51 protein-coding genes (1 of these 51 only partly in view) are annotated in these 57,453 nt (G+C 75.1%); 24 read left to right on the forward strand and 27 right to left on the reverse strand.

The features are described from left to right. Positions 1 to 34 precede the first annotated feature (34 nt). The 5 genes from ACI79G_RS18245 to ACI79G_RS18265 are packed head-to-tail and all read right to left on the reverse strand — an operon-like array spanning position 35 to position 5,054. Positions 35 to 394, reverse strand: coding sequence for a glycerol dehydratase reactivase beta/small subunit family protein (locus ACI79G_RS18245; protein ID WP_456882519.1), 360 nt, complete (start codon positions 392 to 394; stop codon positions 35 to 37). Next, a complete protein-coding gene (locus ACI79G_RS18250) occupies positions 379 to 2,274 on the reverse strand; it encodes a diol dehydratase reactivase subunit alpha (RefSeq protein WP_456882520.1) in 1,896 nt (631 codons plus the stop codon). Before ACI79G_RS18250 ends, ACI79G_RS18245 begins: the two co-directional genes overlap by 16 nt. Position 2,275: 1 nt before the next feature. After that, the gene (locus ACI79G_RS18255; RefSeq protein WP_091223099.1) at positions 2,276 to 2,869 is read right to left on the reverse strand and encodes a propanediol/glycerol family dehydratase medium subunit; all 594 of its coding nucleotides are present in this window, start codon (positions 2,867 to 2,869) and stop codon (positions 2,276 to 2,278) included. A 3-nt stretch (positions 2,870 to 2,872) separates the two neighbouring features. Further along, positions 2,873 to 4,588: a propanediol/glycerol family dehydratase large subunit gene (locus tag ACI79G_RS18260; RefSeq protein ID WP_456882521.1), complete on the reverse strand. Its 1,716-nt coding sequence runs from the start codon at positions 4,586 to 4,588 to the stop codon at positions 2,873 to 2,875. 16 nt (positions 4,589 to 4,604) lie between these two features. After that, on the reverse strand, positions 4,605 to 5,054 hold the full coding sequence (locus ACI79G_RS18265) for a diol dehydratase small subunit (protein WP_456882522.1): 450 nt from the start codon (positions 5,052 to 5,054) through the stop codon (positions 4,605 to 4,607). A 186-nt stretch (positions 5,055 to 5,240) separates the two neighbouring features. On the opposite strand from ACI79G_RS18265, the gene ACI79G_RS18270 reads away from it, so the two are divergent. Both ACI79G_RS18270 and ACI79G_RS18275 read left to right on the forward strand, forming a co-directional pair. Continuing rightward, positions 5,241 to 5,648: a GlcG/HbpS family heme-binding protein gene (locus ACI79G_RS18270; RefSeq protein WP_091223093.1), complete on the forward strand. Its 408-nt coding sequence runs from the start codon at positions 5,241 to 5,243 to the stop codon at positions 5,646 to 5,648. Between the two features lie 98 nt (positions 5,649 to 5,746). After that, positions 5,747 to 7,267 (forward strand): GAF domain-containing protein, encoded by a 1,521-nt coding sequence (locus tag ACI79G_RS18275; RefSeq protein ID WP_456882523.1) that lies wholly within the window; start codon positions 5,747 to 5,749, stop codon positions 7,265 to 7,267. 143 nt (positions 7,268 to 7,410) lie between these two features. Here the strand turns inward: ACI79G_RS18275 and ACI79G_RS18280 are convergent, their stop codons facing one another. From ACI79G_RS18280 to ACI79G_RS18295, 4 genes are all read right to left on the reverse strand, one after another. Then, a complete protein-coding gene (locus tag ACI79G_RS18280; RefSeq protein ID WP_456882524.1) occupies positions 7,411 to 8,214 on the reverse strand; it encodes a Cof-type HAD-IIB family hydrolase in 804 nt (267 codons plus the stop codon). Then, complete coding sequence (locus ACI79G_RS18285) at positions 8,207 to 9,133, reverse strand: HAD family hydrolase (protein WP_456882525.1); 927 nt, start codon at positions 9,131 to 9,133, stop codon at positions 8,207 to 8,209. Before ACI79G_RS18285 ends, ACI79G_RS18280 begins: the two co-directional genes overlap by 8 nt. Then, positions 9,123 to 10,424, reverse strand: coding sequence for a serine--tRNA ligase (serS, locus tag ACI79G_RS18290; RefSeq protein ID WP_456882526.1), 1,302 nt, complete (start codon positions 10,422 to 10,424; stop codon positions 9,123 to 9,125). The genes ACI79G_RS18285 and serS overlap by 11 nt, the downstream gene beginning before the upstream one ends. A 128-nt stretch (positions 10,425 to 10,552) precedes the next feature. Further along, complete coding sequence (locus ACI79G_RS18295) at positions 10,553 to 13,363, reverse strand: response regulator (protein WP_456882527.1); 2,811 nt, start codon at positions 13,361 to 13,363, stop codon at positions 10,553 to 10,555. 117 nt (positions 13,364 to 13,480) lie between these two features. Between ACI79G_RS18295 and ACI79G_RS18300 the strand changes: the two genes are divergently transcribed. From ACI79G_RS18300 to ACI79G_RS18325, 6 genes are all read left to right on the forward strand, one after another. Further along, on the forward strand, positions 13,481 to 13,861 hold the full coding sequence (locus ACI79G_RS18300) for a response regulator transcription factor (protein ID WP_456882528.1): 381 nt from the start codon (positions 13,481 to 13,483) through the stop codon (positions 13,859 to 13,861). Further along, positions 13,858 to 14,910, forward strand: a complete 1,053-nt coding sequence (locus tag ACI79G_RS18305) for a HEAT repeat domain-containing protein (RefSeq protein WP_456882529.1) — start codon at positions 13,858 to 13,860, stop codon at positions 14,908 to 14,910. The genes ACI79G_RS18300 and ACI79G_RS18305 overlap by 4 nt, the downstream gene beginning before the upstream one ends. After that, positions 14,910 to 16,349, forward strand: coding sequence for a glycosyltransferase family 2 protein (locus ACI79G_RS18310; RefSeq protein WP_456882530.1), 1,440 nt, complete (start codon positions 14,910 to 14,912; stop codon positions 16,347 to 16,349). Before ACI79G_RS18305 ends, ACI79G_RS18310 begins: the two co-directional genes overlap by 1 nt. Before the next feature lie 175 nt (positions 16,350 to 16,524). Further along, positions 16,525 to 17,958, forward strand: a complete 1,434-nt coding sequence (locus tag ACI79G_RS18315) for a GuaB1 family IMP dehydrogenase-related protein (RefSeq protein WP_456882531.1) — start codon at positions 16,525 to 16,527, stop codon at positions 17,956 to 17,958. 13 nt (positions 17,959 to 17,971) lie between these two features. Next, the gene (locus tag ACI79G_RS18320) at positions 17,972 to 18,319 is read left to right on the forward strand and encodes a metallopeptidase family protein (RefSeq protein WP_456882532.1); all 348 of its coding nucleotides are present in this window, start codon (positions 17,972 to 17,974) and stop codon (positions 18,317 to 18,319) included. Between the two features lie 52 nt (positions 18,320 to 18,371). Next, positions 18,372 to 18,698 carry a GroES family chaperonin gene (locus tag ACI79G_RS18325; protein ID WP_456882533.1) on the forward strand — a complete coding sequence of 109 codons (327 nt, stop codon included), beginning with the start codon at positions 18,372 to 18,374 and terminating at the stop codon, positions 18,696 to 18,698. A gap of 102 nt (positions 18,699 to 18,800) precedes the next feature. On the opposite strand, the gene ACI79G_RS18330 is transcribed toward ACI79G_RS18325, so the two are convergent. Beyond that, positions 18,801 to 19,259, reverse strand: a complete 459-nt coding sequence (locus tag ACI79G_RS18330; protein WP_456882534.1) for a MarR family winged helix-turn-helix transcriptional regulator — start codon at positions 19,257 to 19,259, stop codon at positions 18,801 to 18,803. An 80-nt stretch (positions 19,260 to 19,339) separates the two neighbouring features. Between ACI79G_RS18330 and ACI79G_RS18335 the strand changes: the two genes are divergently transcribed. After that, positions 19,340 to 21,436, forward strand: a complete 2,097-nt coding sequence (locus ACI79G_RS18335) for an MMPL family transporter (protein WP_456882535.1) — start codon at positions 19,340 to 19,342, stop codon at positions 21,434 to 21,436. Positions 21,437 to 21,539: 103 nt separating this feature from the next. On the opposite strand, the gene pheA is transcribed toward ACI79G_RS18335, so the two are convergent. Next, positions 21,540 to 22,475 (reverse strand): prephenate dehydratase, encoded by a 936-nt coding sequence (gene pheA / locus ACI79G_RS18340; RefSeq protein ID WP_456882536.1) that lies wholly within the window; start codon positions 22,473 to 22,475, stop codon positions 21,540 to 21,542. A 115-nt stretch (positions 22,476 to 22,590) separates the two neighbouring features. Between pheA and ACI79G_RS18345 the strand changes: the two genes are divergently transcribed. Further along, a complete protein-coding gene (locus ACI79G_RS18345) occupies positions 22,591 to 24,246 on the forward strand; it encodes a GGDEF domain-containing protein (protein WP_456882537.1) in 1,656 nt (551 codons plus the stop codon). 104 nt (positions 24,247 to 24,350) lie between these two features. After that, positions 24,351 to 27,065, forward strand: a complete 2,715-nt coding sequence (locus ACI79G_RS18350; RefSeq protein ID WP_456882538.1) for a diguanylate cyclase domain-containing protein — start codon at positions 24,351 to 24,353, stop codon at positions 27,063 to 27,065. A 7-nt stretch (positions 27,066 to 27,072) separates the two neighbouring features. Here the strand turns inward: ACI79G_RS18350 and yczR are convergent, their stop codons facing one another. After that, a complete protein-coding gene (gene yczR / locus ACI79G_RS18355; protein ID WP_456882539.1) occupies positions 27,073 to 28,506 on the reverse strand; it encodes a MocR-like transcription factor YczR in 1,434 nt (477 codons plus the stop codon). A 58-nt stretch (positions 28,507 to 28,564) separates the two neighbouring features. Between yczR and yczE the strand changes: the two genes are divergently transcribed. Further along, positions 28,565 to 29,188, forward strand: a complete 624-nt coding sequence (gene yczE, locus ACI79G_RS18360; RefSeq protein ID WP_456882540.1) for a membrane protein YczE — start codon at positions 28,565 to 28,567, stop codon at positions 29,186 to 29,188. Here yczE and ACI79G_RS18365 read toward each other — a convergent pair. Then, positions 29,181 to 30,284 (reverse strand): MFS transporter, encoded by a 1,104-nt coding sequence (locus ACI79G_RS18365; protein ID WP_456882541.1) that lies wholly within the window; start codon positions 30,282 to 30,284, stop codon positions 29,181 to 29,183. The genes yczE and ACI79G_RS18365 overlap by 8 nt on opposite strands. Before the next feature lie 323 nt (positions 30,285 to 30,607). Here ACI79G_RS18365 and ACI79G_RS18370 point away from each other — a divergent pair, with 323 nt between their 5' ends. From ACI79G_RS18370 to ACI79G_RS18390, 5 genes are all read left to right on the forward strand, one after another. Then, complete coding sequence (locus ACI79G_RS18370) at positions 30,608 to 31,207, forward strand: TMEM165/GDT1 family protein (protein WP_456882542.1); 600 nt, start codon at positions 30,608 to 30,610, stop codon at positions 31,205 to 31,207. 91 nt (positions 31,208 to 31,298) lie between these two features. Further along, the gene (locus ACI79G_RS18375; protein ID WP_456882543.1) at positions 31,299 to 31,679 is read left to right on the forward strand and encodes an antibiotic biosynthesis monooxygenase; all 381 of its coding nucleotides are present in this window, start codon (positions 31,299 to 31,301) and stop codon (positions 31,677 to 31,679) included. 42 nt (positions 31,680 to 31,721) lie between these two features. Further along, a complete protein-coding gene (locus ACI79G_RS18380) occupies positions 31,722 to 32,684 on the forward strand; it encodes an ABC transporter ATP-binding protein (RefSeq protein ID WP_456882544.1) in 963 nt (320 codons plus the stop codon). Next, positions 32,681 to 33,550, forward strand: coding sequence for an ABC transporter permease (locus ACI79G_RS18385; RefSeq protein ID WP_456882545.1), 870 nt, complete (start codon positions 32,681 to 32,683; stop codon positions 33,548 to 33,550). Before ACI79G_RS18380 ends, ACI79G_RS18385 begins: the two co-directional genes overlap by 4 nt. A 75-nt stretch (positions 33,551 to 33,625) precedes the next feature. Next, entirely contained in the window at positions 33,626 to 34,072 is a 447-nt protein-coding gene (locus ACI79G_RS18390) for a DUF1905 domain-containing protein (protein WP_456882546.1), read from the forward strand. Between the two features lie 97 nt (positions 34,073 to 34,169). Here the strand turns inward: ACI79G_RS18390 and ACI79G_RS18395 are convergent, their stop codons facing one another. Together ACI79G_RS18395 and ACI79G_RS18400 are read right to left on the reverse strand one after the other, a co-directional pair. Further along, complete coding sequence (locus ACI79G_RS18395) at positions 34,170 to 35,075, reverse strand: haloalkane dehalogenase (protein WP_456882547.1); 906 nt, start codon at positions 35,073 to 35,075, stop codon at positions 34,170 to 34,172. Positions 35,076 to 35,086: 11 nt separating this feature from the next. Beyond that, positions 35,087 to 35,701: a DinB family protein gene (locus ACI79G_RS18400; RefSeq protein ID WP_456882548.1), complete on the reverse strand. Its 615-nt coding sequence runs from the start codon at positions 35,699 to 35,701 to the stop codon at positions 35,087 to 35,089. A gap of 91 nt (positions 35,702 to 35,792) precedes the next feature. Between ACI79G_RS18400 and ACI79G_RS18405 the strand changes: the two genes are divergently transcribed. Together ACI79G_RS18405 and ACI79G_RS18410 are read left to right on the forward strand one after the other, a co-directional pair. Further along, positions 35,793 to 36,545, forward strand: a complete 753-nt coding sequence (locus ACI79G_RS18405) for a MerR family transcriptional regulator (RefSeq protein WP_456882549.1) — start codon at positions 35,793 to 35,795, stop codon at positions 36,543 to 36,545. A 124-nt stretch (positions 36,546 to 36,669) separates the two neighbouring features. Beyond that, entirely contained in the window at positions 36,670 to 37,761 is a 1,092-nt protein-coding gene (locus ACI79G_RS18410; RefSeq protein ID WP_456882550.1) for an FUSC family protein, read from the forward strand. 13 nt (positions 37,762 to 37,774) lie between these two features. Here ACI79G_RS18410 and ACI79G_RS18415 read toward each other — a convergent pair whose 3' ends face one another. Both ACI79G_RS18415 and ACI79G_RS18420 read right to left on the reverse strand, forming a co-directional pair. Continuing rightward, on the reverse strand, positions 37,775 to 39,079 hold the full coding sequence (locus tag ACI79G_RS18415) for a (Fe-S)-binding protein (RefSeq protein ID WP_456882551.1): 1,305 nt from the start codon (positions 39,077 to 39,079) through the stop codon (positions 37,775 to 37,777). After that, positions 39,076 to 40,458, reverse strand: a complete 1,383-nt coding sequence (locus ACI79G_RS18420) for an FAD-binding oxidoreductase (protein WP_091223048.1) — start codon at positions 40,456 to 40,458, stop codon at positions 39,076 to 39,078. Before ACI79G_RS18420 ends, ACI79G_RS18415 begins: the two co-directional genes overlap by 4 nt. Positions 40,459 to 40,623: 165 nt before the next feature. Between ACI79G_RS18420 and ACI79G_RS18425 the strand changes: the two genes are divergently transcribed. Then, positions 40,624 to 42,330 carry an FAD-binding oxidoreductase gene (locus tag ACI79G_RS18425; RefSeq protein WP_456882552.1) on the forward strand — a complete coding sequence of 569 codons (1,707 nt, stop codon included), beginning with the start codon at positions 40,624 to 40,626 and terminating at the stop codon, positions 42,328 to 42,330. A 179-nt stretch (positions 42,331 to 42,509) separates the two neighbouring features. Here ACI79G_RS18425 and ACI79G_RS18430 read toward each other — a convergent pair whose 3' ends face one another. Together ACI79G_RS18430 and ACI79G_RS18435 are read right to left on the reverse strand one after the other, a co-directional pair. After that, the gene (locus ACI79G_RS18430; RefSeq protein ID WP_456882553.1) at positions 42,510 to 43,115 is read right to left on the reverse strand and encodes a hypothetical protein; all 606 of its coding nucleotides are present in this window, start codon (positions 43,113 to 43,115) and stop codon (positions 42,510 to 42,512) included. 5 nt (positions 43,116 to 43,120) lie between these two features. Continuing rightward, positions 43,121 to 43,888 carry an SDR family oxidoreductase gene (locus tag ACI79G_RS18435; protein WP_456882554.1) on the reverse strand — a complete coding sequence of 256 codons (768 nt, stop codon included), beginning with the start codon at positions 43,886 to 43,888 and terminating at the stop codon, positions 43,121 to 43,123. 93 nt (positions 43,889 to 43,981) lie between these two features. On the opposite strand from ACI79G_RS18435, the gene ACI79G_RS18440 reads away from it, so the two are divergent. From ACI79G_RS18440 to ACI79G_RS18450, 3 genes are all read left to right on the forward strand, one after another. Beyond that, positions 43,982 to 45,205 carry an arginine deiminase gene (locus tag ACI79G_RS18440; RefSeq protein WP_456882555.1) on the forward strand — a complete coding sequence of 408 codons (1,224 nt, stop codon included), beginning with the start codon at positions 43,982 to 43,984 and terminating at the stop codon, positions 45,203 to 45,205. 77 nt (positions 45,206 to 45,282) lie between these two features. Next, the gene (locus ACI79G_RS18445; RefSeq protein WP_456882556.1) at positions 45,283 to 45,609 is read left to right on the forward strand and encodes a DMT family transporter; all 327 of its coding nucleotides are present in this window, start codon (positions 45,283 to 45,285) and stop codon (positions 45,607 to 45,609) included. Positions 45,610 to 45,611: 2 nt separating this feature from the next. Beyond that, a complete protein-coding gene (locus tag ACI79G_RS18450) occupies positions 45,612 to 46,217 on the forward strand; it encodes a TetR/AcrR family transcriptional regulator (RefSeq protein WP_456882557.1) in 606 nt (201 codons plus the stop codon). Here the strand turns inward: ACI79G_RS18450 and araA are convergent. The 8 genes from araA to ACI79G_RS18490 form a co-directional block, all read right to left on the reverse strand. Then, positions 46,214 to 47,722, reverse strand: coding sequence for an L-arabinose isomerase (gene araA, locus ACI79G_RS18455; RefSeq protein ID WP_456882558.1), 1,509 nt, complete (start codon positions 47,720 to 47,722; stop codon positions 46,214 to 46,216). The two genes, ACI79G_RS18450 and araA, sit on opposite strands and share 4 nt — an antisense overlap. Positions 47,723 to 47,736: 14 nt before the next feature. Beyond that, positions 47,737 to 48,417, reverse strand: a complete 681-nt coding sequence (locus ACI79G_RS18460; RefSeq protein ID WP_456882559.1) for an L-ribulose-5-phosphate 4-epimerase — start codon at positions 48,415 to 48,417, stop codon at positions 47,737 to 47,739. A 48-nt stretch (positions 48,418 to 48,465) separates the two neighbouring features. Beyond that, positions 48,466 to 50,061, reverse strand: coding sequence for a xylulokinase (locus ACI79G_RS18465; protein ID WP_456882560.1), 1,596 nt, complete (start codon positions 50,059 to 50,061; stop codon positions 48,466 to 48,468). Positions 50,062 to 50,174: 113 nt separating this feature from the next. Then, positions 50,175 to 51,227 carry a LacI family DNA-binding transcriptional regulator gene (locus ACI79G_RS18470; protein WP_456882561.1) on the reverse strand — a complete coding sequence of 351 codons (1,053 nt, stop codon included), beginning with the start codon at positions 51,225 to 51,227 and terminating at the stop codon, positions 50,175 to 50,177. Positions 51,228 to 51,318: 91 nt separating this feature from the next. After that, positions 51,319 to 52,584, reverse strand: a complete 1,266-nt coding sequence (gene mmsB / locus ACI79G_RS18475; RefSeq protein WP_456882562.1) for a multiple monosaccharide ABC transporter permease — start codon at positions 52,582 to 52,584, stop codon at positions 51,319 to 51,321. Further along, entirely contained in the window at positions 52,581 to 54,116 is a 1,536-nt protein-coding gene (gene mmsA / locus ACI79G_RS18480; protein ID WP_456882563.1) for a multiple monosaccharide ABC transporter ATP-binding protein, read from the reverse strand. Before mmsA ends, mmsB begins: the two co-directional genes overlap by 4 nt. A 179-nt stretch (positions 54,117 to 54,295) precedes the next feature. After that, complete coding sequence (chvE, locus tag ACI79G_RS18485; RefSeq protein ID WP_217636225.1) at positions 54,296 to 55,450, reverse strand: multiple monosaccharide ABC transporter substrate-binding protein; 1,155 nt, start codon at positions 55,448 to 55,450, stop codon at positions 54,296 to 54,298. Between the two features lie 340 nt (positions 55,451 to 55,790). Then, positions 55,791 to 56,726, reverse strand: a complete 936-nt coding sequence (locus tag ACI79G_RS18490) for a DUF5926 family protein (protein WP_456882564.1) — start codon at positions 56,724 to 56,726, stop codon at positions 55,791 to 55,793. Between the two features lie 198 nt (positions 56,727 to 56,924). Between ACI79G_RS18490 and ACI79G_RS18495 the strand changes: the two genes are divergently transcribed. After that, positions 56,925 to 57,453, forward strand: partial view of a cytochrome P450 gene (locus ACI79G_RS18495; protein ID WP_456882565.1) — the 5' portion only. Its footprint extends 677 nt past the window's final position; only the first 529 of its 1,206 coding nucleotides appear in the window; its start codon is at positions 56,925 to 56,927; its stop codon lies beyond the right edge, outside the window.

Below are 57,453 nucleotides of genomic sequence, written 5' to 3' on the forward strand. Positions count from 1 at the left end.
ACGCCGACGGCGCCGTCGGCGTGTGCGCGGGCGGTCAGACCAGCGGCAGGTGCTTGACCACCCGGGCGGCGACCCGGCCGACCCGTCGCCAGTCCGAGGCGAGCGCCTGGGCCGGCGTAGCGAGCACCGGCGCCCCCTCGGGCAGCGTGCCGTGGTGCACGGCGGCGGCACCGGCCGCGTCCAGGCCGATGCCCACGCTGAGCCGGGACTCTGCGGCGGCCGCGTGGGCCAGGGCGGTGGCGTCGTCCGGGCCGGGGACCTCGGTGACGTCCGCGGGCACGCCCTCCTCCTCGACGCCGGCGCAGACCTGCCGCAGCACCGTCGCCGGGGTCCCGGGGTGCCGGTACACCAGCACGGCCGGCCGCGGCCCCGGCGCCGTCAGCTGCTCCGGCACCGGGCCTCCTCCGCCACCAGGGCGGCGTGGGCGCGGACCAGACCCGATGCGACCGCGTTGCGGGGTCCCTCGGTGCCGAGCACATTGCCCGTGCCGCAGACGATCCCGTGCGGGGCGAGGGCGTCGGCGATCATGTCCGGGATCTCGAAGTCCAGCGCCGAGCCGCCGAGCAGGACGACGAACTCGAGCGCCCGCAGGTTGCCCCCCGGCGCCACCTGGCGCAGCGCCCGCAGCGCGTTGACCACGAAGACCCGCCGTTTCGCCTCGCGGCGCACCCGCCGGACGTGGTCCAGGCCGTGCCGGGTGGGGACCGGTGCGGGACCGTCCGGGGTCAGCACCACGACCCGGGCGAAGACGTGCGGCGGCAGCGGCTCGTTGACGAACTCCACCGTGCCGTCCTCGTGGCGCAGGTGGAAGAAGCTCTCCACCTTGCCCAGCGGATACCACTTGACGCCCTCGGCCACCTCCCGGTCGCCCAGCGCCAGCTCGGAGTCGATCAGCTTGGTGACCAGCTCCCCGGCCCCGGCCACGTGGACGGCCGTGCACTCGCCCTCGCGGGTGAGCAGGGCGGCGTCCGTCGAGCCGCCGCCCAGGTCGAGGACGGCGATCGGCCGGTCGACACCCGGCGTGGTGAGCGCGCCGCCCACCGCCATCTCGCCCTCGACCCCGCCGATCTCCGCCGCGGCGCCCAGCCCCTCGGACACCAGGTCGGCGACCAGCTGCATCCGGCTGCGGCTGGTCCGCACCATCGCCGCGAGCGCGACCGCGTTCTCCAGGGCCACCTCCCCGGCCAGGCCGCCGCGCACCTCGGCCGGGACGAACGTGTCGACCGCGAGCACGTCACGGATGGCGATCTCGGACGGCGGCACGTCCGGCTGGCCGGCGACGTCCATGACGTCGGCCATCGTGTCGCGGACCTGGGCGAGCATGCCGCCGACGTGGGTCCCGGGCTCCCCGCGCGCGTCGTCGAGGGGCTGCGCCCGGCCGACGACCTCCATGATCGCCTCCGCGCCGGCGTCGACGTCCACCCGCAGCGTCTTGCCCGCGCCGTGCAGCACGAGCTCGCCGACCGGGATGCGCCGATCGGTGACGTCCCCCGTCGGCGTGCGCACGACCACCGCCGAGCGATTGCCGGTCAGCGCCCTGGCCACCGGGGACACCTGCCGGGTCTGGACGGGGTCCAGATCGAAGACGGTGGCCAGGCCGTAGGAGTTGGACAGCGTCCGGATGGTCCGCCCCGGTGCGGCCACCTCGACGGCAGCCAGCATGCCCAGCGGGACCTTCTCCACGGCGGAGACCTCGTCCACCACCGGGATGGGCCGGGTGAGCCGGTTGGTGACGAGGACGGCGTCGTCCCCGGCCAGGATCGCCGCGACGACGTCCACACCGGCGGCGACGGCGGCGTTCATCGTCGCCGCGACGTCGTCGAAGTCCCACCCGTGCGGCACGACGCACACCACCGGCTCACCGGGCTGCTGCTCTCCCAGCTCGCCGATCGACCGCGTGGTGCCGACGCCGAGACCCTCACCACCCGGGGTGGTGGGATTGTGCCCGATCATCGTCGACTCGGTGATGATCGTCTCGGTGATCGTCTCCATGGCCAGGCCGCTGATCACCGGCGTCGCCTCGTTCAGCAGCACGGTCTCGACCTGGCCGGCGCTCCGGCCGGCCCTGGCCAGGGCGCCGCGGATCGCCTTGAGGGCGCCCTCGGTGTTGTCCGGGGTGCCCTTTACTCCGGTGGTCCGGGTCAGGTCGGTGCCCAGGTAGGTGATCGAGCCGTCGGGCGCGACGACGGCCAGGCACGCCTCGGTCGTCGAGTTGCCGATGTCGACGCCGACGACGAGCAGCCCCTCCGGCGGGCCGCCCTCGTGTGCGCCCACCTCAGCCGGCGGTGCCCGGACCGAAGACGGCCTCGACCTCCACCGGACCCCGGCCCGCCTCGATGCAGTCGAACTCCTTCAGGTGCAGCAGTGCCGCCTTCGCCTGCCAGCGGGGGCGGGCCATCTGGTCGTTGCGGGTCGGCACCGGCTGCGGGGACTCACCCTTGGCGTACTGCGCGGCGTTCGAGCCGATCATCCGGAACACCGGGGCGTCGAGCAGCGGGGACTGTGGGAAGAGCTCCAGGTTGCTCAGCCGCGGCAGGTCCTTCTGGTGGATCATCGTCGTGCCGCGGGAGAGCACGCCCACCGAGATCCCCGACCCGGACAGCCTCGCCGCGGTGTGCGAGATGGCCGCCAGGTCCGCGGTGTCGAGCACCCGCACCAGCCGAGCCGTCACGCCCTGTTCCTCGATCCCGGCCATCAGCTGGCGGAGCACCTCGGCGTGCGGGACGTCGACGATCGTCTTGGTGAAGTGCCCGGCGAAGGCCGGGGACAGTGCGATGACGACCTCGTCGGGGCGGGTGCCGCGCCGCGCGGGACCCACCTCCCGGAGGCTGACCGTGCGTTCCGGCGCGGTCGTCGTCGGAGTGGTCATCGTTCAGCCCACCTCGGTCTCGGGGTTGGTGGACGACGTGACGTGGCGCAGCTTCTTGAGCTGCTCCCAGCGCTCGCCCTGGAGCCGGTACCCCGTGCCCGGACCGGCGTAGTCGTTGGGGTCGTTGATCGCCGACAGCGGGGTGAAGTCCGCTGTCAGGACCGCGGAGGTCTGCAGCAGGTCACCGGACACCCGCTGGCGCAGCACGGTGAGCAGGTTCTCCGCGACGTCGTGGAAGCCGGCCGACTCCAGGCCCTTGACCAGGTCCAGGCCGGTGATCTCCCGGTCCATCACGGACTGCGCGCCCTTGAGGTCGGCGAGCACGTCCCGGAGCGGGTAGTCGTTCGAGGAGTTGGCGTAGGTGGCCGCCTCGATCTCGTCGTCGGTGATCGGCGGGAGGTCGAGGTGGGCGAAGACCGCCTGCAGCGCGCGGGCCGCCTTGTTGCGGGCGGCGAGGATCTCGTCCTCGCGGACGTGCCGGAGCCCTCCGTCGACCTGGAAGTCCCGCTGGATGGTGTTCCAGTCGTCGAAGTCCTCGGTGTCGAAGTTCGACCCGGCGAACATGTTGTCGGCGTTCGGGACCGACGAGTACCCCGAGCACACGAAGTCGGTGCCCGGGAGCATCTGGGGCATCGCCCGCGCCGTCCGGCGCATGGCCGAGTGCGAGAACGACTGGTCGTTCCCCGACGCGCACTCCAGGTCGACCATGCTGGCCACCAGGTTCTCCGCGGCCACCGCCCGGAGGCCGCCGGGCACCGCCCCGGGCACGCCGATGCAGCTGATCGAGCCGTTCTGCAGCCCCTGCACCCCGGCCCCCTTGGCCATCAGGATGCAGCGGATCTCCAGGTACAGCATCGACTTGCCCTCGGCGTTGCCCATCTGCACCTCCGACCCGGTGCCCGAGGTGAAGCGCATCTTGATCCCGCGCGAGGCGTACGCCGCGGCCAGGAACGACTTGGACCACGGGGTGTCGTCCCCGTCGACGAACACCGACTCGGTGCCGTAGATCGAGATGGTCTCCGCGTAGGCGGTGATGCCGCGCATCCCGAGCTCGAGCTCGGTGGCCTCCTCCAGGGCGCACTGCGTGAGCACGCCGCCCCGGCCGACCTGGGCGCCGACCTGCAACGCGATGGCCACCAGGGGGGCGTACCGCAGGACCCCCAGGGTCGTCTCCAGCTCGGCGAACCCGCGCAGGGCTCCCTCGGCGGCGTCCGCGGCGACCTGGATCGGGTTGTCCCGGGCGCTGGTGGAGTGCCCCTGGTTCGCCGGTGTGCGCCGGGCACGCATCTTCTGCATCCCCTGCATGATCTCCACGACGTTCATCAGCTTGACGACGTCGAGGACCTTGGCCGGCGTGAGGCCGCGGGTCACCGCGAGCACCTCGTCGCGGGAGACCCCCGGGTCGATGAGCATCCGCGCGATCTGGGCCGAGGGGATGGCCATGGACGCCTCGGCCGACGCGACGTCGATCGCGTGGTTGGCGATGAAGGTGTCCATGAAGTCGAAGTCGTTCCGTGACCTGCCGTCGAGCTCGACGATCCGGCCGCCTTCGACCCGCACGCTGGGCGCCGGGTCGAACTCGCTCTCCATGGCGACGAGGCCCTTCTCGGGCCACTCCTCGACGAACCCGTCGAGGTTGACCGGGCGGGCCTCGAGGAGCTCGGTCCTCAGCGACTGCTTGGCGGCGGCGCCGGTCGGCCGGGGCGCGGTGGTGGTCATCTGCGGGAGCCCTCTCTCACTGGTCGGAGTCGGCGACGGGGCGGGCGAGCAGGTCGCGGCGCCCGTAGACCTCGGCGGCCTCGCGGACCAGGGCCGCGCAGACCGGCGCCGAGTAGGTGTGCTCCAGCCGGTCGGCCATCTCCTCCAGCGCGGCGCCGGTCGAGGCCCGCGGGCGCAGCGCGTTGTACATCGCGAGCACCTCGGCATCGGGGATGGCCGTCATCTCGGCGGCCCGGCGGAAGTTCGCGGCCAGCTGGGGCCGGCCGCTGGCGTCGGCGAGCTGCGCCTGCAGCTGCAGGGTCTCCGGGGTGATCCGCAGGTCCGTGGCCGACAGCTCGCCGGAGACCACCGCGTCCATGGTCAGCGCCGTGATCGGCTTGCCGCTGGGCGTGCGCAGCAGGTCCGGGCGGTTGATCGACAGGGGGTAGTCCGCAGCGGTCAGCTCGGGAGGCGGCTGGGCGCTCATCGCAGGCTCACTCCTCGGGGGGTCAGCGCATCGGGACATCGCATCGTCGCGCCACTGTGGCACGCGCCACGTTGCACCGACGTTGCTCTCCTCCGGTCACTCCCAGGACCTGTCCACCCGGAGAGGCCTCGACCTGCCCGACCGGAGAGGTGTCCGGTCGGGCTCGGTGCGGTTTGCTCCCCGGACATGGGTGCCTCGCTGACGTACGACTCCGCCCGCCGCGTCCTGGACGCCGGGATCGCCCGTGCCGAGGAGATCGGCCAGCCGATGAACATCGCCGTCGTCGACGACGGCGGTCACCTGCTGGCGTTCGGACGGATGGACGGGGCGATCAAGGCGAGCATCGACATCTCCACCCGCAAGGCGGTCACCTCGATCCTCATGGCCCTGCCCACGGAGGCCCTCACCCCGCTGGTGCAGCCCGGCGCGGAGCTCTACGGGCTCGAGCAGACCGCCGGCGGCCTCGTGGCCTTCGGCGGCGGCGTGCCGCTGTACCGCGACGGCGAGATCGTGGGCGCCGTCGGCGTCAGCGCGGGGTCCGTGGAGCAGGACGTCACGGTGGCGAAGGCGGCCGCCGCCGCGCTGGAGGGCTGAGTCCGGCTCCTCCGGCGTGCCTTGCTGGCCGGACGGGCATGGGTGATGATCCCCGGCAGGCCGGCGCCGCCCGCCCGGCGAGGACGCTCGGGGGTGTCATGACCCGCTCTGCCCGGTACCGGCTCGCCTGCACCGGCCCCGACGTCGTCGGTACCGATGCCGCCGCCCGCGCCAGGCAGCTCGCCGAGACCTTCGACGCCGTGCTCGGCAGCGGTCCGGTCCGCCGGGCGCCGCGCCCGGTCGTGTCCGCCTCCTGGGAGCGCAGCCTCGCGGCCCGCGTCGACCCCGACCGCCGGACGCCGCCGGTGGTGCACGCTCCCGACGAGCTGCGCGACATCAGGGCGGCCCACCCGCTCGGCGCCGTCATGCCGCTGGTGCGGGACAGCCTCGTCGGCATCGCCGAGGACGCCGTGCACCTCGTGCTCGTCACCGACGCCGCGGGCCACGTCCTGTGGCGGGAGGGCGCCGTCGAACTGCTCGGCCCGGCCGACCGGGTCGGCCTGTTCCCGGGCACCAACTGGAGCGAGGCCGCCATCGGGACCAACGCGATGGGCACCACGCTGGCGGTCGACGCGCCGGTGCAGATCCACTCCGCCGAGCACCTGGTCCGCACGTACCACTCGTGGACCTGCGTGGCCGCGCCCGTGCACGACCCCGACAGCGGGGCGGTCCTGGGCGCGGTCGACGTCAGCGGACCCCTGCGGAGCATGCACCCGTCGCTGGCCCAGCTGGTGGCGACCACCGCGCAGCTGGCGGAGACCGAGCTGCGGGTGCGACTGGCCGAGGCCGACCAGCGTTTCCTGCTGCGGAACACGCCGCACCTGGCCCACCTACGGGGCACGGCCGGCGCGCTCGTCACCCCCACCGGCCGGGTGCTCGCCACCGAGCCCTCCGGCGGGTGGCCCGAGCGCGTGGACCTCGACGGGGGAACCGATCGGGTCCTGCTGCCCGACGGCCGGGAGGTGCTGGTCGAACCCCTCGCCGAGGGCTACCTGCTCCGGGTGCCGCAGCGCCCCTCCCGAGCGGCGAGCCCGTCGCGCCCGTCGGCGCTGTCGCTGAGGGTCACGGGCAACGGCGCACCCAGCGCGGTGCTCGACGGTCGCGCCGTCCCCCTGCCGCTGCGGGCGGCGGAGATCCTCACCGCGCTCGCCCTGCACCCCGAGGGCCTCACCGGGGAGCAGCTCGCCTACCTGCTCTACGGGGACGACGGCAACCAGACGACCGTGCGCGTCCAGGTGCGCAGGCTGCGCACGCTCATCGGCGCCGACGTGCTGCGCACGCGGCCCTACCGGCTGGTGGGCGCCGTGGACAGCGACTTCGGTTCCGCCCGCCGTGCGCTGCGGGCCGGGCAGGTGGCCACCGCGCTGCGGGCGTGCGCCGGTCCCCTGCTGCCGCGGTCGGACGCCACGGAGATCCGGCAGCTGCGCGAGGAGCTGACCGCCGGTCTGCGTTCGGCGGTGCTGGCCACCCGTGACGTGGGGCTGCTGCACGCCTTCGTGCTGCACCCCCTGGGCGAGGACGACCTCGACGCCCACGACCGTCTCCTCGCCCTCCTGCCGGCCGGGGACCCGCGGGCGGCCGGCGTGGCCCTGCGAGCGGCCCGGCTCCGCGCCGAGTGACGGGGACGTCGCGGTCCGGATCAGCCGCCGGTGCCCGTGCCCTCCATCCCCGGTGATCAGCGGGGATGCGGATCCGGGTCCTGGCTCACGACCAGGGGTGACCCAGGACCGGCAACGACCGGCTCAGCTGATCACCGACGGTGTCACAGCGAGGAGAGGAAGGCCGCGACGCCGTCGTCCTCGTTGGTGCCGGTCACGTCGGTGGCCGCGGCGAGCAGGTCCGGGTGGGCGTGCGCCATGGCCACCGCCCGGCCGCCGCCCTCGCGCACCCAGTCGAACGCGGCGATGTCGTTGGGCATGTCGCCGAAGACGACGACGTCCTCGGGGCCGACGCCGTGCTCCGCGGCGACCTTGGCGATGCCGGTGGCCTTGGTGACGCCGCGCGCGGAGATCTCGGCCAGGGCGTCGGTGGAGGAGTTGGTGACCGTCGCGGTGTCGCCCACGACCCGCTCCACCAGCGCCACGAACTCGTCGCGGGGCAGCGTCTCGTGGCGGGCCAGCAGCTTGGCCACGGGAGCGGCGACCATCTCCTCCAGCGTCGCCACCGCCACGCCGGGCGCGTCGACGTCCCACCGCGGCTGGTAGACCGGCTCGTGGCGGAACTCCAGGCCGTACTCGACGGCGAACCAGGTGTCGGGCTGGTGCCGGCGCAGCTCGGCGGTGACCTCCTGCAGCACCTCCGGCTCCAGGGCGTCCTCCTCGAGCACCTCGAAGCCGGCGAGGTCCAGCAGGACGGCGCCGTTGCAGCACACGGCCGTGCCGTACCGCAGCACCTCGCGGATGCGGACCATCCAGCGCGGCGGCCGGCCGGTCGCCAGCACGACCGGCACGCCCTCGGCACGCCAGCGCTCCAGCTCGGCCACCGTCGCGTCGCTGACGGTGTCGTTCCCGCGCAGCAGGGTGCCGTCCATGTCGGTCGCGATGAGCCGCGGCTTCCAGTCAGACACCCGGCCGCCTCCCGTCGAGCAGGGCCTCCAGGTACCGGGCGACGCCGTCGACGTCGTGCCCGCTGGTGACCAGTGGTGTGGCCGCCCGGACGGCGGGGTGCGCGTTGGCCACCGCGACCGCCCGGCCACCGGCGTCGCGCACCGCCTCGATCATGGGCAGGTCGTTGGGCATGTCGCCGAACACCAGCACGTCGCCGAAGCCGACGCCGTAGCGCTCGAGCGCGATGGCCAGGCCGGTCGCCTTGGTGATGCCGGGCGGCAGCACCTCGATGAAGCCCAGCCCGGCGTGGGTGACCTCGGCCTGGACCGGGTCGACCACCTGGCGGGCGCGGGCGAGCAGCTCGTCCTGGCCGAGGGTCTGGGAGCGGAGGAAGACCTTGAGCACCGCACCGGTCGGCAGCACCTGGTGCCGCGGCAGCAGGTGCGCCGGCTCGGGGTAGGGCCAGTCGAAGCCGTGCTGCACCCGCAGCGGGGAGTGCACCTCGCCCTGCTCGGCGGCGTCCTCCACCGCGAGGACCAGCTCACCGGCGACCGACTCGATCCGCTCGATGACCGCGGTGGCCTGCTCGCGGGGCAGGCCGACCGTGCGCAGCACCTCGTCGCGCTCCAGGTCGACGACGAAGCCGCCCTGGGCGAGGACGGCGATGCCCCGCCCGTCGAGCGCGGCGCGGACGCTGTCGAACAGCCGCGGACCGCGACCGGTCACCCCCACCACCGGGATGCCGGCGTCCCAGCACGCGGTCAGCGCCGCCCGGGTGCGCGGGCTGACCTCCCCGTCGGAGGTGAGCAGCGTGCCGTCGAGGTCGCTGGCGACCAGCTTGGGCCGCCAGGTGCCGAGGTCGGCCAGCTCGACGACGTCGTCCGCTCGGGCACCGGCCCTGCCGGTGCTGGGGAGCACGCCCGGCCGGTCAGCCGTCATGCGACGGCACCGGCGCCACGAGCGTTATGCCGGGGGTGAGCGCCTCGACGCCGCCCAGCCAGGGGCGCAGCGCCTTCGGGACGTACACCGACCCGTCGGCGCGCTGGTGCACCTCGAGCAGGCAGGCGATGGTGCGGGCCACCGCGCACAGCGTGCCGTTGAGCGTGGCCGCGGTCTGGTTCCGCCCGTCGGCGTCCCGGTAGCGGGTGCCCAGCCGCCGGGCCTGGAAGGTGGTGCAGTCCGAGGTCGAGGTGAGCTCGCGGTAGGTGCCCTGCGAGGGGAACCAGGCCTCGATGTCGTACTTGCGGGCGGCGCTGGTGCCCAGGTCGCCGGCGGCGATGTCGACGACGCGGTAGGGCAGCTCGAGGCCCTGCAGGAACTGCTCCTCCCAGGCCAGCAGCCGCAGGTGCTCCTCCGCGGCCTCCTCGGGCCGGCAGAAGCTGAACATCTCGACCTTGTCGAACCAGTGCACGCGGATGATGCCGCGGGTGTCCTTGCCGTAGGAGCCGGCCTCGCGGCGGAAGCAGGACGACCAGCCGGCGTAGCGCAGCGGCCCACCGGAGAGGTCGAGGACCTCGTTGCTGCGCATCCCGGCCAGCGCGACCTCGGAGGTGCCCACGAGGTAGAGGTCGTCGCGCTCGACCCGGTAGACCTCCTCGTCGTGCTCGCCGAGGAAGCCGGTGCCCTCCATGGCCGCGGGCTTCACCAGCGCCGGGGCGACGACGGGGGTGAAGCCCGCCGACACCGCCTGGCCGATCGCCAGCTGGGCCAGCGCGAACTCCAGCATCGCGCCCGGCCCGGTGAGGAAGTAGAAGCGGGCGCCGGAGACCTTGGCACCGCGCTCCATGTCGATCGCGCCGAGCGCCTCGCCGATCTCCAGGTGGTCGCGCACCGGGAAGTCGTAGGTGGGCACCTCGCCGACGGTGCGCAGGGTCACCGCGTCGTCCTCACCGCCGGGCGGGACGCCGTCGTGCACGACGTTGGGGATGCGCAGGTGCGCCTCGCGCAGCGCGGCGTCGGCCGCGCGCAGCACCTCCTCGGCCTCCTTGACCTCCGCGGCGAGGGCGCGGGCCCGCTCGAGGACCGCGGGCCGCTCCTCCGGGGACGCCTTCTTCACCGCCTGCGAGGCCGCCTTCTGCTCGGCGCGCAGGTCGTCGGCCCGCTTGACGGCGTCGCGGCGGGCGGCGTCGGCGGCGAGCAGCTCGTCGACCCGGGACTCGTCGGCTCCGCGGGCTCGCTGGCTGGCCTTGACGAGGTCGGGGTGCTCACGCACCAGGCGCAGGTCGATCACTCTGCCCAGTCTCTCATCCCCCGGATGAGGTCGCGTCCAGGTGCCCGTGAGGACCCCGTCCCGCGCAGCCTCCGCACGCTCAGGCCGGGCCGCGGTCGGGAGGCCTGCGGCTCCCACGCCGCGGGCACTCAGGTGGCCGGCCCGCTCGGGCCCGTACCGGCGAGCAGCTCGCTGACCGCGGCCCGCACCCGGGACCGCTCCCGGTCCAGGGCGGCCAGCGTCTCGCCCACGACGAGGGTGCCGGGGTCGACGGTCTCCAGGCTGTGGCACACCTGCGCCAGCGCGGTCGCGCCCAGCGCCGCGCTGCTGCCCTTGAGCCCGTGCGCGAGCCGGGGCACCGAGCCCTCGTCGTCCACCGACCAGGAGGGCCGGTCGGCTGCGGCCACGATCGCGGCGACCGCCTCGTCGAGGGTGGCGAGGTAGCGGTGGTAGAGGTGCGCGAAGGCCTCGTCGCCGAGGTCGCGCAGGTCCTCGACCGTGTCGGGGTCGAGCGCGGCACCCGGCTCCGGTGCCGACGCGGCCGGCAGGGCGGACGGCGTCAGGGCGACCTCGTCGAGGGCGTCCCGCAGCGTGGCCATCCGGATCGGCTTGGTCAGGAACCCGTCGGCGCCGGCCTCGAGGAAGGCCGTGCGGTCGGCGGCGAGCACGCTGGCGGTCACCGCGTAGACCCGCGGCTGCGTCTCCAGCGGCAGCAGGCGGATGGCGGCGGTCGCCTGGACCCCGCCGAGGACCGGCATCTGCGCGTCCATCAGGACGACGTCGTAGGTGTCGCGCAGGACGGCGTCCACCGCCTGCTCGCCGTCGCCGACGTGCGTGCACCCGTGGCCCAGCTGGCGCAGGTAGAGACCCATGAGCTGGGCGTTCACCGCGTTGTCCTCGGCGACCAGCACGCGCAGCGACCGGGCCGGGGCGGGCAGCGCGGGCCTCCCCCGCTCCCCGCCGCCGGTGGCGCCCTCCGTCCGGCCGCGGAGGGCGACCGAGCGCACCGTCCGGGCCAGCCGCTCGGGCCGGACCGGCTTGTTGAGCCGGGCGTCGAAGTCGGCGTAGCGCTCCGAGGGCAGCGTCGCGGAGCTGCTGAGCAGGACCAGCGGCAGGTCCGCCGTCCCGGGCCGGGCCCGCAGCCGGGCGGCGAGCACGTCGCCGTCCATGCCGGGCATGTCGAGGTCGAGGACGGCCACGTCGATTCCGGTCCCCCGGTCGAGCAGCTCGAGGGCCGCGGGACCGCTGCCCGCGAGGACGCACTCGGCACCGTGCCGGGCCAGCTGGTGGTCGAGGATCCGCAGGTTCGTCGGGCTGTCGTCGACGAGCAGCACCCGCAGACCGACCAGGCCGTCGGCGGACGGGCCGTCGGGCACGGCGGGGGCCAGCGGCAGGTCCAGCGCCACCGTGAAGGTCGACCCGACGCCGAGCTCGCTCTGCACCCGGATGTCGCCGCCCATGGCCCGGGTGATGCGCTGGCTGATCGCCAGGCCCAGGCCCGTGCCCCCGTAGGAGCGGGTCACCGAGGCGTCGACCTGGCTGAAGGAGCGGAACAGCCGGTGGCGCTGGTCGGGGCTGATGCCGATCCCGGTGTCGGCGACCGACAGCCAGCACCGCAGCCGCCCGTCGGAGACCACCCCGGTGAGCCGGAGGACGACCTGGCCCTCGGAGGTGAACTTGACCGCGTTGCCCACGAGGTTGGTGACGACCTGGCGGAACCGGCTGCCGTCGCCGAGCACCTGCCACGGCCCGTCGCCGGCGACGTCGACGAGCAGGTCCAGCCCGGCACCGCTGGCCGTGGGCGCCAGCAGCTGGGCGACGTCGTAGACGACGCCGACCAGGTCGAACGGCGCGGCCTCCAGGTCCAGCTCGCCGGCCTCGATCTTGGAGAAGTCGAGGATGTCGTTGATGAGGGACAGCAGGCTGTCCCCGCTGCCGGCGACGGTCTCGAGGTGGCCGCGCTGCTCGTCGGTGAGGTCGGTCGCGAGCAGCAGGTCGGTCAGGCCGAGGACGGCGTTGAGCGGCGTCCGGATCTCGTGGCTCATCGTCGCGAGGAACGCGGTCTTGGCCTGCCCGGCGCGCTCGGCGTCGTCACGCGCGGCGACCAGGTCGCGCTCGCGGGCGGCGACCAGCTCGTTGCGCTCCTGCAGCGCGTTCCCGAGGGCGTTGACGTCCACGGCGATCCGGCGCAGCTCGGCCGACCCGGACTCCCCGGCGCGGCGGGTGAGGTCCCCGGCCGCCAGGGCCGCGAGGGCGTCGCGCACCTCCTGGGTGGGCGGGACGACCTGGGTCTCCAGCCGGCGGTACGCGCGCCGCAGGACGGCCGCGACCGCCGCCGCCGTGCCCACCCCGAGGAGCGCACCGGCGTAGAGGGCGAGCTGCTGCAGCGCCATCGCGCCGGCCCGCCGCTCCTCGACCGCGGCGCGCGCCTGGGCCTCGATCGCCCGGTAGTGGTCGAACAGCGCCTTGTCCTGGCCCAGCAGATCGGCCAGCGCGACGGCATCCCCCACCGCCGGCTGCTCGGCGAGCATGGGGCGCACCCAGTCCTCGGTCCACGCCTGGTGGGCCGCCGTCAGCTCGGCCAGCCGGCCGGCCAGCTCGGCGTCGACCCCGGTCCAGGAGGCGATCTGCGCGTCGACCTCCTCCAGGTCGGCCACCCCCGCCTCGTAGGGCTGCAGGAAGCGCTCCTCCCGGGTGATGAGGTAGCCGCGCAGCCCGGTCTCCTGGTTGAGCATCGCGACGTGGCTGTCCTGCAGGGCCCACGCCATCTGGTCGTACGTCGCGATCCGGTTCCCCAGCACGGGGACGACGAGCACCGCGAGCCCCAGCAGGGTCAGCGCGACGACGGAGACCCCGGAGAGCGCGACGAGCAGAGGACGCCGGAGCAGCACCCGCAGGGGCAGCGGCTCGGCGGCGGGACGACGCGCGCGATGCGGTAGCACGTCTCCGGTGTCGGTCACCCGCACCGCTTCCTTGATCGGAACGCGGTCGCGACCGGATCGCCACAGCCACCACTTCAGTCACAGGCGCGTCCTGCCGATACCGGGTTCGTCCAGCCCCTCGGATGGGAGAGCACCATGCCGCACGTCCTCGTGGTCGACGACGACCCCGTCGTCGCCGACCTCGTCGCCTTCCGCCTGCAGCGGCTGGGCCTGGAGGTGACCGTCGAGTCCGACGGCGAGTCCGGGCTGGCCACCGCCCGCCGGCTGCGCCCCCACCTGGTGGTGCTCGACTGGCTCATGCCCCGCATGGACGGCCTGGAGGTCTGCCGGGCCCTGCGCGCCGACGCCGACCCCGCCCTCGCCCGGACGCCGGTGCTGCTGCTGACCGCCAAGTCGCAGGACCCCGACCTCGAGCGCGGCTTCGCCGCCGGTGCCACCGACTTCATCGCCAAGCCCTTCAGCACGCGCGAGCTGGTCAGCCGGGTCACCGCGGCCCTCCCCGCCGTCCCGGCGTGAACTCCCTCGCCGCGCCGGCCGCGGTCGCGACGGCCGTGCTCGGCGTCCTGGTCGTGGTGCTGCTGGTCGCGGTCGCGGCGGTGCACACCACCCGCACCCGCCGGCTGGCCGCCACCGAGGAGAACCGGGCCGAGCTCATGGCCCTGGTGTACGACCTGCTCGACGGCGGCGACCACGAGGCCGTCGCCGCGGCCCCGCCCGACCTCGACGAGGTCCTGCTGCACCTGCTGCCCCAGCTGCGCGGCGCCGACCGCGAGGCGATCCAGGCCGCGCTCACCCGCCGCGGCGTCGTCGCCCGCGCGGTCGCCGACCTCGACGCCCGGGCCGCCTGGCGGCGCGGGCGCGCCGCGACGCTGCTGGGCAGCACCGCCGGCCGCGACCACCTCGCCCGGCTGACCGCGCTGCTCGCCGACCGCTCGGTCGAGGTGCGTTGCGCCGCGGCCCGCGCCCTCGGCCGGGTCGGCGACCCCGCCGCCGTCCACGGCCTGCTGGCCGCCCTGACCACCGCGCGCCCGCTGCCCGCCGGCGTCGTCGGCATGGCCGTCCTCGACCTGGGCACCGCCGTCCTGCCGGCCCTGCGCGCCACGCTCGTCACCGGGTCGCCGGCCGCGCGGGCGCTGTCGGCCGACGTCGTCGGCCTGCACGGGGACGTCGTCGCCTGCCCCGCCCTGGCCGAGCTGCTCACCGACCCGCGCCAGCCGGAGGACGTCCGGCGTGCCGCGGCCACCGCGCTGGGCCGCATCGGCGACCCCGGCTCCACCGAGCCGCTGGCCGACGTCCTGGTCGACGTCGCGCTCCCCGCGCTGCGCCGGGCCGCCGCCGAGGCGCTCGGGCGCATCGGCGACCCCGCCGGGGCGCCGGCGCTGCTCGCCGGGCTGACCTGCCCCGCCCGCGAGGTCGCGGCCGCCTGCGGCGACGCGCTGGTCGCCCTCGGCGCCGAGGGCGAGTCGCTGCTGTCCGACGCCGCCGTCCGCGGCGGCCCCATCGGGGCGGCCGCCGCGGCCACCCTGGACGCCGTGCCGCGGCACGGCCGGCTGGTCGGTGCGTGATGCGCGAGCTCGGTATCGACGTCCTGCTCACGATGAGCTGGGTCGTCCTCGGCTACACCTTGCTGCTCGACCTGGTGATGCTCGGGCTGGTCCTGGCCGGTGCGCGCCGGGTCTCGCACAGCCGCCGCTGGGACGGCTCCGAGGGCCACGAGGAGATCTTCGCCAGCCCGCTGACCCCCGGCGTCTCGGTGCTCATCCCGGCGCACGACGAGGAGGCGGGCATCCTCGACACGCTGGCCGCCGTCCTCGCCCAGCGGTACCCGGTGCTCGAGGTCGTGCTGGTGGACGACGGGTCGACCGACCGCACCTTCGAGAAGGTCGCCGAGCGCTTCGGCCTGGTGCAGGTCGCCGCCCGGCCGACCGCCGACCTGCCGGTGGACGGCGAGGTCCTGTCGGTGCACCGCGCGACGACCGGCGACCCGCTGACCGTCGTCCGCAAGACCAGCGTCGGACGGCGCTCGGACGCGCTGAACTCAGGCCTCAACGTCGCCCGGCACCCCCTGGTGTGCATGGTCGACGCCGACTCGCTGCTCGAGCCCGAGGCGCTCGTGCAGGTGGCCCGCCCCTTCGTCGAGGACCCGGCCAACGTGGTCGCCGCCGGCGGCGTCATCCGGGCCGCCAACGGCGCACGGGTGGCCCGCGGCAGCGTCCTGGAGCCGCGGCTGTCCTCGCGGTGGGTGGTCCGCTTCCAGGTGGTCGAGTACCTGCGCTCGTTCCTCCTCGGCCGCACCGGGTGGGCCGACGCCAACGCGCTGCTGATCATCTCCGGCGCCTTCGGCCTGTTCCGGCGCGACCTGGTCGTCGAGGTCGGCGGCCTGGACGCGCTCTCCCTCGCCGAGGACGCCGAGCTGGTGGTCACCCTGCAGGAGCACCTGCGCCGCCAGCGCCGTCCGCACCGGGTGGTGTTCGTGCCCGAGCCGGTCTGCTGGACCGAGGTGCCCGAGACCCTCGCCGTGCTCGGCCGGCAGCGCCGCCGCTGGTCGCACGGGCTGGCCCAGCTGCTGTGGAAGCACCGGCGGATGATCGGCAACCCGCGCTTCGGCCCGGTCGGCGTCCTGGCGCTGCCGTTCTTCCTGCTCTTCGAGCTGCTGGGGCCGGTCGTGGAGGTCGTCGGTCTGGCCTCCGTGGTGCTGGCCGCCTTCCTCGGGGCCCTCGACACCGGCACCGCGCTGGTCATGTCCGGGCTGGCCCTGGGCCTGGGCACGCTGCTGTCGACCGCCGCCATCGCGGTCGAGGAGTTCTCCTACGCCCGCTACACCCGCGGCCGGGAGGTCGGCGTGCTGCTGCTCGCCGGGCTGCTCGAGAACGTCGGCTACCGGCAGCTGCACGCCTGGTTCCGGCTGCGCGGGCTGGTCGCCGCCCTGATGCGCCGCACCCCGGTGTGGACGGCGATGCCGCGCACCGGCTTCACCGAGGCCGAGCCGGTCGCGGCGCGCTGACCCTCAGACCACGCGCACGGTGCAGCGGAGTCCGGGCGCGCCCGCGAGCCGTGCGTCCGTGGTGAGCAGAGCTGTGGCACCCACCGCCTCGGCCGGCGCGACGTAGGTCGTCTGCACCCGCTCGCGGAGCCGTCGCGCGGGCCTGCGGCCCGCACCGTGCGGGACAATGGCCGTCATGCGGTTCCTGAACGACCAACGCCCGGCCACCGACCTCACCTACGCCGACGTCTTCATGGTGCCCAACCACAGCACCGTGGGCTCCCGGCTCGAGGTCGACCTGACCACCCCGGACGGCGTGGGGACGACGATCCCGGTCGTCGTCGCCAACATGACGGCCATCTCCGGACGGCGGATGGCCGAGACCGTGGCGCGCCGCGGCGGGCTGGCCGTGCTGCCGCAGGACATCCCGGTCGACGTCGTCTCCGAGGTGGTGTCCTGGGTCAAGACCCGCCACCCGGTCTACGACACCCCGATCACGCTCTCCCCCACCTCGACCGTCGCCGACGCGCTCTCGCTGCTGACCAAGCGGGCGCACGGCATCGTCGTGGTGGTCGAGGACGGCGTCCCCGTCGGCGTGGTCACCGACGGCCAGTGCCAGGGCGTGGACCGGTTCACCCAGCTGTCCCAGGTCATGACCGGGGACCCGCTCACCGTCCCCGCCGGCACCGACCTGCCCAAGATCTTCGACGTCCTGTCCGGCGAGCGGATCAGCGCCGCGCCCGTGGTCGAGGGCGACCGGCTGGTGGGCGTCATCACCCGCAAGGGCGCGCTGCGCTCGGCGCTCTACCAGCCCGCGGTGAACGCCGACGGGCACCTGCTCACCTCCGCCGCCGTCGGCATCAACGGCGACGTGGCCGGCAAGGCCGGGGCGCTGCTGGCCGCCGGCGTCGACGTGCTCGTCGTGGACACCGCGCACGGGCACCAGGAGAAGGCGGTCGAGGCGGTGCGCGCCGCCCGTTCGGTGGCCGGCTCGGTGCCGGTCGTGGCGGGCAACGTGGTCACCGCCGAGGGCACCCGCGACCTCATCGAGGCCGGGGCGGACGTCGTCAAGGTGGGCGTGGGCCCGGGCGCGATGTGCACCACGCGGATGATGACCGGCGTCGGCCGGCCGCAGTTCTCCGCCGTCGAGGAGTGCGCCGCGGCGGCCCGGTCGCTCGGCAAGCACATCTGGGCCGACGGCGGCGTGCGGCACCCGCGCGACATCGCCCTGGCCCTGGCCGCGGGTGCGGCGAACGTGATGGTCGGCTCCTGGTTCGCCGGCACCTACGAGAGCGCCGGCGACATCCACGACGACGGCTCGGGCCGGCTGTACAAGGAGTCCTTCGGCATGGCCTCGGCCCGCGCGGTCAAGGCGCGGACGGCGACCCAGAGCGGCTTCGACCGGGCGCGCGCCGGGCTGTTCGAGGAGGGCATCTCCTCCTCGCGGATGTACCTGGACCCGGCGCGGCCGGGCGTCGAGGACCTGGTCGACGGGATCGTCGCCGGGGTGCGCTCGTCGTTCACCTACGCCGGCGCCCGCAGCGTCGACGAGTTCCACGAGAAGGCGGTCGTGGGGGTGCAGAGCGCGGCCGGCTACGAGGAGGGCCGGCCGCTGCCGACGTCCTGGTGATCGGGCGGGCGGGGTGAGGGCACTGCCCCTGCCGGTGTTCGAGGGCCTGGTCGCCGACGCCCTCGACCAGGTGCCACCGGAGCTGCTGGGACTGATGGACAACGTCGTCGTCCTGGTGGAGGACCGCAACGCCGACGAGCCCGACCTCCTCGGCCTCTACGAGGGGTACGCGCTGACCGAGCGCGGCTGGGAGTACGGCGGCGCGCTGCCGGACCGGATCATGGTCTACCGCGAGGCCATCTGCGACATCTGCTCGACCGCCGAGGAGGTCGTCGAGGAGGTCACGATCACCGTCGTCCACGAGATCGCGCACCACTTCGGCATCGACGACGACCGCCTGCACGAGCTCGGCTGGGGCTGACGGCCATCTCCGCGGAAACCGCCGCCAGGGGGCGCCGCGTACCGTGACCGGCGTGGCCGAGACCGCGGGGAAGCTCCCGATCAAGATGCTGCACGACCGCATCCTGGTGGCGCTGCGCAGGGAGGACGGCGAGCGCCGCTCCAGTGGCGGCATCCTCATCCCGGCGACCGCGCAGGTGGCCAAGCGGCTGGTCTGGGGTGAGGCCCGCGGCGTGGGGTCGAGCGTGCGCCAGGTGAAGGTCGGCGACCAGGTGCTCTTCTCCCCCGAGGACCAGCACGAGGTCGAGGTGCACGGCGAGGAGCTGATCATCCTGCGCGAGCGCGACGTGCACGCCGTCGCCGCCGAGCGGATCGAGGAGTCCACCGGCCTCTACCTCTGAGCAGGACGGCGGGGGTCCCCGCCCGCGCGTGGGCTCGGCCCCCGCGCCTGCCACACGGCGTCGGCCGCGGGGAGTCGGCACCGCGGCACGTGCATGCAGCGTTCAGCCGGCGGATCGGGCGTGCCGCACCACCACGTCGGTCACCTGCTCGAGGAACCGGCGGACGACGGCCAGCTCCTCGTCGGTGTGGTCGGCCATCGCGGCCACCAGGTCGCGCTGCAGCCCGCCGAAGAACTGCCCGCCGGCGGCCATCGCCGACTCCGACATCTCCAGCACGACCCGGCGCCGGTCGGCAGGGTCGCGCACCCGGTGCACGTGGCCGGCCCGCTCCAGCCTATCGACCAGCGCGGTCACCGACGCCGAGCTGAGGTCCACCGCCCGGCCGAGCGCGCCGGCCGTCAGCGCCTCACCGCGGCGGGCGGCGTCCATGATCGCCACCATCGCCCGGACGTCGGTGCGCCCGAGCCCGTGCAGCTCGGCGAACCGCTGGCCGACGGCGTCGAGCTCCACGGTCAGCCGGCGCAGCAGCAGGGCGAGCTCCCGGCGCTCCTCGAGGTCCACTCCACCTCCCGTTTGCCCACGACCGCCGCTCACCCTAGTCTCTCGATCGTCGAGATTGTCGAACATCGAGGGATGTCACCATGTCCCGGCTCCGCTGGCTGCTCCCCGCCCTCGTGCTGCTCGTCTGGGTCGGCGGTGCCGGCCCGCTGGCCGCGCTCAGCGCGCAGCTCACCGGGCTGCAGGAGAACGACACGGCCGCCTTCCTCCCCGACAGCGCCGAGTCCACCCGCGTCGCCGACCTGCAGCAGGGCTTCTCCCCCGTGCAGGCGATCCCGGCGATCCTGCTGTGGGAGGGCGACGGGCCGCTCGACGCCGCCACGCTGCAGGCCGTCGGCGAGCGGGCGCAGGAGGCGGCCCGGGTCGCCGAGGACGCCGGGGCGTTGGCCGCACCGCCGTCCCCACCCGTCCCCTCCGAGGACGGCGCGGCGGTGCAGGTGCTGCTCCCGCTGGACCCCGAGGTCGGCGACGAGATCGTCCCGTTGGTCGAGGAGCTGCGCGCCACGCTCGCCGTCGAGGGCACCGACACCTTCGTCACCGGCCCGGGCGGGATCTTCGCCGACTTCGCCAACGGCTTCGCCGGCATCGACGGCCTGCTGCTGCTCGCCGCGTTCGGCGTCGTCCTGCTGATCCTGCTGGTGGTCTACCGCAGCCCGCTGCTGCCCTTCCTGGTCATCGGCACCGCCGGGCTGGCGCTCACCGCGGCCAACGCCGTCGCCTACCTGCTGGCCGACGGCGGGGTGATCACCGTCAACGGCCAGAGCCAGGGCATCGCGGCGATCCTGGTCGTCGGGGCGGCCACGGACTACGGCCTGCTCCTGGTCGCCCGCTTCCGCGAGGAGCTGCGGCGCGAGGAGTCGAAGTACGCGGCCATGGCGGTCGCGCTGCGCCGGTCGTGGGAGCCGATCGTGGCCTCCGGCGCGACCGTCGTCCTCGGCGTGCTCTGCCTGCTCCTGTCGGACCTGGCCTCCAACCGCGGGTTGGGCCCGATCTCGGCGGTCAGCGTCACGCTGTCGGTGCTGGCCGCGCTCACCTTCCTGCCGGCGGCGCTGACCCTGCTCGGCCGGGCCGCGTTCTGGCCGTTCCGCCCGCAGTACGGCGTCGAGCCGCCGCAGGGCCGCGGCTGGCAGCGGGTCGCCGCCGCGGTGGGACGCCGTCCCCGCCGCGTGCTCGCGGTCAGCACGCTGGCGCTGGTCGCGGCCGCCGTCTTCGCGCCCAGCTACGACGCCTCGGGCATCACCTTCTCCGACGCCATCCGGGGCGAGTCCGACGGCGTCGCCGGGCAGGAGGCGCTGGCGCGGCACTTCGACGCCGGCTCGGGCAGCCCGACCGTCGTCGTCACGCCGGAGGACACCTGGCCGGCGGTCGCCGAGGCGGCCACGGGCACGGACGGCGTGGCCACCGTGGTGCCGTTCACGGGAGGGGCCCCGGGCGGCCCGCCGGTCGTCGTCGACGGGCTGGTCCGGCTCGACGTGGTGCTCGGCGTCCCGGCCGACAGCACCGAGGCCATCGAGGTGGTGCAGCAGCTGCGCACCGAGCTCGACGCCGCCGACCCGGCCGCGCTCGTCGGCGGCGACACCGCGAGCAACCTCGACGCCCGCGAGACCGCCGCCCGGGACCTGCGGGTCATCGTGCCGACCGTGCTCGTCGTGATCACCCTCGTCCTGGCACTGCTGCTGCGCGCGCTGGTGGCGCCGCTGCTGCTGATGGCGACCGTGGTCCTCAGCGTCGGCGCGACGGTCGGGGTGGCCGCGCTGCTCTTCGACGGCGTCTTCGGGTTCCCGGGCAGCGACCCCGGCATCCTGCTGATCGCCTTCGTGTTCCTCGTCGCGCTGGGCATCGACTACAACATCTTCCTGATGACCCGGGCCCGCGAGGAGTCGCTGCGGCACGGCACGCGGGACGGCGTCCTGCGGGCGCTGGCGGTCACCGGCGGGGTCATCACGAGCGCCGGACTGGTGCTGGCGGCGACCTTCGGCGCGCTGTCGGTGCTGCCCCTGCTGTTCCTCGTGCAGCTGGCCTTCCTGGTCGGCTTCGGCGTCCTGCTCGACACCTTCGTCGTCCGCTCGCTGGTGGTGCCCTCGGCGGTCGCGCTGCTGGGCGACCGCACCTGGTGGCCCAGCCGGCTGGCGCGGCGGCGCTCCACGCCCGAGCCGGAGCCCGAGCTCCAACGGGTGTAGCCGACCTCGGGGTCCCCGGCCGAGTGGGCAGTTGCGGTCGACGACACGGCGCGACGCGCTGGGCCGGGCGCCACGAACTGCTCACCCGGCCGGTCCGGTCGCCTCAGACGCGGCCGGCGCGCACCCGTTCGAGCCAGCCGGCGGCCTCGCGGAAGGCCGCGTCGGTCGACACCGGGGTCACGGGCTTGTTCTCGCGGCCGTCGGCGCGCGGGTAGGAGCCGAGGAAGCGCAGGTCGTCGCAGACCCGGTGCAGGCCGGAGAGCGCCTCCCCCACCCGCGCGTCGGCGACGTGCCCCTCGCAGTCGAGGGAGAAGGAGTAGACGCCGAGCCGCTCGCGGGTCGGCCGCGACTCGATGCGGGTCAGGCTGATGCCGCGGACGGCGAACTCGCCCAGCACGTCCAGCAGCGCGCCGGTGCGGTCCCCGACGACGGCGACGAGCGAGGTCTTGTCGTTGCCGGTCGGCTCCGGCAGCGGCCCCGGCGGCGCGACCAGCACGAACCGGGTGACGGCGCCGGGCCGGTCCGCGACGTCCTCGGCCAGTGCGGCCAGCCCGTACCGCTCGGCGGCGATCGGCGCGCAGACGGCGGCGTCGTGCTCGCCGTCCGCGACCTGCCGGGCGGCCTCGGCGGTGGAGGTGGCCGGCAGCGGGACGACGCCGGGCAGCAGCCGCGCCAGGGAGCCGGCGGTCTGCGCCAGCGCGTGCGGGTGGCTGACCACGGAGCGGACGTCGGCCAGCGTCGTCCCCGGGCGGCCGGCGAGGACGAAGGAGACCGTCAGGAACACCTCGCGGGTGATCAGCAGCGGGTCCCCGTAGGCCAGGCCGTCCATGGTGGCCGGCACCGAGCCCTCGACCGAGTTCTCCAGCGGGACGAGCGCGGCGTCGGCGTCCCCCGAACGGACGGCGGCCAACGCCGCCGGCACCCCGGCGGCGGGCCGCCGGACACCCTCGTCGGCACCAACGGCACTGATCAGGGCCGATTCGGCGAAGGTACCCTCGGGGCCGAGATAGGCGTACCGCGTCAGAGGCGTCCCAGGCACCCGACGAGGGTAGAGCGGTCGGGGGAGGGCGCATGCCCCACCCGGGGGGAGCTGCCACGCTCGTCACCGGACCCGTGGCCGCACAGCGGCCGGACACCGTCGTGGGAGGCAGTGCGTGACCCCCGGCCCAGAGCGCCTCACCGAGGGTGACCTCGACGATGCGCTCTGGCGCCTGCTGGCCGCGAGCGACCGCGACGACCCTGCCGCCTTCACCGCCGAGCACGACCGCGCCGCCGCGACCCTGGACGCCGCGACCGACCCCTGCTGGTCCGCCTGGCGGCACGCGCTGGCCGCCCGCCGCGGCCTGGTCGACGGCGACCCCCAGGCGGTCGCGGCCGAGGTGTCGGCCGCCCGTGAGGCCCTGGGCGGCTGCCGGCCCTCCGCGCAGACGGCGCTGACCCTGGCCCACCTGGCCCACGTGGAGGTGGCCGCCGACCACGCCGACACGGGGATGGTGCTGGCCATCGACGCCAGCCTGCTGACCGAGACCGCGGCAGCCGAGAGACCGTCCCGCGCCCTGCACCAGGCCCACCTGTGGCTCGCGCTGACCCTGGCCGCCCTCGACCTGGAGGAGCTCGCCGTGGCGCAGGCGCTCCGGGGCTCCCGGGTGGCGGACCAGCTGCCCGGCCTGGCCGACCGCTGGCGGCTGCTGCAGCTGAGCGCCCAGCAGCACGTCGAGCTGGCGCAGACGCTGCACCGCCGCGGGGAGGCCGAGCGCGCCCGCGAGCTGGCCGGGACGTCGGTGGACTGCGCCGAGGCCGCCCGCGCCCTCGACTGGGAGGCCGCGCCCAGCGACCAGGACCTGCTCGACGTCGTCCAGGCGTGGGCGATCGCCTGCCGCGGCGCGGTGGAGGACGGCCTCGGTCCCCTGCGCCGCGCGCACAAGCGCGTGCACCGGGACGGCGGGACGTGGCTGCGCGGCTACACCGACCTGGTGCTCGCCCGGCTGCTGACCCGGCTGGCCCACGACCGGTCCGGCGGCGGCCACGACGCCGAGGCCACCGACCTGCTGGTCGACGCCGCCGGGGCCTTCGCCGCCGCCGGCGACCGCCGGCGCTACCGGCAGTGCCTGCTCGAGCTGGGCCAGGGCACCGCGGCGATGGGCCGCCCGGCCGAGGCGCTGCACTGGCTGGAGGCCTACCGCGCCGACACCGGCCGCGCGCTCGCCCGCGGCCGGGAGCTGTGGGCGGAGATGTTCGTGCGGCGCAGCCGGCTGCGCGAGGCCGAGCGGCAGACCGCGCACCTGCGCCGGGTGGCGCTGGAGGACCCGCTCACCGGGCTGGGCAACCGGCGCAGCGCCGAGCGCCGGCTGGGCAGCATGCGGCTGGGCGCCGAGCCGGTGTCGCTGGCCGTGGTCGACATCGACCGGTTCAAGGCGGTCAACGACGACACCTCCCACTCGCACGGCGACGAGGTGCTGCGCCGGGTCGCCGACCTGCTGCGCGAGCACTGCCGCACCGGCGACGAGGTGTACCGGTGGGCCGGGGACGAGTTCCTCGTCGTCCTGCCGAGGGCGACCGAGGCCCAGGCGCTGACGGCCGTCGACCGGCTGCGTGCCGCGGTGGCCGACGCCGACTGGGGTGAGCTGCAGCTGCCCGAGCCGGTGACGGTGAGCATCGGTGTGGCCACCGCCGCGGCGGCCGAGGACCAACCGCTGGGCTGGCGCTCGCTGTTCGACACCGCCGACCTGCACCTGTTCACCGCCAAGCGCGGGGGGCGCAACCGGGTGCGCGCCCACGGCGGCCGGACCGCCGGTGAGGGTGCCCCGTGACGGCGCGGACCCGGTGGGACGGCAGTGACGGGAGTGCCCCGGCCCCCCGGCGTGCCCCTCGTGCGGTGCTCGACTCCATTGACAGCGGCAGGCACAGTGCGCTCGTGCCTCCCGGAGCCCTGCACCACCGGGTGACCGCCGCTCTCGCCAACTGGCAGCTCGACGACGCCGAGGAACTGCTGGCCGACGTCGGCACCGACTCCTCCCCCTACGTGGCCCCCACGCCGCGGGACGGCGGCGCGGACCGTCCGGCCGACCTGGGCCGGGCCTGGGCCGACACGCTGCGCGCCGAGCTGCTCGTGCGGCGGCTGCGGCGGGCCGGCTTCACCCTCGTCGGCGACCCCGTCGGGCCCGCGTCCGGACCCGGCGCGGCGGCCGGGCTGGACCTGCACGCCGGCGTGGCCGAGCTGATCGACGGCGCTCCCGCGGCCGAGGACGGCGACCCGCGCGCCTCCCACGCGGCGCTGGCCATCGCGCTGGTGCGCTCGGCCAAGGCCGCCTTCGACGCCACCGAGGACGAGCTGCAGCGAGCCGCCGGCCTGGCCCGGCACGCCCGCATCGAGCTGCTGTCGCGCCGCATCGACGCCGCCATGGACGAGGCGGTGGAGGCGGCCAGCCTGCTCGACCCCGCGCTGCCGCCGTCCGCCCTGCTGGTGGAGACGCTGACCACCCTCGCCGGCGTGCTCGCCGACCTCGAGCTGATGCCGCTCGCACTGGACTACCAGCGCCGGGCGCACGAGACCGCCGTGGCCGCGGCGGCCGTCGCCGACGCGCCACGGCCGGACGACGGCGGGCCCGACGTCCTCGTCGCCCGCGCGGCCAGCTCCCTGGGCGAGCTGTGCGCCGAGCTCGGCGAGGCGCTGCTCGACGACGGCGACCCCGACGCGGCCGCCCCGCACTTCGCCGAGGCCCGCGCGCTGGCCGAGCAGGCGCTCGCGCTGCTGCCGCCGGAGTCGGGCGAGGCGGTGGTGGCCGCCCAGGTGGTGCACGGCTGGGCGCTGGTGGGCCTGGGTGAGCACGCCGCCGCCATGGACCCGCTGCGGGCCGCCGTCCGGACCACTGCCACCGGCGACCGGGCGCTGCACGCGGCGGCGCTGCTCGCCCTGGGCCGCGCGCTGCGTCGGCAGGGGGACGGCGGCGACGCCGACGAGCAGCTGGCCCAGGCCCTCGCCACGGCGACCGAGCACGGCCTGCCGCGGGTGCGCCGGGCCGCGCTGCGCGAGCTGTGCACGCTGCACGCCGAGCTGGACGACGCGGGGCGGGCACTGCCCTACCTGCAGGCCTACCTGGCCGACGAGCTGGACCGGGTCGACGAGCGGCGCACCCGCTGGGTGGAGCTGTTCGGCCGGCGCAAGAGCCTGCTGGAGACCGAGCGGGCCGCCGGGCAGCTGCGCCGGCAGGCCTACGAGGACCCGCTCACCCACCTGCCCAACCGCCGCTACGCCGAGGCCACCCTCGACGGTCTGCTCAGCAGCGGTGCGGCACCGGCGCTGGCCGTGGTGGACGTCGACCGGTTCAAGGAGGTCAACGACGCCGTCGGCCACGCCGGCGGGGACGACGTCCTGCGCCGGGTCGCCGAGATCCTCGTAGCCGGCTGCCGCGACACCGACGACGTGTGCCGCTGGGCCGGTGACGAGTTCGTCGTCCTGCTGCCCGACACCACCGCCGAGCAGGCGGAGCTCGCGCTCGAGCGCTGCCGCCGCGCGGTCGCCGAGACCGACTGGGCGGCGCTCGGGATGCCCGTGCCGGTGACCATCAGCGTCGGCATCGCCTCGGCCACCCGCGGCGACGACCGGCGCACCCTGTTCGCCGCCGCCGACGGCGTCCTCTACGACGCCAAGCGCAGCGGCCGCGACCGCGTCGTCCGGCTGTCGGCGGTGACCCAGACCCGGGCCGTCGACGATCCGCCGGACGCGCTCCCCGGCCCCGTCGGGACAGCCGTGACGGACGGGTCCTCCCGGGACGACACGGCGCCCGCCGGCTCCCCGGAGCCGGTCGCGCCGACCCCTGGGGTCCCTGCCGTGCAGCCTTCCCCGCTGACCGACCCCACCGTGGTGAGCAGCGGTTTCGCACCGCTGCTCGTCGAGCCCGCCGACCCGCCGCTGGGCCTGGGCAGCCTCGCCGAGCCGGCCCTGGCCGCGGTGCCGCCGCCCCTCGAGCCGCCGGTCCCGCCGGCCGCACCGGCCCGCGGGGCACCGGCCGAGCCCGACGTCATCTGGGCACCCGGCCGCAGCACCGAGCAGGTGCTCGCACTGGTCCGCGAGGCGCGCCGGCAGTTCCCGGACCGGCCGGCGGTCGTCGTCCGGGCGCCCGCCGAGACGCTGGTCGCGCTGGCCAGCGAGCACGACGCCTACACCACGGTCGACGCCGCCTCGATGTCCGCGGCGGTGGGCCCGCTGCCCGAGCCCGTCGGCCGCATCGGGGTGCTGTGCGGGGTCGGCGGCGACCTCGCGGTGGCCGCCGAGGCCGCCTTCGCCGCGCGGGTCACGGGCACCGCGGTGCTGCGGGTGGACGACGTCGGCGGCAGCCGGTTCCGCGCGGGGCTGCCGGGCGACGCGCTGCCCGAGGACGTCGACTGCCTGGTCGTCGTCGCGGGCCTCGACGCCTCGCTGGCCGGCCTGCTCGGGGTGCTCACCGACGTGCCGATCGTGGCCGTCCCGACGTCGACCGGGCAGCCGGGCTCCTTCGGCGGGTTCAGCGCGCTGCTGACGATGCTGAACTCGGCCTCACCCGGCGTCGTGGTGAGCAACATCGACAACGGCCACGCCGCCGGCGTCTTCGCCGCCCGCATCGCCCGCCGCAGCCACCGCCGCGGCTGAGCCCGGGTCAGACCACCGGCTGCGGCTCGTCGGCGACGTCCGCCGGCGCGCGGGCTCCGGTCGCCCGGGCGTCGGCCCGCGCGAGCAGGGCCACCGCCCGGCGCAGGACCTCCGGCGGCTGCGTGTAGGGCAGCCGCAGCCGGTCGTCGAGGGCGTGGCCGGTGCCGAACAGCGGGCCGGCGGCCAGCCGCAGCCCCAGCCGCTCGGCCGCCGCGACCACCGCGCGGGAGCGCGGCGAGGGCAGCCCGCACCACAGCACCAGGCCGCCCGCCGGCGCGGGCACCCGCCAGTCGGGCAGCCGCTGCCGCAGCTCGGCGGTCAGCACCGACCGACGCTCGCGCAGCTGCTCGCGCCAGGCCGGCAGCGACCCGTCCAGGCCGTCGAGCAGCGCGCACGCGGCGAGCTGCTCGACGACCGGCCCGGACATCGACGTGCGGACCGCGATCGCGGTCAGCCGGCGGACGACGTCGGCCTCGGCGCGCACCCACCCCACCCGCAGGCCGCCCCACGCCACCTTGCTCAGCGTCCCCACCGAGAGCAGCCCCGGCCCGGAGGCGGCCAGCGGCGGGGGCGCCGCCGCGTCGAGCCCCAGCTCGGCGAACGTCTCGTCGACGACCGCCGGGGTGCCGGTGCGGCGCAGCGCCCGGGCCAGCCGCTCCCTGCCGGCTCCGTCGAGCAGCACACCGGTCGGGTTCTGGAAGTCCGGCATCAGGTAGGCAGCCGCGGGCCGGACGGCGGACAGGGTGCGCTCGGCGGCGTCCAGCCAGGCGGCCGGCTCGTCGGGGTCGAGCGCGACGGGGACGATGCGGGCGCCGAGGGCCCGGGCGGCCTGCAGCGCGTTGGGGTAGCTCGGTTGCTCGACCAGCACCCGCTGCCCGCGCCGCAGCAGGCCTGCGAACCCGATCGAGACCCCGTGCAGCGCGCCGTTGGTGACCAGCACCTGCTCAGGGGTCGTGGGCAGGCCGCGGGCGGTGTAGCGGGCGGCGATCCGCGCCCGCAGGTCGGGCAGGCCGGCGGGGTGGTAGCCGTGCGTGGCCAGGAAGCGGGGCAGCTCCTCGAGCGCCGCGGCCAGCGCGGCCGGGACGGCGGCGGGTGCCGCGGGTGCGGCGTGGGCGAGGTCGATCGCGCCGTCGTCCGCCGGCCCGGGCACCCACGCACCGCGGTGCGGCCCGGCGGGCAGGGCCGCGAACGTCCCGGCGCCCTGCCGGGCGGTGGCCCACCCGTCCTCGCGCAGCCGGGTGTAGGCGGCGGTGACCGTGGCCCGGCTGACCGCGAGCGCCGTCGCCAGCTCCCGCTCCGCCGGCAGCCGCGTGCCCAGGGGCACCCGGCCGTCGGCGACCAGCCGGCGGATGCGCCCGGCCAGCGCCGCGTAGCGCGGCGGCCGGTCGGTGGCGAGGTCGCCGACGAGCACGGCCAGCGAGCGCGCGGACGGCGTCTCCATGCCACCTCCTACGGATTGGCCTGTGGTTCGCAGGCCAATCCTGGCGGAGGATCGGGGCATGCACCAGCTCCCGACCACCCGGCCGGCCCGCCGCCTCGTCCAGCTCTACGCGGGCCTGGTGCTCTACGCGGTGTCGATGGCGCTGCTCGTGCGCTCGGGCCTGGGCGTCATGCCCTGGGACGTGCTGCACCAGGGCCTGTCCCGCCAGCTGGACTGGTCGCTCGGGGTCGTCACGATGGTCGTCGGCGCGCTCGTGCTCCTCGCCTGGGTCCCGCTGCGCGAGCGGCCGGGGCTGGGCACGGTGAGCAACGTCGTCGTCATCGGCCTGGCGCTGGACGCCGCGCTCGCCGTCCTGCCCGAGCCGTCGTCCCTCCCCCTCCGGGCCGTGTTCGTCGGCCTCGGCATCGCGCTCAACGCGGTCGCGACCGCCGCCTACATCGGCGTGCACCTCGGCCCGGGTCCGCGCGACGGGCTGATGACCGGCCTGGTGCGCCGCAGCGGCCGCTCGGTGCGACGGGTGCGCACCTCGATCGAGGTCGCGGTCGTCGCCGTCGGCTGGCTGCTCGGCGGCACGCTGGGCGTCGCCACCGTGCTGTACGCGCTGGTCATCGGCCCGCTGGTGCACGTGCTGCTCCCCCGGCTGTCGGTGGACCTCCCCCGCGCCCCCGCCCGCGTCAGCTGACCGGCGGCCGGCGCAGGCCGGCCGCCACCACGGGGACGACGGCCAGCACGAGCGCCGCCACCGCCGCGACGCCGCCCAGCGCCCAGGCCGCGAACACCAGCAGGGCGGCCAGTTCGGTGCCCAGGCCGGCGACCGAGGTGACCGTGGCCCGGCGGGTGCTGTCGATCCGCGCCTGCAGGCGAGCCTCGGCCACCACGAGCACCGCGAGGTAGAGCGCGTAGGAGGCGGCCACCAGCGCCAGCGCGGGCGGCCCGGGCGCCCCGGCCGCCGCCCCGAGCAGCACACCCGAGAGCAGCAGCGGCACCGGCAGCACGCGGTCGGGCAGCCGGTCGGCCCGGTCCCCCAGCGCGGCGCCGAGCGCCCCGGCCAGCGTGATGCCCAGGACGGCCGCCGGGACGGCGACCGTGGGCACCCCGCGGTCGCCGGCGAGCACCGGGAAGTACTCCTCCACCGCGTCGATCGCCCCGACCAGCGCGACCGCGAGCACGGTGAGCCGCAGCGCGGGGACGCGCACGACCTCGGTCACGCCGCAGCGGAGGGTGGCGACCAGCGTCACGCCCTCGCGCTCTCGCGGCGGCTCGGGGAACCGCAGGGCCAGCGCCGCCCAGGCGAGGCAGACCGCGGCGCTGGCCCAGCCCACCAGCGCGTAGCCACCCAGCGCGTAGAGCCCGCTGGCCGCGGCCGCGGTCGGGACCTGCACCAGCAGCTCGGCCGACGTCATCGCGCCGTTGACCCGGGCGAAGGCGCCCTCGGCGTCCACCTCGGCCAGGCCGTCGTAGACCAGCGCCTCGACCGTGCCGGAGACCATCGCGCCGGCCACGCCCCACACGACGAAGCCGGCGAGGAAGCCGGTGTACTGCGGCGCGACGGTCCACACGACGAAGGCGGCCGCCTCCAGGACGCCGCCCGCGACGAGCGCGCCCCGGCGGGACCAGCGGTCCGCCAGCGCCCCGGCCGGCACCTCGGTCAGCAGCGCCGTGACCGACCAGGCGGCGAACAGCAGCGAGATCTCGGCGGCCGAGAGCCCGGTGTCGAGGAACAGCAGCGCGTAGAGCGGGTAGAGCGGCACCAGCTCGGACAGCGCGGTCCACCCCACCGCCAGGCGCGCGAGCGGCCGGGCGGCGGGCGGCAGGGGTGCCCTGGCCGGGCGTCAACGGAACGGCACGGCGGGCACCGTAGCGCGGGTCACCCCGGCCCGCAGCCGAGTTCCGGGCACCGCTGGGTTAGGCTCTCCGGCCGAGAAGGGGAGTAGCCCCCCGTCCGCTGGTCGACACGCTGGCGCCCCCGGGCGCCCGGTCAGCGGGCCCACGCTCGGCCGTGGGTGGGCGAGACCTTCGACCGCAGTCGCCCTCGCCGGCAGCTGCCGGTCGGAGGCTGCCCGCATCCGTCCGGCAGCGCCCTGACGGAAGTGAGAACCCCGTGTCCCTGACGGTCGTGCTGACCGCCTTCGTGCTCGTCCTGCCGGTCGAGCTCCCGGACAAGACCCTGTTCGCGAGCCTCGTCCTGGCCACCCGCTTCCCGCCCCTGCCGGTGTTCGTCGGCGTCGGGGCGGCGTTCGGCCTGCAGGTCGCCATCGCGGTGACCGCCGGCAGCCTGCTGTCGCTGCTGCCCGAGGCGTTGGTCAGCGGGGTGGTCGCGGTGCTCTTCCTGGCCGGCGCCGTCCTGCTGTGGCGCAGCGCGACGGAGGGGCCGGAGGAGGCCGACGACGTGGCGGTCGGGAAGGAGGGGACGTCGTTCCTCCGGGTCGCCGCCATCTCCTTCGGCGTCCTGTTCGCCGCCGAGTGGGGCGACCTGTCGCAGCTGGCCACCGCCGGGCTGGCCGCGCGTCTGGACGACCCGGTGTCGGTCTTCGTCGGGGCCTGGGCAGCGCTGCTCACCGTCTCGGGCCTGGCCGTGTTCCTCGGCAAGAAGCTGGCCGACCGGCTGCCGGTGGCGCTGATCCGCCGGGTGGCCGCGGTGCTGTTCCTCGTCTTCGCCGTCGTCGCCGCGGTGGAGACGGTGCGCACCCTCGCCGGCTGAGCGAGGAGCCCGGGCGGGCCCAAGGCCACTCCACGGCCGTGCCGGCGGGACCTAGCCTGGCGACCCACGGGGCGACACCGAGGAGGTCGCCGTGGCCGTCATCCCCGATCTGCCGTGGACCGCCGAGCACGTCGGTGACGGCCCGGGCGTCGTCGTGGTCACCCACCTGCACCTGCGCCGGCTCCGCGACGTCCCGGCGTTCTTCCGCGACTCGCTGGCCATCCGCGCCCAGACCATGGCCGCTCCGGGCGCGCGCTCGCTGTACCTGCGCGCCCAGCCGCTGGCCCGGCACTTCACCACCGTGTCCTGGTGGGACGACGAGGACGCGATGCGCGCGTTCGTCCGGACCGACCCGCACCGCTCGGCGATGCGGCGCTGGGGCCCGGAGATGCGGGAGTTCAGCAACCGGTCGCACCCCGGCACCGCCGGCGTCGTCCCCACGGTGCAGACGGCGGCTGCGCTGTCCGCGTAACCCGCTCGGTCCCCGCCCGTCCCGGTGGGAGCATGGCCGCCGATGGATGCGGCCGTGCAGGTGACCGACCTCGTCAAGCGCTACCCCGGCCGGCCGGTCAACGCCGTGGACGGGATCTCCTTCACGGTGGCGCGCGGCGAGGTCTTCGGCCTGCTCGGGCCCAACGGCGCGGGCAAGACGACGACGATCGGCGTCCTCACCACCCGGGTGCTGCCCACCTCGGGCAGCGCCAGCGTCGCCGGGGTGGACGTCGCCGCCGACCCGGTCACCGCACGCAGCCGGCTGTCGGTGGTGCCGCAGCGGTCCAACCTCGACCGCGCGCTGACCGCCCGCCAGAACCTGGTCTTCCACGCCGCCTACCACGGCGTCGGCCGGGCCGAGCGCAACCGCCGGGCCGACGCCCTGCTCGAGCAGCTGGGCCTGGGCGGGCGCGGCGGGGACAAGGTCGACGACTACTCCGGCGGGATGGCGCAGCGGCTGCTCATCGCGCGGGCGCTCATGCACGCCCCGCAGGTGGTCTTCCCCGACGAGCCGAGCACCGGGCTGGACCCGCAGGCCCGGCTGTTCGTCTGGGACCGCATCCGCGAGCTGCGCGAGGGCGGCGTCACCGTCGTCCTCACCACCCACGACATGGACGAGGCGGCCGCGCTGGCCGACCGGGTCGGGATCATGGACCACGGCCGGCTGCTCGCCCTGGACACCCCCGCGGCGCTCACCCGCTCACTGCCCGGCAGCGCCACCCTGGACGTCGACGTGGCGCGCGCGCCCGAGGACACCGACGACGCGGTGCTGGCGGCCCTCGCCACCCTCGCCGAGCGGGTCGAGCAGGTCGCCGACGGCTCGGGGCTGCGGGCTCGCCTCTACCTCTCCGGCGACGCCGCGGCGCTGGTCGGCCCGGTGTCCGAGGCGCTCGGCGCGCGGCACGCGCGGCTGACCGGCGTGCGCATCGGCGAGCCCAGCCTCGAGGACGTCTTCCTCAGCCTGACCGGACGGGAGCTGCGATGAGCACGGACACCTCCTCGGCGCGGGGGGCTGCGACGAGCACCGGCACCGCCGCACCGGGCCTGGCCGCCGGGGTCGGCAGCGCCGCACCGGGCCGGCCGGACGTCGGCCGGGCGTTCGGCGCGCTGCTGTGGCGCGACGTCTTCGTCACCGGCCGCGAGCTGGTGCCCTTCCTGCTGCAGGTCGTGCTGCAGCCGGTCTTCCTGCTGTTCGTCTTCGGCAAGGTGCTCGTCGAGCTCGGCTTCGCCACCAGCCAGTACTCCGACGTGCTGCTGCCCGGCGTCATCGCGCTGACCGCCTTCCTCACCGCGCTGCAGAACACCGCCTTCCCGCTGGTCATCGACTTCTCCTTCACCAAGGAGATCGAGGACCGGCTGCTCGCGCCGCTGCCCACCGCGCTGGTCGCCGTCGAGAAGATCGTGTTCTCGCTGCTGCGGGCGCTGGTCGCCGCCGCGGTGATGTTCCCGATCAGCTGGTGGGTGCTCGGCACGCTGCCGGTGCAGTGGGGCGACCTGCCGCTGCTGACCGCGTTCCTCGTGCTCGGCTCGCTGGTCGGCGCGGTCATGGGCATGACGCTCGGGACGTTCGTGAAGCCCAACCGGATCAACGTCGTCTTCGCCGTCGTCCTGACGCCGCTGCTGTTCACCGGGTCCACCCAGTTCCCGTGGCAGTCCCTGGACACGCTGCGCTGGTTCCAGGTGGTCTGCGCGCTCAACCCGCTGACCTACGTCAGCGAGGCGCTGCGCGCGGAGATGGCGCCGGACGTGCCGCACCTGCCGCTGTGGCTGTGCGCCCTCGCGCTGACCGGCTTCCTCGTCGTCTTCGGCGTGACGAGCCTGGTGGGATTCCGCCGCCGGGCGCTCGACTGAAGGAGGACCCCGTCCTCCCCATCCCTCGCACGCTCGGGGCGGGGCCCGGGACGGGGCCGGACCTAAGCTCCTGGCGTGGAGTTCCGGACGACGGTCGTGCAGAGCGGGAAGACGGCGACGGGCCTGCAGGTGCCCGACGACGTCGTCGCGGCCCTGGGCGGGGGCAAGCGGCCGCCGGTGACCGTCACCCTGGGCGGCTACGAGTACCGGACGACGGTCGCGCCGATGGGCGGGGCGTTCTGGATCCCGCTGTCCGCCGAGCACCGGGCGGCCGCCGGCGTGCAGGCCGGCCAGGAGGTCGACGTCCGGGTCGAGCTGGACACCGCGCCGCGGGAGACCCCGCTGCCCCACGACCTCGCCGCCGCGCTGGACGAGGACGCGACCGCCTTCTTCTCCGCTCTGGCGCCCTCGCACCGCAAGGAGTGGGTGCGCTGGGTCGAGGAGGCCAAGAAGCCCGAGACCCGCGCCGCCCGGGTCGAGAGGACCGCCGAGGCGTTGAAGGCGGGCAGGAGGACGCGGTGACCGCCTGAGGGACCTCGACCCCTGCCTGCTCCTGTGAGCAGGGGTTAGAGGTCCCTCAGGTGCCCGTCCGTCCGGTGACCACCGGCGGAGACCTCGCTCAGCGGAGCGTCGGGATCCACTCGGCCAGCGCCCGGCCGATCTCGTGCGGCGAGTCCTCCGGCACGAAGTGCGCACCGGGCACGGTCACCTCGGTCAGCGCCTTCCACTTGCGCACGAACGCCCGCGGTCGGCCGACCAGGATCGAGCCCGGGTCGGCATTGAGGAACAGCTTGGGGACGTCGCTGGTGCGCAGCCACTGGCCGTACCGGGCGACGACGTCGCGGACCTTGGGCGGCACGTTCTCGATCGGCAGCTGCCGCGGCCACTCCAGCGTCGGCCAGCGGTGCGCGGGGTCGGCGAAGGGCTCGCGGTAGCGGGCGTGCGCCTCCGGGCTCAGGCCGCGGGTCACCGACGCCGGCAGGATGCGCTCGACGAACACGTTCTTCTCCAGCACCGCGGCCTCGCCCTCCGGCCCGCGCATGGTGCGGAAGATCCTGCGCGCGTCGGCCGGCCAGTCGGCCCAGGTGAGCGGGACGACGAGCGCCTCGGTGAACGCCAGGCCGCGGACCGCGCCGGCGTGCCGGTGCGCCCAGTCGAAGCCCAGCGCCGAGCCCCAGTCGTGCAGCACGAAGGTGACCCGCTCGGTCGCGCCGACCTCCTCGAGGAACCGCTCCAGGAAGCCCGCGTGCGCGGAGAACGAGTAGGTGCCCCGGTCCGGGCTGGGCAGCTTGTCCGACTCGCCCATGCCGATCAGGTCCGGCGCCAGGCAGCGGCCCAGGTGCTGCACGTGCGGGATGACGTTGCGCCACAGGTAGGACGACGTCGGGTTGCCGTGCAGGAAGACGATCGGGTCGCCCTCCCCCACCTCGACGTAGGCCATGTGCAGGTTGCCGTCGGCCCGCCGGTCGACGCGGACGCGCTTGCGGGGGAACGGGTCCTCGGGCGAGACGTCGTCGGCTGCCATGCCTGCGATCCTCACCCATCCCCGCTCGCGGCACCGCTCGGGGCGTCGGTCCCGGCCGCCTGCCGAGCGGCCGCCTCGATGCGCGCCCGGAACGCCGCCCACTCGTCGGCGCTGCGCTCGGGCAGGTTGCTGTTGTCCGGGCTCAGGCCGGCCGACCCGTCGACGAGCTCGCGCACGACGTCGGCGTGCCCGGCGTGCCGGGCGACCTCCACGCACGCGTGCACCAGGATCGTGTGCAGCGTCGGGTGCCGGCGCTCGGCCTCCCACCAGGGCACCTCGCCGACGGCGTCCAGCGGCAAGGCCTCGATCGTCGCGTCGGCGTGGGCGGCCGCGAACCGGAACAGCTCGACGACGTCGTCCCGGCTCTCGTCCGGGGCCGCCCACAGGTCGGCGCCCTCCTCCGCGCCCTCGGCCTCCCACGGGTAGGGCCGGCCGCTCGGCCGGCCGAAGACCTCGCCGAAGTAGCCCAGCTGCACGTAGGCGACGTGCTTGACCAGCCCCAGCAGGTTGGTGCCGGTCGGCGTCATCGGCCGCCGGACGTCGTACTCGTCCAGGCCGTCGAGCGTGGCCAGCAGGGCGGCCCGGCAGCGGCGCAGGTACCCGAGCAGGGCGCTCTTCTCGTCCATCCGGGCAGCCTGGCGCACGACACCGGCACCACGCTTGACCCTGACGCGACGTCAGGCCGTGCACTGGTCGGCGTCAGGAGGGAGGACACCCGTGAACGTGGGCGAGGTCGCGGCGCTGGCCGGTGTGACGGTCCGGACGCTGCACCACTACGACCGGATCGGGCTGCTGTCGCCGTCCGGCCGGACGGCGGCGGGCTACCGGCGGTACTCGCCGGCGGACCTGGACCGGCTGCACCAGGTGCTGGTCTACCGCGAGCTCGGGTTCCCCCTCGAGGAGGTCGCGACCCTGCTCGACGACCCCGCCGCCGACCCGGCCGAGCACCTGCGCCGCCAGCACCGGCTGCTGCTCGACCGGCTGGAGCGGACGCGGGCGATGGTCGCGGCCGTCGAGAAGGAGATGGAGGCGAGACAGATGGGGATCTCACTGACCCCGGAGGAGAAGTTCGAGCTCTTCGGGGAGGGCTGGTCCGAGGACCACGAGCGCGAGGCGGAGGAGCGCTGGGGGGACACCGAGGCGTGGGCGCAGTCCCAGCAGCGGACCCGCAGCCACACCAAGGAGGACTGGGTCCGGATCAAGGAGGAGATGGACGACGTCCACCGGCGCTTCGCCGAGGCCATGCGAGCCGGCGTCCCGGCCGACTCGGAGCAGGCGATGGACGTCGCGGAGGAGCACCGGCAGCACATCGGCAGGTGGTTCTACGACTGCCCGCCCGAGATGCACGCCGGCCTGGGCCGGATGTACGTCGAGGACGAGCGGTTCACCGCGACCTACGAGGCGATCGCCCCCGGCCTGGCGCGGTACGTGAGCACCGCCGTCCAGGCCAACGCCGCCCGCCAGGACTGACCCGGGTGCGACGAACTCGTGGCCATCGCCGGCTGATCGCCACGAGTTCGTCGCACTCACCGAATGCAGCGGCGCCGGGACCCGGCGCAACGGCGGGCTGCGGCACCGGTCATCCTGACTCCTCGTGGGAGCCCTGTGGGTGCAGCTGCACCGGCCGGCCGTGCAGCGCGGGGTGCGGGCGGCCGTGGCGGCCGCGCTCGCCTGGCAGGTCGCCGTCCTGCTGCCGCCGCTGCTGAGCGAGTACGCGTACTACGCCCCGCTGGGCGCGGTGATCGCCGTGCACCCGACGATCGCCGACTCGGCCAGCGCCGCCTGGCGCAGCGTGCTGGCCATCCTCACCGGCTTCGGACTGGCCGTGGCCCTGTACGAGGTCACGCGGGTGGTGCCCGACGCCCTCACCATCGCGCTCATCGTCGCCGTGGCGATCGCCGTCGAGCAGCTGCAGCTGTGGCGCGAGCAGGCCAGCTGGGTCAGCTTCGCCGCCGTCCTCATGATCACCGTCGGCCTCGACGACCCCGGCGCCTACGTGCTGCGCTACGCCGGGCTGACGCTGCTCGGGGCCGCGATCGGCGTGCTGGTGACCACCGTGCTCTTCCCGCCGATGCAGCTGACCCGCGCGGTCGAGGAGATCGCCACCGCCCGGTCGCAGCTCGCCGCGCACCTCGAGGAGATCGCGGGCACCCTGCGCGAGGGCCGGGTGCCCGACCCCGCCGAGTGGAGCGGCCGCGCCACGGTGCTGGACCGCACGCTGGACCGGATGCGCGCCGCCGAGGCGCAGGTCGAGCGCGCCCGCCGGGCCAACCCCCGGGCGCCGCGCTGGCAGGGCCGGGCGGCCGGCATCCGCGAGGAGTCCCGCGCGGTCGACCGCGTCGCCGTCCTCGTCGACGACCTCACCTCGCTGGTCGTCGAGCTGCAGCCGCACCGGCGCGGCATCGACCGGGTCGAGGCCGGGGCCGGCTGGGTGCTCGCCGACGCCCTCGCCGGCCTGGCCGGTGTGGTCCGCACGCCGTACCACAGCACCGACGGGACGACGCCCGACCGCCGGGACGAGCGGATCGCCGGAGCCGAGGCCGCGCTGGACCGGCTGGTCACCCTGCTGCGCACGACCCAGCCCGCCGACGAGGACGGCTTCTTCGCCCTCGGTGCGGTGGCGGTCGGTGTCCGGCGCGGGTTGGCCGCCCTCGGCGCGCGCCGGAGGCAGCCCCAGTCCGCCTGACCGGCCGGCAGGGTCAGCTGCGGTGCACCTCGTCGGGGCCGGCGGACCCGTCGAGCGCGTCGGGTCGGCCGGCACCGGCCGCGCCCGGGTCGTCGGGCAGGGGCCGGTCGTTCAGGTGGGCGGCCATCCCGGCGGCCTCGTCGGCGGGGACCTCGGCGCGGCGGCCCGGCCGCGCCCCGAGCCGCAGCCGGCGGCGGGGCAGCCCGCCGTCCTGCGCGGCGGCCAGCAGCTCGGTCAGGTGCAGCACACGCACCCGGGAGCGGCGGCGGCGCAGGCCGGTGACCAGCTGCCGCTGGCAGCCGGGGTTCACCGCGACGACGAAGTCGACGCCCGCGGCCTCGATCTGGTCGAGCTTCGGGGCCAGCACCCGGCGGCTGTCCCTCGGCCGCAGCAGCGAGTACGTGCCCGCCGAGCCGCAGCACTGCGCCGCGCCGGGCAGCTCGACGTAGTCGGCGACGGCGGCGATCAGCTCCCGCGGCTCCCGCCAGACGTCCATCCCGTTGCGCAGGTGGCAGGAGTCCTGCAGCGCGACCCGCGCCCGCCGTCCGTCGACCCGCACCTCGCCGAAGGACGCCGAGCCGTCGCCTGCCACGTACTCGGAGAACTCCTTGACCCGGTCGCGACCCAGCACGCCGGCCAGGTGCGCCGCACAGCCGCCCGCCGTGGTCACGATCGTGCCGGGCAGCTGGTCACCGAGCCGCCGGGCCATCGTGCGGCCCAGCTCGAGGTCGCCGTTGTGCGCGTGCAGCGCGCCGCAGCAGCCCTGGTCACCCGGGGCGTCGAGCTCCGGGCGCAGCCGTCGCGCGGCCCGGCTCACCGCGGGGAAGAGCGCCCGCTCGAAGCAGCCCAGCATCAGGTGCGGACCCTGCGGGGAGGTGGCGGCCGTGCGCGCGTGCCCGCGGAAGGTGCCGAGACGGCGCACCAGCCAGTTGCGGACGACGACGTTGGTGAGCACCCGCGCCAGCGGCGGCCGGCGCCGGCCCTGCCACTGGTGCGAGCGCCAGTGCTCGAGCAGCTCGCCGTACTGCACGCCGGCCGGGCAGACCGGCTCGCACGCCCGGCAGCCCAGGCAGAACGAGGACTCCTCCTGCAGGGTCGGGTCGTCGTCCTCCAGGACGCCGGTCTCCAGCGCGCGCATCAGCGTGATCCGCCCGCGCGGCGAGGACTTCTCGTCCTTGCTCAGCGCGTACGTCGGGCAGGCCGGCAGGCAGAACCCGCAGGAGATGCACCGGTCGAGCAGCTCGGGCGGGAAGATCCCGCGCGATGCCGCGCCGGCGGCACCCGGGGCGTCGGTGGCGCCGGACGCCTCGGCCGTCACGAGCCCGTCTTCCCGGGGTTGAGGATGCCGGCCGGGTCGAAGGCCGTCTTGATCCGTGCGAGCAGGGCCATCTGGTCGTCTCCCAGCCGGTCGCGCAGGTAGGGCAGCTTCGCGGCGCCGACGCCGTGCTCCCCGGTGATGGTGCCGTCGAGTTCGAGCGCCGCGGCGAAGATCTCGGCGAAGGCGGCGTGGGTGCGGTCGGCGGCCGCCGGGTCGCGGGCGTCGATGACCGCGGTGGGGTGCAGGTTGCCGTCGCCGGCGTGGCCGAAGGTGCCGATCACCAGGTCGTGCCGGGCGGCGACGGCCTCGATCCGGTCGACCATCTCGGCCAGCCGCGGGCGGGGCACGGTGACGTCCTCCAGCACGGTGAGCGTGTCCAGCCGGGACAGCGCCGGCAGGGAGCAGCGGCGGGCGGCCAGCAGCGCCTCGGACTGGGCGACCTCCTTGGCCACGGTGACCTCGAGCGCCCCCTCGTCGGCGCACAGCTCGCCCATGCGGGTCAGGTTGCGCTCGACGGCGTCCGGCTCGCCGTCGTCCCCGAAGAGGAGCAGGGCGCCGGCGTCGGTGCGCAGCCCCAGCCGGGCGTAGTCCTCCACCGCCCCGATGCAGGTGTGGTCGAGGAACTCCAGCGTCGCCGGCACCACGCCGTGGGCGAGGACCTGCGTCACCGCGCGGCCGGCGTCGGCCAGCGAGGAGAAGTAGGCCACCCCGGTGCTCGCCGTGGCCGGCATGGGCAGCAGCGCGAGGGTCACCTCGGTGATGACGCCGAGGGTGCCCTCCGAGCCGGTCAGCAGGCGGGTCAGGTCGTAGCCGGCGACGTCCTTCCACAGCCGGCCGCCGGTGCGGATGACCTCGCCGGTGGGCAGCACGACCTCGAGACCGAGCACGTAGTTGCGGGTGACGCCGTACTTGAGGCCGCGCAGGCCGCCGGCGCAGGTGGCGACGTTGCCGCCCACGGTCGAGACGGTGCGGCTGCCCGGGTCGGGCGCGAACAGCAGCCCCTGGGCGGCGGCGGCCTCGGCGACGGTGGCCGTGGTGGCGCCGGGCTCGGCACGGACCAGCAGTTCTTCGGTGCTGATCTCGAGCACCCGGTCCATGCGGGTGAGCACCAGGAGGATGCCGCCCTGCAGCGGCACGGTCGCCGCGCACAGGTTCGAGCCGGCGCCGCGGGGCACGACCGGGACGCGGTGGGCGGTGGCCAGCCGCAGGACGGCGGCGACCTCCTCCGTGCGCGCCGGGAAGACCACCGCGTCCGGCGGGGAGGAGAACAGCGGTGTGGCGTCCCGGGCGTACGGGGCGACCTCGCCCTCGCGGTGCCGGACGTGCTCCCGTCCGACGATCGACTCCAGCTCGGCCAGGACCCCGGGATCCAGTGCCACGTCGCACCTCCCTCGCGGTGGGCGGGTGGGCCCCGCGCTCGACCGCAGCGGGCAGCCTAGTGACGGAGGTCCTCCCTGTCCCCCGCAGAGGGATCGGCGCTCCGGCCGCGTCCACGGCTCCGCGGCGAGCACCGGACCGGGGCCGGGCACCGGCAGACTGTGGTCGTGCCCGAGCAGCCGGAACTGACCATCCAGGGCTGGGGCCCCGCCGCCGGTCCCCGCGACGCGACGGTGGCCCGCGGGGCGGACGGCGGCCCCGGCTCCCTGGAGCTCACCGCCTTCCCGGACCTCGCCGAGGTGCTGCCCAAGGCCGCCCGCCGGCACCTGGCCCGGGAGCTGGGGTGGACCCCGCGGCGCACCCCACCGGTACCGGTCGCCGACATCCGGCTGGCGCCCTCCCGGCTGGCCGAGGACTGCCGGCTGCGGCTGGTCGAGCTGCTCGGCGAGGAACACGTCAGCACCGACCGCGAGGCCCGGCTGCGGCGCGCCGGCGGCAAGAGCTACCTGGACCTGCTGCGCCGGCGGGAGGGCGACGCCTCCGACGCCCCGGACGCCGTCGTCCGGCCCGGCAGCACCGGGGAGACCGCCGCGCTGCTGGCGCTGTGCAGCGAGATCGGCGTGGTCGCGGTGCCCTTCGGCGGTGGCACCAGCGTCGTCGGTGGGCTGTCGGGCGTCGACGCCGACGACCGGCCGTCGGTCTCGGTCGACCTGGGCCGGATGGCCTCGGTGCACGCCCTCGACGTCGCGTCGTCGCTGGTCACGGTCGGGCCGGGCGTGCGCGGGCCGGCGCTGGAGGAGCACCTGGGCCGGCACGGGCTGTCCCTCGGCCACACGCCGCAGAGCTGGGAGTTCGCCACCATGGGCGGCTACGCGGCCACCCGCTCGGCGGGGCAGGCGTCCACCGGCATCGGCCGCTTCGACGACCTGGTGGCCGGGCTGACGCTGGCCACGCCGTCCGGGGTGCTCGAGCTCGGCTCGCCGCCGGCGTCGGCGGCCGGGCCGGACCTGCTCGGCCTGGCCCTGGGCTCGGAGGGGGCGCTGGGCGTCATCACCGAGCTGACGCTGCGGGTCCGGCCCGAGCCGCGGGCGCGGCACCACGAGGGCTGGTCCTTCCGCAGCTGGGAGGCGGGGCTGGCCGGGCTGCAGCGGCTGGCCCGCCACGAGCTGCTGCCCGACGTCGTCCGCCTGTCCGACCCCGACCAGACCCGCGCCGACCTGCTGAACGCCTCCGGCACCGGCGCGTCGCTGCTGCGCGGCTCGCTGCGGCTGCGCGGGCGGGCCGCGGGCTGCCTGCTCGTCGTCGGCTGGGAGGGGCTGCCGGCGGCGGTGCGCGCGCGACGGCGGGCGGCGTCCTCGGTGCTGCGCGGCGCGGGGGCGGTGCGGCTGGGCACGCGCGTCGGGGAGTCCTGGTGGCGGCACCGGTACGCCGCGCCCTACACCCGCGACAGCCTGCTGGACGCCGGGCTGCTGGTCGAGACGCTGGAGACGGCGGCCACCTGGACGGCGCTGCCCACCGTCCACGACGCCGTGCGGGAGGCGCTGCGCACGTCGCTGGGCCGGCGCGGGAAGCAGGCGCTGGTGCTGACGCACGTCTCGCACGTCTACCCGACCGGCGCCTCGCTGCACGTCACCGTGCTCGCCGACCGGGACGACGCGCTGCCCATCCAGCAGTGGCTCTCGGCCAAGCGGGCCGCGACCGACGCACTGCTGGCCGCCGGCGGCACGCTGACCCACCACCACGCCGTCGGGGCCGACCACCGCCCCTGGCTGGAGCGCGAGGTCGGCGCGCTGGGCGTGGAGGTGCTGCGCGCGGTCAAGCAGCGGCTCGACCCGCAGGACGTCTGCAACCCCGGCGTCCTGCTGCCCGACTGAATGCTGGCCGACTGAAGCACCCCGTCCTCCCCACTCCTCGGCCAGGCTCGGGGCGCGTCCCTGACGGGCCACCCCGGCACCACCTGACGCGGCCTCACCCCCTGCCCACGGTGCGGGGCAGGGGGTGAGGTCCCCGGAGGGACCACGCGGTGGCTGGAGCTCAGCGCCGCGGGAGCGGGTCAGGACAGCTGCACCGTCGTCGTCACCCGCGCCAGGCTCGGCCGCGGCGGCACCGACCCGAACCCGAAGGTGACCGGCGGGCGCACCGGGGCCAGCGCGCCCAGCGGCTCGCCGTCCCACGAGGCCGTCAGCGCCGTGACCACGTGCAGGTCCTGCACGCCGTACCACTCGGTGCGGCCGTACCCGGCCGAGCCGGTGGTGCGCAGGCCGGTCAGCAGCCGCGCCGGCCGGTCCAGCAGGCCCACCCAGGCCGGCGTGCGGGCCAGGGGCGGTGGGACGACGCGCAGCAGCCAGCCCAGCGGCGGACGGTGGCCGGTCGCGACCCGCAGCCGCAGCGGGCCGGCGTCGACCGCCCAGGTCCGCGGGTCCGGCCGGTGCACCGTCACCGGGACCAGCCGCACCTCGTCGAAGGCGTAGGTGGCGGCGATGAAGTCCGCGGCCTCCCGGGTGGGGGCGAGCAACAGCCGGGTGCCGTCGGGCCGCTGCACCATGACGTCGGACAGCGGCCCCAGGGGCGAGCGCGGCCAGTGCCCGACGACGACGCGGGTGCCCGACGCGGTGCCGGTCCCGAGGATCCAGCCGTCGAACCGCAGCCGCTGGGCCACCGGTGTCAGAGGGTGGTCGCGCGGCCGCCGTCCACCGGGATGACCGCACCGGTGACGTAGGCACCGGCCCGGCTGGCCAGGTACACGACGACGCCGGCCATGTCGTCGGGCCGGCCGATGCGGCCCAGCGGGGACGACGCGGCGATCTCGTCGCCGTGGGCGGCGAGCGTGGCGGCCATCATCTTCGACTCGAACGGGCCCGGGGCGACGGCGTTGACGGTGATCCGCTTGGGGCCCAGCTCCTTGGCCAGCACCCGGGTGAGGTGGTGCACCCCGGCCTTGCTCGCCGAGTAGGAGTAGGTCGGCAGGGACGGCGCGTGCAGCCCGTCGATGCTGCCGACGTTGACCACGCGGGCCGGGTCGTCGTCGGTACCGGCGGCCTCGAGCAGCGGCAGGAAGGCGCGGGTGAGGAAGAACGGCGCCTTGAGGTTCAGGTCGAGCACCTTGTCCCAGGCCGAGGCGGGGAACGTCGCGAACGGCTCGCCCCAGGTGGCGCCGGCGTTGTTGACCAGCACGTGCAGCCGCTCCTCGCGGCGGCCCACCTCCTCGGCCAGGCGCACGCACTCGGCCTCGGTCGAGACGTCGGCGGGGATCGACTCCACCGTGCCGAACTGCGACAGCTCGGCGGCAGCCGCCTCACCGGCGTCGGCCTTGCGGGAACTGATGTAGACCGACGCGCCGGCCTGCAGCAGCCCGCGGGCCATCATCAGGCCGATGCCACGGGTGCCGCCGGTGACCACGGCGACCTTCCCGGTGAGGTCGAACAGGTGCACGGGCGGTCTCCTCCGCGTCGTGGGGACGTCGTCGGCCCCCGGCCGGAGCACCGTATCCAGCGACCGGCGCGCCTCCTGTGCCAGCCTCGGCGCATGACCGCACCCGCCGCCGCCCGGGGCGCCACCAGCGAGGTCGGGCCGCTGCGGACGGTGTTGCTGCACCGGCCGGGCCCCGAGCTGCGCCGGCTGACCCCGCGGAACAACGACCAGCTGCTCTTCGACGGCGTGCCGTGGGTGCGCCGGGCGCAGGAGGAGCACGACGCGTTCGCCGCGGAGCTCACCGCCCGCGGCGTGGAGGTGCTGTACCTGGACCGGCTGCTGGCCGAGGTCCTCACCGACCCCGCGGCGCGCGCGGAGCTGGTCACGGCCGCCGTCGAGGACCCGCGGCTGGGCGCGACGCTCAAGCGCACCACCGCCGCCCACCTGGCCGACCTCTCCCCCGAGGACCTCGCCCGCGCGCTGGTCGCCGGGGTGGCCCACGACGAGCTGCCCGGCGCCCGCGGCCTGTCCTGGGAGCTCATGGCGCGCGGCGACTTCGTCGTCCCCCCGCTGCCCAACCTGCTGTTCACCCGCGACTCGTCGGTGTGGGTGGGCGACCAGGTCGCGGTGACCTCGCTGGCGATGCCGGCGCGGCACCGGGAGAGCACCATCACCGCCGCGGTCTACGCCCACCACCCGCGCTTCGCCGGCGCCGAGCAGCTCTACGACGCCTCCCTGGAGCACCTCGAGGGCGGCGACGTCCTGCTGCTGGCACCAGGGGTGGTCGCGGTCGGCGTCGGTGAGCGGACGACGCCCGGCGGCGCGGAGCGGCTGGCCCGCCGCGTCTTCGCACGCCGGCTGGCGCACACGGTGCTCGTCGTCCCGATCGCGCAGCAGCGGGCGACCATGCACCTGGACACCATCGCCACGATGGTCGACGTCGACGCGATGCTGGTGTACCCGGCGGTCGCCGGCTCACTGGCCGCCTGGACGATCACCGCCGACGTCCTGCCGGACGACGACGACACCACCGACCTCGTCGTCCGCGGCCCGGCACCCTTCCTCGAGGCCGCGGCCGCCGCGATGGGCATCGACCGGCTGCGGGTGATCGACACCGGTCTCGACCCGGTCACCGCCGAACGCGAGCAGTGGGACGACGGCAACAACACCCTCGCCGTCGCCCCGCGGCTGGCGGTGGCCTACGAGCGCAACACCGTCACCAACGCCGCGCTCGAGGCGGCCGGCATCGAGGTGGTGCGGATCGCGGGCTCGGAGCTGGGCAGCGGCCGCGGCGGACCGAGGTGCATGTCCTGCCCCGTCGCCCGCGACCCGCTGTAGGGCCGCACCCCGACCGATTGGTACGGCCGTCCCAACATTCTGGTACGGTTGTCTCAGTCGAGGTGAGGAGGCCTGCAGTGGCGTGGGCGATGGTCATCGTGGCCGGACTGTTCGAGACGGCCTTCGCGGTCTCGCTGAAGCTGTCGGAGGGGTTCAGCCGGCTGGGGTGGTCGCTGGCGTTCACCAGCTCCGCCGCCATCAGCTTCGGCCTGCTGTCGTGGGCGCTGCGGAGCCTGCCGGTGGGCAGCGCGTACGCGGTGTGGACCGGCATCGGCGCGGCCGGGACGGCGATCGTGGGGATGGTCTTCCTGCGCGACCCGGTGACGACCCTCCGGCTGGTCTCGATCGCGCTCATCATCGGCGGGGTGGTCGGCCTGAACCTCTCCTCGTCGTCGGCCCACTGACCGTGGCCGCGACGGGCGGGGCGTCCCGAGCGGCGACGGCCAAGGGCGCGGCCCGCCGGGAGGCGATCGTGGCGGCGGCGGCGGGGCTCGTCGCGACGGAGGGCCCCGACGGGACGTCGCACCGCGCGGTGGCCGCCGCCGCGGGCGTCCCGCTCGCCGCCACCACCTACTACTTCCGCTCGCTCGACGACCTGCTCGTGGCCGCCGTCGAGCGCGCCGCGGACGACGAGCTGGACCTCGTCAGCGAGCTGGTCGCCGCACTGCCCCGGCGCCGCACGTCGGCCGACCGGGTCGCCGGCATCGTCCTGGACGTCGTCCTCGGCCCCGACCGGCTCGAGGACGCCGACCTCCAGGCCCACTACGAGCGCTTCCTCGCCGGCGGCCGGCACCCGGCGCTGCGGCCGGTCCTCCGGCGGACCCGACGTCGGGTGGACGCACTGCTCACCGAGGCACTGGACCGCTGCGGGCACGCCGGCGCCGACACGGCTCAGCTGGTCGCCGTCCTGGACGGGACCGTGATCTCCGCTCTGGTGGAGGGCGACGGCCGCGCCCGGGTCCGGGCCCGGGCTGCGGTCGCCACCCTCCTCGGGAGCGCCTCGTCGGCCTAGAGGCCCTGGGCCAGACGGTGGTACGCGGCGCCCCAGCGCAGCTCCTTCGCCAGCGAGCGGCGCGTGGTGTCGGCGTCGATGAGTACCAGCTCGGTCGCGAACACCTCGGCCAGGTCGGTGAGCTCGTCGGCGCCGATCGCGGTGGAGAGCACCGTGTGGTGCGGGCCGCCGGCGGTCAGCCAGCCCTCGGTCGCCGTCTCGAAGTCCGGCCGCGGCTGCCACACCGCGCGGGCCACCGGCAGGTTCGGCAGCGGCTCGTCGGGCTCGACGACGTCGACCTCGTTGGCCACCCAGCGGAACCGGTCGCCCAGGTCGCACCAGCCGACGACGACGCCCGCGCCCGGCGCCGCGGTGAAGACCAGGCGTGCCGGGTCCTCGCGGCCGCCGATCGACAGCGGGTGCACCTCCACCCGCGGCCGGTCGCCGGCGATGGTCGGGCAGACCTCGAGCATGTGCGCGCCGAGGATCCTCGGCGTCCCGGTGAGGTCGTAGGTGTAGTCCTCCATGAAGGAGGTGCCGCCGGGCAGCCCGGCCGCGGCGACCTTGAGGGTGCGCAGCAGCGCCGCGGTCTTCCAGTCGCCCTCGCCGCCGAAGCCGTAGCCGTCGGCCATCAGCCGCTGGACGGCGAGGCCGGGGAGCTGGCGCAGCCCGCCGAGGTCCTCGAAGTTCGTGGTGAACGCGGTGAAGCCGCCGTCCTCGAGGAAGCTGCGCAGCGCCGCCTCGACACGGGCCTGGTAGCGCACGGCCTCGTGCTGCGGCCCGCCCGGGCGGGCGTCGTCGGCGAACTCGTACAGGTCGCCGTACTCCTCGACGAGGGCGTCGACGGCCTTGTCCTCGACGGCGTCGACCACGGCGACGAGGTCGTTGACGCCCCAGGTGTTCACCGACATGCCGAAGCGGATCTCGGCCTCGACCTTGTCGCCCTCGGTGACCGCGACGTTGCGCATGTTGTCGCCGAAGCGCGCCAGCCGCAGCGACCGGGCGGCCGCCGCCGCCGTGGCCGCCCGCGCCCACGAGCCGACCCGGGAGCGCACCCGCGGGTTGGACACGTGGCCCGCGACCGTCGTGCGCGGCATGCGCAGCCGGGTCAGCACGAACCCGTACTCCCGGTCGCCGTGCGCGGCCTGGTTGAGGTTCATGAAGTCCATGTCGATCGTCGCCCACGGCAGGGCGGCGTCGGCCTGGGTGTGCAGGTGCAGCAGCGGCTTGCGCAGCGCGTCCAGCCCGCTGATCCACATCTTCGCCGGGGAGAAGGTGTGCATCCAGGTGACGACGCCGACGCAACCCGGGTCCTCGTTGGCCTCACCCATCGCCCGCCGGACGGCGGCGGCGTCGGTGAGGACCGGCTTCCACACCACCCGGACCGGCACCTCGGCGGCCTCGTCGAGTGCCGCGGCGACCCGCTGCGACTGCTCGGCGACCTGCCGCAGGGTCTCCTCGCCGTACAGCCCCTGGCTGCCGGTCAGGAACCAGACCTCGTGCCCCTCGAACGGGTCGTCGACCACGGTGGGACCTCTCCTCACTGTCCGTAGACGTTCTGGTAGCGGGCGTACAGCGAGTCGATGTCCGACTGCGCGATGGGCAGGGGCTCGCCGAGCTGGCGGGACAGGTGCACCGTGCGGGCGACGTCCTCGGTCATGACCGCGGCCTTGACCGCCGCCTTGGCCGACGGGCCGATCGTGAAGACGCCGTGGTTCTGCATGAGCACCGCCGGGGACCGGGAGTCGCGCAGCGTGGCCACGATCCCCCGGCCGATCGAGTCGTCGCCGATGAGCGCGAACGGGCCGACCGGGATCGGCCCGCCGAACTCGTCGGCCATCGCGGTGAGCACGCACGGGATCGGCTCGGCCCGCGCCGCCCAGGCCGTGGCGTACGGGCTGTGCGTGTGCACCTGGCCGTTGACCTCGGGCACGTGCCGGTAGACGTAGGCGTGCGCGTCGGTGTCGCTGGAGGGCTTCTTGACCCCGTCGACGGCGTTGCCGTCGAGGTCGCAGACGGTGATGCCCTCCCAGGTCAGCTCGTCGTAGAGGACGCCGCTGCCCTTGATGACGAACAGGTCCTCGCCGGGCACCCGCTCGGACACGTTGCCGGAGGTCCAGGTGACCAGCCCGTTGCGGGTCAGCTCGGCGTGCAGCGCGGCGACGTGCTCCCGCTGCGCGCGGTGGGTGCCCCGCTCGGTGCGGGGCTCGGTGGTGGTCATACGGCCTGCTCCTCGGCGAGTGCGGCGGACGTGGTCACGGACAGGGACTCACAGGCATGTCACGGCGGCCCGCTCGACCGGGAGCCCGGCGACGTACCGCTGCATGAACGCGTCGAAGCCGGCGACGTCCTCCGGCTCGGGCTCGGCGGTCTCCAGGGCCGCGCCGGCGAAGACCGTCGTGTCGAGGTAGTCGGCCAGGTCCTGTCCCGGCGGGCGTCCCGTGGCGAATGCAGCCAGGACGGCGATCCCCCAGGCGCCACCCTCGGCAGCGACGTCCCCGACGGACACCGGGGTGTCGATCGCGGCGGCCAGGAAGCGTTGCGCCACGCCCTTGGTCCGGAACAGGCCGCCGTGCGCGAACATCCGGTCGAGCCGCACGCCCTCGGTCCTCTGCAGGACGTCCATGCCGATCCGCAGCGTGGCGAGGGACGCGAACAGGTGCGTCCGCATGAAGGTGGCGAGGTCGAACCTGCTGTCCGGGGACCGCACGAACAGCGGCCGCCCCTCCTCGAGGTCGGTGATCGGCTCCCCTGAGAGGTAGTTGTAGGCCAGCATCCCGCCGCCGTCGCCGGCACCACCGAGCGCGGCGGAGAACAGGACCTCGAAGACGGCCGACTGGTCCACCTCGGAGCCCAGCGCCCGGGCGAACTCGGTGAACAGACCGACCCAGGCGTTCACCTCACTGGCCCCGTTGTTGCAGTGCACCATGGCCACCGGGTCGCCGGCCGGCGTGGTCACGAGGTCGAGTTCGCGGTGCGCCCGGGTGAGTTCGCGCTCGAGCACGACCATGGCGAAGATGCTCGTCCCGGCGGAGACGTTGCCGGTGCGCGGAGCGACCGAGTTGGTGGCGACCATCCCCGTGCCCGCGTCACCCTCGGGTGGGCAGAGCGGGATGCCGGGCCGCAGCCGCCCGGTCGGGTCGAGCAGCTGCGCGCCCGCCTCGGTGAGCTCGCCGGCCGGCTGGCCGGCGGACGCGATCCTGGGCAGCAGGTCGGCGAGGGTCAGCTCGACCCCGGCCTCGGCAGCCAGCTGGTCGAACCGGTCCAGCATCGGAGCGGAGTAACCGCCGGTACCGGCGTCGATCGGGAACATGCCGCTGGCGTCGCCGACGCCGAGGACCTTCTCGCCGGTGAGCTGCCAGTGCACGTAGCCGGCCAGGGTCGTCAGGTGGTCGAGCCGGCCGACGTGGTCCTCGCCGTCCAGGATCGCCTGGTAGAGGTGCGCGACGCTCCACCGGTGCGGGATGTTGACGCCGAACTCCGCGCTGAGCCGCTCCGCTGATCGACCCGTGTTCGTGTTGCGCCAGGTGCGGAACGGCGTGAGCAGCTCACCGTCGACGTCGAACGCCAGGTAGCCGTGCATCATCGCCGACACGCCGAGCGCACCGACTCGTGCCAGCTCGACCCCGTGGCGTCGCCGCACGTCGTCCGCCAGAGCCGCGAAACTCTGCTGCACCCCCGCCCAGACGGCCTCCAGCGAGTACGTCCACCGCCGCTCGACGAACTGGTTCTCCCAGTCGTGGCTGCCGACCGCGAGCGGAGCGTGGTCCGGGCCGATGAGGACTGCCTTGATCCGGGTCGATCCCAGCTCGATCCCCAGGGCCGTGCGACCTCCCGAGATCGCCTCGCCGACGTCCATCGTCATCTCCCGCGACCCTCCCGCCGCAGAGCGGTGTCCGGCATGCGTTCCTCCTCCGCCCGGCGGCCACGACGACGGTCGCGTCGCCGCCGGGATGTTAGCGCTAACAGGGACTGGCGTCACACCCCGGCGGGTGTGCTCCCCACCGGGACCGGGCCGGTGCTCGACCGGATGAGCAGGACCGGCGGGACCGGCTGCAGGTGCAGCTCCCGTCCGGCCAGCCGGGCGAGCACGAGCTCCACGGCCCGGCGGCCGAGCTCGGCGAAGTCCTGCCGCACGGTGGTCAGCGGCGGGGTCAGGTAGGGGGCCTCGGGCAGGTCGTCGAAGCCGACCACGCTGACGTCGCACGGCGCCTCGAGGCCCTCCTCGTGCAGCGCCGCGAGCAGGCCCAGGGCCATCTGGTCGTTGGCGAGGAAGACCGCGGTGACGTCCTCACCGGCACGCTTGCGGGCAGCCAGCCGGCGGCCGGCCTCGTACCCCGAGGACGGCGTCCAGTCGCCGTGCAGGCACTCCGGCACGCGGGCCCCCACGGCGGCCAGCTCGGTGCGCCAGCCCTCGACCCGGTCCCGGGCCTCCTTGGAGTCGGCGGGGCCGGTGACGTGGTGGACGGTGCGGTGGCCGAGGTCCAGCAGGTGGCGGGTGGCCAGCCGGGCGCCGGCGACCTGGTCGACGCCGACCGCGGGCTCCTCGAGCGCCCCGCCGCTCTGCACCGTGACCAGCGGCAGCGGGGTGTGCACCTGGTGCAGCGCCTCCACGGCGTCGTCGTAGGTGGCCAGCGCCAGGACGGCGTCCACCGACTGGGCCGTGAAGCGGTCGAGGGCGTCGCGCATGGCCTCGGCGGTGGCCTCGTCGAGCACGGTGACGCCGAGCGAGTAGCCGGCCGCCCGTGCCGCCCGCTCCAGCCCGACCAGGGTCTGCGCCGGGCCGTACTGGTTGATGTTCACGGCGACGAACCCGAGGGTGCGGGTCGAGCCGGTGACCAGCGCCCGCGCGGCGGTGTTGGGCCGGTAGCCCAGCTCGCGGATCGCCCGCTCGACGCGCTCACGGGTCCCTGGTGCGACGTTGGGGTGCCCGTTGATGACCCGGGACACCGTCTGGTGCGAGACGCCGGCCCGAGCCGCGACGTCCGACATGACCAGCGCTCGGCTCGGCCCCTCGGGCTCCACCGTCACCCCTCCCCGTCGAGGAGCCGGCCCGTGGCCGCCTCGGTCGATGCCCTGTCGGGCGGCCCCGCGGGAGCTCCGCGGGGCCGCCCCCGGAGCGTCAGCGGGACGCGCCGGCGCGCCGCTTGTTGTAGACGTCGAAGGCCACGGCCAGCAGCAGCACCAGGCCCTTGACCACCGACTGGATGGACTGGTCGACGCCCATGAGCTGCATGCCGTTGCTCATGACGGCCATGATCAGACCACCGACCATGGCGCCGACCACGGTGCCGACACCACCGGTGACGGCGGCGCCGCCGATGAACGCCGCGGCGATCGCGTCGAGCTCGAACATGTTGCCCGCGCTGGGCTGGGCGCCGTTGGACCGCGACGAGAAGACGACGCCGGCGACCGCGGCCAGGAAGCCCATGTTCACGAAGATCCAGAAGTTGACCGCCCGGACCTTCACACCCGACAGCGTGGCCGCCGCCAGGTTGCCGCCGATGGCGTAGACCTGGCGGCCGAACACCGTCCGGGTCGTGACGATCCCGTAGGTGATGATCAGCACGGCCAGGATGATGAGCACGATCGGCAGGCCGCGGGCGGTCGCCAGCTGCCAGGCGAAGGCCATGACCACCGCGCCGACGAGCACGATCTTGGCGACGAACAGCGGGAAGGACTCGACCGGCTGCTGGTAGCGGATGCGGGCGATCCGGCTGCGGTACTGGCTGACCGCGTACCCGGCGACCGCGATGCCGAAGACGAGCAGGGTGAACGCGTCGTAGCCCTGACCGCCGATGAGGCCGTTGAGGAAGCCGCTGGCGATCCGGCCGTACTCCTGCGGGAACGGCGACAGCGAGATGTTGTCGAGCACCTGCAGCGTCAGACCGCGGAACAGCAGCATGCCGGCGAGGGTCACGATGAACGCGGGGATGCCGACGTAGGCGACCCAGAAGCCGTGCCAGGCGCCGATCGCGAGACCCGTCGCCAGAGCCGCCAGCACGCCCACCCACCACGGCATGCCCTGCCGGATGACCAGCACCGCCGAGACCGCGCCGGTGAGCGCCACCACCGACCCGACCGAGAGGTCGATGTGCCCGGCGATGATCACGATGACCATGCCGATGGCCAGGATCAGGATGTAGCTGTACTGCAGGACGATGTTGGTGATGTTGCCCGGGGCGAGCAGCGTCCCCCCGGTCAGCACGGCGAACAGCGCGATGATCGCCACGAAGGCGATGTAGATGCCGCTCTGCCGCAGGTTGCTCGTCAGCAGCGTGCGGACGTTGCTGGTGCCGGTGTGGAGGGCGACGGCGGGGGCGACGTCCTTGGGCGTGGTGGAGGACTGGGCCTCCGGCTCGGACGACGGCGGGACGGTCCTGGTCATGCCGCGAGCTCCTTCTCCTTGGTCATGAGCTCCATCAGGTTCTCCTGGGTCGCCTGGCCGACGGGCACCTCGCCGGTGATCCGACCCGCGGACAGGGTGTAGATGCGGTCGCAGATGCCGAGCAGCTCGGGCAGCTCGGAGGAGATGACCAGCACCGCCTTACCGGCCGCGACCAGCCGGTTGATGATCGTGTAGATCTCGTACTTCGCACCCACGTCGATGCCGCGGGTGGGCTCGTCGAGGATGAGCACCTCGGGGTCGGTGTACAGCCACTTGGACAGCACGACCTTCTGCTGGTTGCCGCCGGAGAGCTTGCCGACGACCGAGGCGACGCTGGGCGCCTTGATGTTCATGTCCCGGCGGTAGCCCTCGGCGACCTTGATCTCCTCGTTGCCGTTGACGAAGCCGTTGCTGGAGAGCTTCTCCAGGGCCGCGGCGGAGACGTTGCGCCGGATGTCCTCGATGAGGTTGAGGCCGTAGTGCTTGCGGTCCTCGGTGGCGTAGGCGATGCCGGCGTCGATGGCCTCGGCCACGTTGCGGGGCCGGACCTCCTTGCCGTGCACGTACATGCGGCCGGTGATGTTCCGGCCGTAGGCGCGCCCGAAGATGCTCATCGCCAGCTCGGTGCGCCCGGCACCCATGAGGCCGGCGATCCCGACGACCTCCCCGGCGCGGACGGTGAAGCTCGCCCCGTCGACGATCTTGCGGTCCTGGGTCGGGTGCCACACCGTCCAGTCCTCGACGCGCAGCACCTCCTCGCCGGGGTGCGACTCGCGCTCGGGGTAGTAGCTCTCCAGGTCGCGGCCGACCATCCCGCGGATGATCCGGTCCTGGGTGACCTCGCCGGCGTGCAGGCTCAGCGTCTCGACGGTCTTGCCGTCGCGGATGACGGTGACGTTGTCCGCGACGGCGGTGATCTCGTTGAGCTTGTGCGAGATCATGATGCAGGTGATCCCGCGGTCGCGGAGGCGGCGCAGCAGGTCGAGCAGGTGCGCCGAGTCGTTGTCGTTCAGCGCGGCGGTGGGCTCGTCGAGGATGAGCAGCCGCACGTCCTTGGACAGCGCCTTGGCGATCTCGACCAGCTGCTGCTTGCCGACGCCGAGCTGGCCCACCGGGGTCACCGGGTTCTCGTCGAGCCCCACCGAGCGCAGCAGCTCGCCGGCCTCGGCGTTGGCCTTGTTCCAGTCGATGACCCCGAACCGACCGCGCCGCTCGTTGCCCAGGAAGATGTTCTCCGCGATCGACAGGTACGGGACCAGGGCGAGCTCCTGGTGGATGATCACGATGCCCACGTGCTCGCTGTCGCGGATGCCGTTGAAGCGGACCGGCTGGCCGTCGAAGACGATCTCGCCCTCGTAGGTGCCGGTCGGGTAGACGCCGGAGAGGACCTTCATCAGGGTCGACTTCCCGGCGCCGTTCTCGCCGCAGATGGCGTGGATCTCGCCTCGGCGGACCGCCAGGTTGACGTCCTCGAGGGCCTTGACGCCGGGGAAGGTCTTGGTGATGCCGCGCATCTCCAGGATGTAGTCCATGGGACCTCGTCGTCCTGTCGTCGGCGCCTCGTCGCTGGCAGAGGGCGCGCCGCGGATGGTGGGGAGAAGTGTGCGCCACCCCGGCGGGGTGGGCCAGGCCGCGGGATGCCGGGCCCGGGTGGTGCCGGCCGGGCCCGACAGCGGTGCTGCCGGGCCCGGCCGGGCTCAGGTGGCGGAGGTCAGTCCGCCTGGCCGCTGGCGACCTCTTCCTGGGTCCAGTAGCCGGAGTCGATCAGCACGGACTGGATGTCGTCCGCGAAGACCGTCTCGACCGGGAGCAGGTAGGACGGGACGACCTTGACGCCGTTGTTGTACGTCTCGGTGTCGTTGGCCTCCGGCTCGTTGCCCTCGGCGAAGGCGGAGGCGGCGGCGACGGCCTGCTCGGCCAGCAGACGGGTGTCCTTGAAGATCGTGGAGCTCTGGACCCCGTCGTTGATCAGCTTGACCGAGGCGATCTCGGCGTCCTGACCGGTCACGACCGCCATCGGGTTGGCGGCGTCGAGCGTCGGGCCGTAGCCGGCGTTCTGCAGCGCGGTGATGATGCCGCGGGAGAGGCCGTCGTACGGCGAGAGGACGCCGTCGACCCGGGAGCCGTCGTTGTAGGCGGAGGTCAGCAGGTCCTCCATCCGCCGCTGGGCGGTCTCCTGCTGCCAGCGCAGGATGGCGGCCTGCTCGATGTTGGTCTGGCCCGACTTGACGACCAGGGTGCCCTGGTCGATCAGCGGCTGCAGGACCGACATCGCGCCGTCCCAGAAGAAGAACGCGTTGTTGTCGTCCAGCGAACCGGCGAACAGCTCGACGTTGAACGGACCGGTCGCGGTGCCCGGCGAGCCGTCCTCGTTCTGCAGGCCGAGGCCCCGCAGCAGCGCGTTGCCCTGGGCGACGCCCACCTGGAAGTTGTCGAACGTGACGTAGAAGTCGACGTTCTCGCTGTCGCGGATGAGGCGGTCGTAGGAGATGACCGGGATGTTGTTGGACGCCGCGTTCTCCAGCTGACCCGAGAGGGCCGTGCCGTCGATCGCCGCGACGACGAGGATGTCGGCACCCTCGGTGATCATCTGGTCGATCTGCTGCGACTGGGTGGGGATGTCGTCGTTGGCGTACTGCAGGTCGACGGTGTAGCCCTCGCCCTCCAGCTGCTCCTTGACGTTGTTCCCGTCGGCGATCCACCGCTCGGAGGTCTGGGTCGGCATCGAGACGCCGATGGTCAGGTCCTCTGCCTCGGCACCCCCACCGCCGGCACCACCGCTGCCGCCGGCGCCCTCGCCGCCACAGGCCGCCAGGGTCAGCGCCATGCCGGCGCTGAGGGCGGCGAAGCCGAGCCTCTTGCTCACGTGATCTCCTCCTCGAGACTGCTGCGCGCTCGACCCGGCGCAGGCCCGCCCGTGGCGAGCGGCACAAGTGTGAGCGTTAACAACCCCGCGCCGTCAACCCCTGTTCGCCACTTCGGCGTCACGGTCTCGTAACGCCGACCTGGCGGTCAGCCCCTTCGGGTGAGGTCGTCGGCGAACGGTGAGACCACGGCTACGCGGTGTCCGCACGCCGGGGAGGCGCACAGCGGCGAGCCCCCGGCCCCGTCCAGAGGCTCGCCGCCGGCCCCGTCCCGGGCGCCGCCGTGAGCTCCGCCGAGGGTGGGAGGACGGGGTCCTCCCACGGCGAGGAGGACGGGGCCCCTCAGCGCAGCGTGATCTGGCGGGAGAGCAGGCCGGCGCGGGCACGACGCTCGTCGGCGGTCAGCGGGCCGGTCGCGGCCAGCGCCTCCTCCAGACGCGCCTGGAACGCCGTGGCGGCGTCGGTCCAGTCGGCGGCCGGGGTGTCGGCGGGCAGGTCCCACACCGGCACGAGCAGCCCGTGCGCGCGGAAGGCGCCGGCGTACCGAGTGCCCTCGCCCAGCAGGATCTCGCCCGAGGCGCGCAGCCGGGCCAGCGCGTCGAGCAACTGCTCCTCCGGCTCGGGCCGCACCCACCGCAGGTGCGCCCGCTCGGCACCCGGCCGCACCCAGTAGGCGGCACCCAGGCCGGGGAGCAGCTCGGTCGGCAGGATCGCCGCGTTCGCCTGCTCCAGCCCGGCACGGGCCGCGGCGCCGGCCTCGACGCCCTCGAGCCAGAAGCCGAAGTCCTCGTGCACGGTGACCTCGAGCGGCGCCGTGGTGTCGACCAGCTCCTGCAGCCGGGGGCCGGCCGACCCGGCACCGCCGAGCGGACCCGGGTCGACCGGCGCACCGGCCGGCGCCTCGAGCGCGGCGGCCAGCGCCGTCCCGAGGTCTCGGCTGACGTCGTCGGAGGAGCCCTGCAGCTGGACGCCGAGCAGGATCTCGCCGTTGGCGCGGACCAGCGCCGGGGCGCCGCCGGGCAGCACGCTGGCCAGGGTGACGTCGCGCCCGTCCGTCGTCCGCAGCGGCGCGGTCGCCGCCGGGACCAGCTCGCGCAGCGCGACCCAGTGCTCCTCGCCGGGCAGCCCCTCGAACGGCCGGGTCACCGGCGGGGCGTAGCCCGAGCCGTGGCAGTGCTTGTACCGGCGGCCCGAGCCGCACGGACAGGGCGCCTTGGGGTTGACGCCGCCGTCTGCGGCAGGGGCAGCGGGACGCTTGCGGGTCGCGGAGCGGGCCATGGCCCGAGCCTAGGTGGCGGTCGCGGCGCGCTCCGCGACGCGTCGGGAGGATCGGGGCGCGGACACCCCCGGGGGACGCTCACCCCCTGCCCACGGTGCGGGGCAGCGTCCGAGGTCACGGCGGCCTCCCTGCAGGGTGCCGCGACGAGCCCTGCGCGCCGTGGGGGCAGGGAGGTCCTCTCACTACGCTGCCCCGGCGTGACACCCGCGGCTCCGCCGATCGACCTCACCGACCCCGCCGTCGTCGCCGACCCCTACCCGTCCTTCGCCCGCGCCCGGGCGCAGGCGCCGGTGCAGTGGCACGAGGGCCTGGGGCTGTGGCTGGCGTTCACCCACGCCGAGAGCAACGCCGTCCTGCGGGACCGCCGGCTGGGCCGCATCTGGCGTGACCGGGAGCCGGCCGAGCGCTTCGGCTCCTTCAACCTGGTCCACCGCAACGCCCTGCTGGAGATGGAGCCGCCGGACCACACCCGGCTGCGCCGCCTGGTCAGCGCCGCCTTCGCCCGCGGGCACGTCGAGCGGCTGCGGCCCTGGGTGCAGCGGCTGGCCGGCCAGTTGGTCGACGGCCTGGTCGAGCGCTCCGGCGGGACGGAGCCGGTCGACGTCCTCTCCGGGATGGCCGAGGAGCTGCCGGTCGCCGTCATCGCCGAGCTGCTCGGCGTCCCGGACGCCGACCGCCCGCTGCTGCGGCCGTGGTCCAACGCGATCGTGAAGATGTACGAGTACG

This window comes from Geodermatophilus sp. SYSU D00779, assembly GCF_054050595.1.

Bases quoted from the DNA above. Each gene is read 5' to 3' on its own strand.
- ACI79G_RS18400 (WP_456882548.1), bottom strand. From the start codon at position 35,701: ATGGACGAGAAGAGCGCCCTGCTCGGGTACCTGCGCCGCTGCCGGGCC.
- ACI79G_RS18490 (WP_456882564.1), bottom strand. From the start codon at position 56,726: ATGGCCCGCTCCGCGACCCGCAAGCGTCCCGCTGCCCCTGCCGCAGAC.
- ACI79G_RS18310 (WP_456882530.1), top strand. From the start codon at position 14,910: ATGCGCGAGCTCGGTATCGACGTCCTGCTCACGATGAGCTGGGTCGTC.
- ACI79G_RS18380 (WP_456882544.1), top strand. From the start codon at position 31,722: ATGGATGCGGCCGTGCAGGTGACCGACCTCGTCAAGCGCTACCCCGGC.
- ACI79G_RS18395 (WP_456882547.1), bottom strand. From the start codon at position 35,075: ATGGCAGCCGACGACGTCTCGCCCGAGGACCCGTTCCCCCGCAAGCGC.
- ACI79G_RS18270 (WP_091223093.1), top strand. From the start codon at position 5,241: ATGGGTGCCTCGCTGACGTACGACTCCGCCCGCCGCGTCCTGGACGCC.
- ACI79G_RS18265 (WP_456882522.1), bottom strand. From the start codon at position 5,054: ATGAGCGCCCAGCCGCCTCCCGAGCTGACCGCTGCGGACTACCCCCTG.
- mmsB (WP_456882562.1), bottom strand. From the start codon at position 52,584: ATGACCAGGACCGTCCCGCCGTCGTCCGAGCCGGAGGCCCAGTCCTCC.
- ACI79G_RS18335 (WP_456882535.1), top strand. From the start codon at position 19,340: ATGTCCCGGCTCCGCTGGCTGCTCCCCGCCCTCGTGCTGCTCGTCTGG.
- mmsA (WP_456882563.1), bottom strand. From the start codon at position 54,116: ATGGACTACATCCTGGAGATGCGCGGCATCACCAAGACCTTCCCCGGC.
- ACI79G_RS18440 (WP_456882555.1), top strand. From the start codon at position 43,982: ATGACCGCACCCGCCGCCGCCCGGGGCGCCACCAGCGAGGTCGGGCCG.
- ACI79G_RS18285 (WP_456882525.1), bottom strand. From the start codon at position 9,133: ATGACGGCTGACCGGCCGGGCGTGCTCCCCAGCACCGGCAGGGCCGGT.
- yczE (WP_456882540.1), top strand. From the start codon at position 28,565: ATGCACCAGCTCCCGACCACCCGGCCGGCCCGCCGCCTCGTCCAGCTC.
- ACI79G_RS18275 (WP_456882523.1), top strand. From the start codon at position 5,747: ATGACCCGCTCTGCCCGGTACCGGCTCGCCTGCACCGGCCCCGACGTC.
- ACI79G_RS18300 (WP_456882528.1), top strand. From the start codon at position 13,481: ATGCCGCACGTCCTCGTGGTCGACGACGACCCCGTCGTCGCCGACCTC.
- ACI79G_RS18465 (WP_456882560.1), bottom strand. From the start codon at position 50,061: ATGACGATGGACGTCGGCGAGGCGATCTCGGGAGGTCGCACGGCCCTG.
- ACI79G_RS18460 (WP_456882559.1), bottom strand. From the start codon at position 48,417: ATGACCACCACCGAGCCCCGCACCGAGCGGGGCACCCACCGCGCGCAG.
- ACI79G_RS18385 (WP_456882545.1), top strand. From the start codon at position 32,681: ATGAGCACGGACACCTCCTCGGCGCGGGGGGCTGCGACGAGCACCGGC.
- ACI79G_RS18315 (WP_456882531.1), top strand. From the start codon at position 16,525: ATGCGGTTCCTGAACGACCAACGCCCGGCCACCGACCTCACCTACGCC.
- yczR (WP_456882539.1), bottom strand. From the start codon at position 28,506: ATGGAGACGCCGTCCGCGCGCTCGCTGGCCGTGCTCGTCGGCGACCTC.
- ACI79G_RS18260 (WP_456882521.1), bottom strand. From the start codon at position 4,588: ATGACCACCACCGCGCCCCGGCCGACCGGCGCCGCCGCCAAGCAGTCG.
- ACI79G_RS18255 (WP_091223099.1), bottom strand. From the start codon at position 2,869: ATGACCACTCCGACGACGACCGCGCCGGAACGCACGGTCAGCCTCCGG.